Origin of the sequence: Collimonas sp. PA-H2 (genome assembly GCF_002564105.1) — a bacterium.
Classification (GTDB): Bacteria; Pseudomonadota; Gammaproteobacteria; order Burkholderiales; family Burkholderiaceae_D; genus Collimonas.
Genome location: NZ_PDBX01000001.1, coordinates 3,498,154 through 3,554,809, shown reverse-complemented (window position 1 = coordinate 3,554,809; position 56,656 = coordinate 3,498,154). Strand labels below are relative to the sequence as shown.

54 protein-coding genes and 1 other RNA gene (2 of these 55 running past the window's edge) are annotated in these 56,656 nt (G+C 57.6%); 34 read left to right on the top strand and 21 right to left on the bottom strand.

Annotation, left to right across the window (positions count from 1 at the left end):
• Window positions 1-413 carry the end of a contractile injection system protein, VgrG/Pvc8 family gene (locus BCF11_RS16270; protein ID WP_098495657.1) on the top strand. 814 nt of this gene lie to the left of the window's left edge, so only the last 413 of its 1,227 coding nucleotides appear in the window; the start codon falls outside the window, past its left edge; it ends in the stop codon at window positions 411-413.
• A gap of 140 nt (window positions 414-553) precedes the next feature.
• Here the strand turns inward: BCF11_RS16270 and BCF11_RS16265 are convergent, their stop codons facing one another.
• The gene (locus BCF11_RS16265; RefSeq protein WP_098495656.1) at window positions 554-1,018 is read right to left on the bottom strand and encodes a helix-turn-helix domain-containing protein; all 465 of its coding nucleotides are present in this window, start codon (window positions 1,016-1,018) and stop codon (window positions 554-556) included.
• A 312-nt stretch (window positions 1,019-1,330) separates the two neighbouring features.
• Between BCF11_RS16265 and BCF11_RS16260 the strand changes: the two genes are divergently transcribed.
• From BCF11_RS16260 to BCF11_RS16215, 10 genes are all read left to right on the top strand, one after another.
• Entirely contained in the window at window positions 1,331-1,582 is a 252-nt protein-coding gene (locus BCF11_RS16260; protein WP_098495655.1) for an ogr/Delta-like zinc finger family protein, read from the top strand.
• 129 nt (window positions 1,583-1,711) lie between these two features.
• A complete protein-coding gene (locus BCF11_RS16255; protein WP_098495654.1) occupies window positions 1,712-1,930 on the top strand; it encodes a hypothetical protein in 219 nt (72 codons plus the stop codon).
• 98 nt (window positions 1,931-2,028) lie between these two features.
• Window positions 2,029-2,367, top strand: a complete 339-nt coding sequence (locus BCF11_RS16250) for a hypothetical protein (RefSeq protein ID WP_098495653.1) — start codon at window positions 2,029-2,031, stop codon at window positions 2,365-2,367.
• Window positions 2,364-4,331, top strand: coding sequence for a replication endonuclease (locus BCF11_RS16245; RefSeq protein ID WP_098495652.1), 1,968 nt, complete (start codon window positions 2,364-2,366; stop codon window positions 4,329-4,331). Before BCF11_RS16250 ends, BCF11_RS16245 begins: the two co-directional genes overlap by 4 nt.
• Complete coding sequence (locus tag BCF11_RS16240) at window positions 4,328-4,516, top strand: hypothetical protein (protein WP_098495651.1); 189 nt, start codon at window positions 4,328-4,330, stop codon at window positions 4,514-4,516. Before BCF11_RS16245 ends, BCF11_RS16240 begins: the two co-directional genes overlap by 4 nt.
• A 19-nt stretch (window positions 4,517-4,535) precedes the next feature.
• Window positions 4,536-4,796: a hypothetical protein gene (locus BCF11_RS16235; protein WP_143751342.1), complete on the top strand. Its 261-nt coding sequence runs from the start codon at window positions 4,536-4,538 to the stop codon at window positions 4,794-4,796.
• Entirely contained in the window at window positions 4,793-5,881 is a 1,089-nt protein-coding gene (locus tag BCF11_RS16230) for a DNA cytosine methyltransferase (RefSeq protein ID WP_098495649.1), read from the top strand. The genes BCF11_RS16235 and BCF11_RS16230 overlap by 4 nt, the downstream gene beginning before the upstream one ends.
• Before the next feature lie 99 nt (window positions 5,882-5,980).
• On the top strand, window positions 5,981-6,532 hold the full coding sequence (locus tag BCF11_RS16225; protein ID WP_098495648.1) for a replication endonuclease: 552 nt from the start codon (window positions 5,981-5,983) through the stop codon (window positions 6,530-6,532).
• Window positions 6,533-6,553: 21 nt separating this feature from the next.
• On the top strand, window positions 6,554-6,808 hold the full coding sequence (locus BCF11_RS16220; protein WP_233212506.1) for a hypothetical protein: 255 nt from the start codon (window positions 6,554-6,556) through the stop codon (window positions 6,806-6,808).
• 3 nt (window positions 6,809-6,811) lie between these two features.
• A complete protein-coding gene (locus tag BCF11_RS16215; protein ID WP_098495647.1) occupies window positions 6,812-7,927 on the top strand; it encodes a tyrosine-type recombinase/integrase in 1,116 nt (371 codons plus the stop codon).
• Between the two features lie 418 nt (window positions 7,928-8,345).
• On the opposite strand, the gene BCF11_RS27600 is transcribed toward BCF11_RS16215, so the two are convergent.
• Window positions 8,346-8,534 carry a hypothetical protein gene (locus BCF11_RS27600; protein ID WP_143751341.1) on the bottom strand — a complete coding sequence of 63 codons (189 nt, stop codon included), beginning with the start codon at window positions 8,532-8,534 and terminating at the stop codon, window positions 8,346-8,348.
• On the opposite strand from BCF11_RS27600, the gene BCF11_RS16210 reads away from it, so the two are divergent.
• Window positions 8,523-11,333: an IPT/TIG domain-containing protein gene (locus BCF11_RS16210; protein WP_098495646.1), complete on the top strand. Its 2,811-nt coding sequence runs from the start codon at window positions 8,523-8,525 to the stop codon at window positions 11,331-11,333. The genes BCF11_RS27600 and BCF11_RS16210 overlap by 12 nt on opposite strands.
• A gap of 180 nt (window positions 11,334-11,513) precedes the next feature.
• On the opposite strand, the gene BCF11_RS16205 is transcribed toward BCF11_RS16210, so the two are convergent.
• A complete protein-coding gene (locus tag BCF11_RS16205) occupies window positions 11,514-14,288 on the bottom strand; it encodes a TonB-dependent receptor (RefSeq protein ID WP_233212505.1) in 2,775 nt (924 codons plus the stop codon).
• Window positions 14,289-15,159: 871 nt separating this feature from the next.
• Between BCF11_RS16205 and BCF11_RS16200 the strand changes: the two genes are divergently transcribed.
• Together BCF11_RS16200 and BCF11_RS16195 are read left to right on the top strand one after the other, a co-directional pair.
• Window positions 15,160-17,766: a DNA translocase FtsK gene (locus BCF11_RS16200; protein WP_233212504.1), complete on the top strand. Its 2,607-nt coding sequence runs from the start codon at window positions 15,160-15,162 to the stop codon at window positions 17,764-17,766.
• A gap of 202 nt (window positions 17,767-17,968) precedes the next feature.
• The gene (locus BCF11_RS16195) at window positions 17,969-18,265 is read left to right on the top strand and encodes a VF_A0006 family four-cysteine protein (protein ID WP_098495643.1); all 297 of its coding nucleotides are present in this window, start codon (window positions 17,969-17,971) and stop codon (window positions 18,263-18,265) included.
• Window positions 18,266-18,333: 68 nt separating this feature from the next.
• Here BCF11_RS16195 and BCF11_RS16190 read toward each other — a convergent pair whose 3' ends face one another.
• Both BCF11_RS16190 and BCF11_RS16185 read right to left on the bottom strand, forming a co-directional pair.
• A complete protein-coding gene (locus BCF11_RS16190) occupies window positions 18,334-18,759 on the bottom strand; it encodes an organic hydroperoxide resistance protein (protein WP_098495642.1) in 426 nt (141 codons plus the stop codon).
• A gap of 187 nt (window positions 18,760-18,946) precedes the next feature.
• A complete protein-coding gene (locus BCF11_RS16185; protein WP_098495641.1) occupies window positions 18,947-19,438 on the bottom strand; it encodes a MarR family winged helix-turn-helix transcriptional regulator in 492 nt (163 codons plus the stop codon).
• A gap of 305 nt (window positions 19,439-19,743) precedes the next feature.
• Here BCF11_RS16185 and BCF11_RS16180 point away from each other — a divergent pair, with 305 nt between their 5' ends.
• A complete protein-coding gene (locus BCF11_RS16180; protein ID WP_098495640.1) occupies window positions 19,744-22,104 on the top strand; it encodes a DNA polymerase II in 2,361 nt (786 codons plus the stop codon).
• Window positions 22,105-22,166: 62 nt separating this feature from the next.
• Here the strand turns inward: BCF11_RS16180 and BCF11_RS16175 are convergent, their stop codons facing one another.
• Window positions 22,167-22,799 (bottom strand): FMN-dependent NADH-azoreductase, encoded by a 633-nt coding sequence (locus tag BCF11_RS16175; RefSeq protein WP_098495639.1) that lies wholly within the window; start codon window positions 22,797-22,799, stop codon window positions 22,167-22,169.
• Between the two features lie 132 nt (window positions 22,800-22,931).
• Between BCF11_RS16175 and BCF11_RS16170 the strand changes: the two genes are divergently transcribed.
• Entirely contained in the window at window positions 22,932-23,831 is a 900-nt protein-coding gene (locus tag BCF11_RS16170; protein WP_098495638.1) for a LysR substrate-binding domain-containing protein, read from the top strand.
• A 446-nt stretch (window positions 23,832-24,277) separates the two neighbouring features.
• Window positions 24,278-25,711 (top strand): hypothetical protein, encoded by a 1,434-nt coding sequence (locus tag BCF11_RS16165; RefSeq protein ID WP_098495637.1) that lies wholly within the window; start codon window positions 24,278-24,280, stop codon window positions 25,709-25,711.
• A gap of 273 nt (window positions 25,712-25,984) precedes the next feature.
• Here the strand turns inward: BCF11_RS16165 and BCF11_RS16160 are convergent, their stop codons facing one another.
• Window positions 25,985-27,406, bottom strand: a complete 1,422-nt coding sequence (locus tag BCF11_RS16160; RefSeq protein WP_098495636.1) for a PLP-dependent aminotransferase family protein — start codon at window positions 27,404-27,406, stop codon at window positions 25,985-25,987.
• A 115-nt stretch (window positions 27,407-27,521) separates the two neighbouring features.
• Between BCF11_RS16160 and BCF11_RS16155 the strand changes: the two genes are divergently transcribed.
• The 3 genes from BCF11_RS16155 to BCF11_RS16145 are packed head-to-tail and all read left to right on the top strand — an operon-like array spanning window position 27,522 to window position 29,145.
• The gene (locus BCF11_RS16155) at window positions 27,522-27,959 is read left to right on the top strand and encodes a carboxymuconolactone decarboxylase family protein (RefSeq protein ID WP_098495635.1); all 438 of its coding nucleotides are present in this window, start codon (window positions 27,522-27,524) and stop codon (window positions 27,957-27,959) included.
• Window positions 27,960-28,018: 59 nt separating this feature from the next.
• A complete protein-coding gene (locus BCF11_RS16150; protein ID WP_098495634.1) occupies window positions 28,019-28,471 on the top strand; it encodes a GNAT family N-acetyltransferase in 453 nt (150 codons plus the stop codon).
• A complete protein-coding gene (locus BCF11_RS16145; RefSeq protein ID WP_098495633.1) occupies window positions 28,468-29,145 on the top strand; it encodes an FMN-dependent NADH-azoreductase in 678 nt (225 codons plus the stop codon). The genes BCF11_RS16150 and BCF11_RS16145 overlap by 4 nt, the downstream gene beginning before the upstream one ends.
• 34 nt (window positions 29,146-29,179) lie before the next feature.
• Here the strand turns inward: BCF11_RS16145 and gshA are convergent, their stop codons facing one another.
• Window positions 29,180-30,766, bottom strand: coding sequence for a glutamate--cysteine ligase (gene gshA / locus BCF11_RS16140; RefSeq protein WP_098495632.1), 1,587 nt, complete (start codon window positions 30,764-30,766; stop codon window positions 29,180-29,182).
• Window positions 30,767-31,119: 353 nt separating this feature from the next.
• On the opposite strand from gshA, the gene folD reads away from it, so the two are divergent.
• The 6 genes from folD (at window position 31,120) to BCF11_RS16110 (ending at window position 37,126) form a co-directional block, all read left to right on the top strand.
• Window positions 31,120-31,965 (top strand): bifunctional methylenetetrahydrofolate dehydrogenase/methenyltetrahydrofolate cyclohydrolase FolD, encoded by an 846-nt coding sequence (gene folD, locus BCF11_RS16135; protein WP_098495631.1) that lies wholly within the window; start codon window positions 31,120-31,122, stop codon window positions 31,963-31,965.
• Window positions 31,966-31,970: 5 nt separating this feature from the next.
• Window positions 31,971-34,046 (top strand): M3 family metallopeptidase, encoded by a 2,076-nt coding sequence (locus BCF11_RS16130; protein ID WP_199110884.1) that lies wholly within the window; start codon window positions 31,971-31,973, stop codon window positions 34,044-34,046.
• Window positions 34,047-34,117: 71 nt separating this feature from the next.
• A complete protein-coding gene (locus BCF11_RS16125) occupies window positions 34,118-34,741 on the top strand; it encodes a glutaredoxin family protein (protein WP_233212503.1) in 624 nt (207 codons plus the stop codon).
• Window positions 34,742-34,769: 28 nt separating this feature from the next.
• Window positions 34,770-35,195, top strand: a complete 426-nt coding sequence (locus BCF11_RS16120) for a DNA polymerase III subunit chi (RefSeq protein WP_098497531.1) — start codon at window positions 34,770-34,772, stop codon at window positions 35,193-35,195.
• A gap of 27 nt (window positions 35,196-35,222) precedes the next feature.
• Window positions 35,223-35,639 (top strand): hypothetical protein, encoded by a 417-nt coding sequence (locus tag BCF11_RS16115; RefSeq protein ID WP_098495630.1) that lies wholly within the window; start codon window positions 35,223-35,225, stop codon window positions 35,637-35,639.
• Window positions 35,640-35,809: 170 nt separating this feature from the next.
• On the top strand, window positions 35,810-37,126 hold the full coding sequence (locus BCF11_RS16110) for a D-amino acid dehydrogenase (RefSeq protein WP_098495629.1): 1,317 nt from the start codon (window positions 35,810-35,812) through the stop codon (window positions 37,124-37,126).
• Window positions 37,127-37,314: 188 nt separating this feature from the next.
• Here BCF11_RS16110 and BCF11_RS16105 read toward each other — a convergent pair whose 3' ends face one another.
• A complete protein-coding gene (locus BCF11_RS16105) occupies window positions 37,315-37,824 on the bottom strand; it encodes an Lrp/AsnC family transcriptional regulator (RefSeq protein WP_098495628.1) in 510 nt (169 codons plus the stop codon).
• Between the two features lie 198 nt (window positions 37,825-38,022).
• On the opposite strand from BCF11_RS16105, the gene BCF11_RS16100 reads away from it, so the two are divergent.
• The 3 genes from BCF11_RS16100 to BCF11_RS16090 all read left to right on the top strand — a co-directional run bounded on the left by BCF11_RS16100 (window position 38,023) and on the right by BCF11_RS16090 (window position 42,007).
• Window positions 38,023-39,171: a branched-chain amino acid ABC transporter substrate-binding protein gene (locus BCF11_RS16100; protein WP_098495627.1), complete on the top strand. Its 1,149-nt coding sequence runs from the start codon at window positions 38,023-38,025 to the stop codon at window positions 39,169-39,171.
• 290 nt (window positions 39,172-39,461) lie between these two features.
• Complete coding sequence (locus BCF11_RS16095) at window positions 39,462-40,607, top strand: branched-chain amino acid ABC transporter substrate-binding protein (protein ID WP_369827769.1); 1,146 nt, start codon at window positions 39,462-39,464, stop codon at window positions 40,605-40,607.
• 272 nt (window positions 40,608-40,879) lie between these two features.
• Window positions 40,880-42,007, top strand: coding sequence for a branched-chain amino acid ABC transporter substrate-binding protein (locus BCF11_RS16090; protein ID WP_369827860.1), 1,128 nt, complete (start codon window positions 40,880-40,882; stop codon window positions 42,005-42,007).
• A gap of 126 nt (window positions 42,008-42,133) precedes the next feature.
• On the opposite strand, the gene BCF11_RS16085 is transcribed toward BCF11_RS16090, so the two are convergent.
• On the bottom strand, window positions 42,134-42,445 hold the full coding sequence (locus BCF11_RS16085) for a c-type cytochrome (RefSeq protein ID WP_098495624.1): 312 nt from the start codon (window positions 42,443-42,445) through the stop codon (window positions 42,134-42,136).
• A 163-nt stretch (window positions 42,446-42,608) separates the two neighbouring features.
• Here BCF11_RS16085 and BCF11_RS16080 point away from each other — a divergent pair, with 163 nt between their 5' ends.
• The 4 genes from BCF11_RS16080 to BCF11_RS16065 all read left to right on the top strand — a co-directional run bounded on the left by BCF11_RS16080 (window position 42,609) and on the right by BCF11_RS16065 (window position 46,307).
• Entirely contained in the window at window positions 42,609-42,848 is a 240-nt protein-coding gene (locus BCF11_RS16080) for a TIGR04438 family Trp-rich protein (RefSeq protein ID WP_098495623.1), read from the top strand.
• Between the two features lie 72 nt (window positions 42,849-42,920).
• Complete coding sequence (locus tag BCF11_RS16075) at window positions 42,921-43,814, top strand: LysR substrate-binding domain-containing protein (RefSeq protein WP_098495622.1); 894 nt, start codon at window positions 42,921-42,923, stop codon at window positions 43,812-43,814.
• A 3-nt stretch (window positions 43,815-43,817) separates the two neighbouring features.
• Complete coding sequence (lgt, locus tag BCF11_RS16070) at window positions 43,818-44,672, top strand: prolipoprotein diacylglyceryl transferase (RefSeq protein WP_098495621.1); 855 nt, start codon at window positions 43,818-43,820, stop codon at window positions 44,670-44,672.
• Between the two features lie 78 nt (window positions 44,673-44,750).
• Window positions 44,751-46,307, top strand: coding sequence for a malonyl-CoA synthase (locus tag BCF11_RS16065; RefSeq protein ID WP_098495620.1), 1,557 nt, complete (start codon window positions 44,751-44,753; stop codon window positions 46,305-46,307).
• On the opposite strand, the gene BCF11_RS16060 is transcribed toward BCF11_RS16065, so the two are convergent.
• The 5 genes from BCF11_RS16060 to BCF11_RS16040 form a co-directional block, all read right to left on the bottom strand.
• Window positions 46,297-46,758, bottom strand: coding sequence for an EVE domain-containing protein (locus BCF11_RS16060; protein WP_098495619.1), 462 nt, complete (start codon window positions 46,756-46,758; stop codon window positions 46,297-46,299). The genes BCF11_RS16065 and BCF11_RS16060 overlap by 11 nt on opposite strands.
• A 98-nt stretch (window positions 46,759-46,856) precedes the next feature.
• Window positions 46,857-47,037: non-coding RNA, 6S RNA (ssrS, locus tag BCF11_RS16055), on the bottom strand.
• 68 nt (window positions 47,038-47,105) lie between these two features.
• Entirely contained in the window at window positions 47,106-47,417 is a 312-nt protein-coding gene (locus BCF11_RS16050) for a cell division protein ZapA (RefSeq protein ID WP_098495618.1), read from the bottom strand.
• Window positions 47,414-47,659: a cell division protein ZapB gene (gene zapB / locus BCF11_RS16045; RefSeq protein ID WP_098495617.1), complete on the bottom strand. Its 246-nt coding sequence runs from the start codon at window positions 47,657-47,659 to the stop codon at window positions 47,414-47,416. Before zapB ends, BCF11_RS16050 begins: the two co-directional genes overlap by 4 nt.
• 68 nt (window positions 47,660-47,727) lie before the next feature.
• Window positions 47,728-48,237, bottom strand: coding sequence for an FUSC family protein (locus BCF11_RS16040; RefSeq protein ID WP_098495616.1), 510 nt, complete (start codon window positions 48,235-48,237; stop codon window positions 47,728-47,730).
• 219 nt (window positions 48,238-48,456) lie between these two features.
• Between BCF11_RS16040 and BCF11_RS16035 the strand changes: the two genes are divergently transcribed.
• Window positions 48,457-49,674, top strand: a complete 1,218-nt coding sequence (locus tag BCF11_RS16035; protein ID WP_098495615.1) for a lactonase family protein — start codon at window positions 48,457-48,459, stop codon at window positions 49,672-49,674.
• On the opposite strand, the gene BCF11_RS16030 is transcribed toward BCF11_RS16035, so the two are convergent.
• From BCF11_RS16030 to BCF11_RS16005, 6 genes are all read right to left on the bottom strand, one after another.
• On the bottom strand, window positions 49,675-49,899 hold the full coding sequence (locus tag BCF11_RS16030; protein ID WP_098495614.1) for a formate dehydrogenase subunit delta: 225 nt from the start codon (window positions 49,897-49,899) through the stop codon (window positions 49,675-49,677).
• A 37-nt stretch (window positions 49,900-49,936) separates the two neighbouring features.
• Window positions 49,937-50,761 (bottom strand): formate dehydrogenase accessory sulfurtransferase FdhD, encoded by an 825-nt coding sequence (gene fdhD, locus BCF11_RS16025; RefSeq protein ID WP_098495613.1) that lies wholly within the window; start codon window positions 50,759-50,761, stop codon window positions 49,937-49,939.
• 17 nt (window positions 50,762-50,778) lie between these two features.
• Window positions 50,779-53,658 (bottom strand): formate dehydrogenase subunit alpha, encoded by a 2,880-nt coding sequence (gene fdhF / locus BCF11_RS16020; RefSeq protein ID WP_098495612.1) that lies wholly within the window; start codon window positions 53,656-53,658, stop codon window positions 50,779-50,781.
• A 65-nt stretch (window positions 53,659-53,723) separates the two neighbouring features.
• On the bottom strand, window positions 53,724-55,298 hold the full coding sequence (locus BCF11_RS16015; RefSeq protein ID WP_098495611.1) for an NADH-quinone oxidoreductase subunit NuoF: 1,575 nt from the start codon (window positions 55,296-55,298) through the stop codon (window positions 53,724-53,726).
• A complete protein-coding gene (locus BCF11_RS16010; protein ID WP_098497530.1) occupies window positions 55,295-55,804 on the bottom strand; it encodes a formate dehydrogenase subunit gamma in 510 nt (169 codons plus the stop codon). Before BCF11_RS16010 ends, BCF11_RS16015 begins: the two co-directional genes overlap by 4 nt.
• 268 nt (window positions 55,805-56,072) lie before the next feature.
• Window positions 56,073-56,656 carry the 3' portion of an OFA family MFS transporter gene (locus tag BCF11_RS16005; protein WP_098495610.1) on the bottom strand. The gene runs 1,054 nt beyond the window's last position, so only the last 584 of its 1,638 coding nucleotides appear in the window; its start codon lies off the right edge, out of view; the stop codon is at window positions 56,073-56,075.

Sequence of the window (56,656 nt, the reverse complement as noted above, 5' to 3'; positions counted from 1 at the left end):
TGGAATTATCACTAGCAATTGGCGACCCGGCGCTGATGCCGCAATCGCCTGTGGAAGTCGTAGGATTCAAAGCCGATATCGATAATCAGGACTGGCTGACGGCCAAGGTCCGGCACAGCATCAGCGACGCCGGCTTTACCAGCAGCATCGAGCTGGAGACGCGCACCGAGGAAGCCGAAGTTGAACGGGAGGATCAAGCTGATCCAGATCCTGGCGTCACTGGCGTAGTCGCCAAATGGCGCGACAAGGTCAGCAAGAAGCAAGGGGAACAACTTGCAGGATCTCGAAGCCATCCAAAAACACTACCGCATATTTATACAAGTAAGCAATCGGCTGTGCGCTCAGCAAAACTTGAGTGGGTAAAGATTCAGGAACGACGGGAAATAATCGCGGAAAACGCCAGCGAGGCGTGATTTCCTGTTCGGAAACCTGTACCATCCCGCTCCCGGTTGTTTTACCGGCCTTCCCCTTGCAACGCAATTTCTTCTTACGTTTCGGCTTATCGACAGCAACCCTGAATGAGACGGTCAGGCGGGACAGACGTCGTCTGCTTTTATAGAGCGTCCTTTTTTTTACGGCCGACTTTGATGGTCGTTTTATCCGTCGAAATATTGGTACTTTCTCTACCGTCTTGTATGAAGAAAGATTTTTTCACTTTCTGAGGATGACCGAGTTGCGCTTGCTTTTTTTCCTGCGCGGCAATTGATGGCTCTATTCCAAGACCGTCAATCACGCCCAGGACTCTAGCTTTTCCGCGAGTATCTAATTGTCGATAGCCACTCAAAAGCTCGCTCTCCTCACCAGAAAGCTGCGATGTCAAATGCTCCCCGGTCAGCACATACCACACATCAACGCCAATTTTCCGCAGGTTGTTGAGATAGGTAGCGTCCGGCGTCCGTGATCCATTTTCATAGTTCAGTTGCGCGCCGGCTTTTACCCCGCCAACCTCCCCAAACTCCTCTTGGTTGAGTCCGGTTCTTTTTCGCTCATTTTTCAGGCGATTACATAATTCAGTCATTTTGAGTTGAAAACCCTTTAAATCTATTCATTTGAGTGGTATATTTATGCCACCTTATAACACTCACAATGATACCTTATGACACTAAATGCAATAGTCCCTCGCGCCCCAAAAAATTCCTTGGTGAAGCCAATACCAGTCCGTCTAATGCCAGACGAAATGCAAAAGGTCGAAAAATTTGCAGGCGATGAAATGCGCTCCCGCTCATCGTTCATGCGCGTCATCTTTATCCGTGGCTTGGAACAGTACGAGCGCGAACTCGCAGCCAATCAGTAACAGTCCCGCCTTATCTCAAGCCGACCGGAAGCCCCAATGAGAGTTATCAGCATTCCTTGTCCACACTGCCATCATCGTGTGCGCGCCGCGAAGAGCCGCACCATGTCAGACATGATGAAAGAGATCACCTACATGTGCCAAAACCCCGCTTGCGGTCACGTTTTCGTTGCAAGTCTGGAAGTGCTGCGTACCTTGTCGATGTCGGCTATCCCGAATCCTGATGTACGTATCCACGTGTCGCAGCATGTTCGCAATGCCTGCGCTAATCAATTAGCGCTGACCCTGTGAGCCGCCCATGACGACACCTCGCAATCTAGCGCCGCCGTAATTCCCGGCTAGTTCGTTCCCTCTCCCGTTGTTACCTGCAATGCCTGGTGTCAGGCATGTGGGATTCGCTCACCCTGAAGAAAGGCAGCCATGTCTACCGAAACCAGTTTTCTCAATGTCGAAAGCATCACGATCAGTCCAGTGCAAACATCTCTTTGCTTTGGAGCAATCGATAGCAAGTTTTTATCGCAGCGAATCGTGATCCATTTCATAGGCGGCGGAGAACATGCCTTGACGTTCTTTTGCCCCGCCGGTCAGGCTGCGTTGACTTTGGACGATCTGTTGAAAAGCAAGCAGGTGACAGCATGAAAAAATTCCTCTTTGACTTCTGCGTGGTGACGCTCGGTTGCCTCCTGATGATGGCAGGTCCGTTGCTGCAAGCCACCGGCATCATCGGAGGGTAAGCCATGGCGACCCACTCCCAACAGGCACACCAGGACATTGCGTACACACACCTGACACACGCCTACATCATGCTAGCCGGCGACAAGGAAAGCGTACGCGCTGGCCGCTGGAATGGCATCCCGCCGCGTGACCGTCAGATGCTGGCGCACATGGCCGGCATAGGCAGCAAGAAGGGCGACACCACCTTGCAATCGCTGAACGCCCTGGAGCGCGGCAAGCTGCATTGCGAAGCCCGCCGGCTTATCAAGCAACTTGAAATCGTCCTGCGCTGTGCGCAAGGCGGCGACTTGTCTAGCCAGTTTCCGACAGCAGGTCACGAATCGGACGGTATCGTCGCATGAGCTACCGCTTCTATTCCGCCGAGAGTATTACCGGTTTGCCGAAGCGCATGGGTCGCGCCCTGCGCGATCTGTTCGCCCGCGACGGTTACGAAAAGCACGAGCACAAGGTCGATGTCATTGACGAGATCTGGTCGGCCGACCATTTCGTATTGCCGCCCGATGCGCCCGATGAGGCGCTGTATCGTGCCGCCGACACTGCCGCCCGTACCTGTTACCAGTTCTGTGCCGACCTGCAATCGCTGGATGCGATTGTGTCAGCCATTCGTGAACACTGCGACCGCCATGGCGTCGCCGCGCCAGCAGGTAAGGAAGAAGCCGAAATCATCCGCCGGGCGCTGGACAAGGCTTGGTGGCTGCGTGGCATCCGCAAGGCCCATGCGCGCCGCTGCGAACATATGGCGATCCGCCTGGGTTTTACGCATTTCAAGGCAGGTGCTTATGTCAGCAACGAAACTGCCTATCGCCAGCAGCGCCGTAATAAGCAGAATGCCAAGCTGCTGGCGTCCATAGAAATACAGAACGAAAACGGCCAGATCTATAGCCTGGAAGCGTTAGCCGCCCTCGGTACGGCGAATAAATCCATTCGGCACAACGAATTGATGACACGGATTCGGGGCTTTGAAGAAATCGCCTTCGACCTAGGTCATGTCGGTATCTTTGCCACGATCACCGCCCCGAGTAAATATCATGCGGTCCTGAGCAAGAACGGCGAACCTAACCCGAAATACAAGGCATTTGGCGAACCCACGCCGCGCGATGCGCAAGCCTATCTGTGCGACGTCTGGAAAAAAATACGTTCCAAGCTGCACCGTGACGGCATCCACGCCTATGGCTTTCGTATTGCTGAACCGCACCATGATGGCTGTCCGCATTGGCACATGCTGATGTTCGTCGCGCCCGAACACCTGGAGCGGTACGAGAAAGTCATGACGGCTTACGCCATGCGCGAAGACGGCGACGAACGCGGGGCGAAGAAGAACCGGGTTAAGTTGGTCCGTATTGAAGCCGGCAAGGGTACAGCTGCGGGCTACATCATCAAGTATGTCACCAAGAGCACCGATGGCAAGAATCTGGACGAACACCATGTCATCGAAGACGGGCAAAAGCATATCCTGGTGGAAGACCTGGTCGGCGACGAACTGATTAAGCCGAGTCAGAGAGTTTGCTATTGGGCGCAGACCTGGGGCATCCGGCAGTTTCAACAAGTCGGCGGCGCGCCTGTCGGTCCCTGGCGCGAATTACGGCGTGTCAAAAGCGAAAGCATCCTGCATGCGCCGGATGCCGTCAAAGATGCCTGGCAGGCCGCGCAGAGCATCAAGGCCACTGAAATCAATGTGGTCGATGGCAAGCGTGTCAAAACCGTCAAGACCATCAAGCAAGCCTCCTACCGCGATTACCTGTTGGCCCAGGGCGGCCCTACGGTCGGGCGCAAGGGTCTCGTCAAGATCGCCACGCGCAGCACCGTGGTCGAAGGCAAGTACGCCACTTATGAGATGGACAAACCGTGCGGGATTTATCACGCATGGAATCCGCACGCCGTGTACGAATCGGTCCGTTATCAGTGGACGGTCGTCGGCGCCGCCAAAGCTGTGGCTTTTGACGTACCTTGGACTGGTGTAAATAACTGTACGAAAAAATCAAAAAAGAAAATTTCCACTTCGGTTTTATCGTCGGAAGAAATAGCAGCAACGGCAGTTCGGCTTGCTGCTTTTATCGAAAAAAATCCCCAGCCGGCCTATCAGCCGACCGACTGGTCGGCGATAGATAAAAAATCGAAAGACCTTGAACGGGAAACCGACAAATTTGCCACTGCGATGAATACGCAGTGTGAAGACACGCGCCGGCAGGAAGTGGCCGCGTATGAAAAAAACGACATGGCGGCACGCAAGCGCCTTGTCACGACCTGGGCCGCTCTCGGCGCTTGTCCTTACCCACGAATTTTTATTACTGAAAGCGACTTATGAAAATACTGATGCATGCCTGTTTGTTCCTCTTGTTGATCTGCGCGTATGTGGGTATTGGCTGCTTGCTCTTTCTGCCGATCAAGCGCTCCAACACGCCTTGGCCTGGGCTGATGACGACCGGCTTGTCGGCAGTCATATTGGCCGCCTTGATGGCTGGCTTGCTCCTGGGGGCTTTTCATGAATAAGGCAAATCAAGATATCAGCGTGAAGCTGCGAGATCGCGTCACATTCGACACCGACGAGGGCATCCAGGCTGGCTATGTCAACGACCTGCGGCGTGACTTGGGCAATGGAGAGTTGCACGCCTGGGTCGAAGTGGATCACCAGTTGCCCGGCTGTTTCCGCGCCGTGCCGGTATCGGCCATCCTGACTTCCGATCCTGTAGGCGCTCCTTCAATAATTGATTTCTGCGTCAACTGGTCGATGCAGGTTCTTGCCGCCAGCGAACCAGCGATGTGTGAATGACAGCCTACTACAACGAACATGACAAAGGCGCGGCCCAATGGCTGCGCAATTTAATAACTGCCGGCCATATCGCTGCCGGTGACGTAGATGAAAGAGATATAAGAGATGTACGACCAGACGACATTCGCGGATACAAACAATGCCATTTCTTCGCCGGCGTCGGCGTATGGTCGTATGCCCTTCGACGCGCTGGATGGACTGACGACCGACCTGTTTGGACCGGTTCCTGTCCGTGCCAACCTTTCAGCGCGGCAGGCAAAGGTGCTGGCTTTGATGACGAGCGGCACCTCTGGCCAGCCTGGTATCACCTCATCGGCCAGTGCAAACCTGCAATCGTCTTTGGAGAGCAGGTTGCGAGCAAAGACGCAGATGTTTGGATCGACCTTGTACACGATGACATGGAAGCCTTGGGTTACGCCTTCGGGGCGATCCCGTTTCCGTCTGCGGGCGTCGGTGCGCCGCACATCCGTGACCGCCTTTATTGGTTGGGTAACTCCAGCCGCACGGGATTGGAAAGATACGCCGGGAATGGTCGCCCAACGCGACGGCAAGGATCGAGCCGACCAGTTGCCGCGACAGGCGTATCTGTGCGGTTGGCCGACCACGGGTTGCTCGAACGACCGAACGCCAGTCGCGGAAAATGTGACACAGGGAAAGCGTTCGGACGGATCGAAGATACAGGTTCGGCTTCAGGATTGCGCAGCACTGGCCGGCTGGCCAACTCCAACGACGAGCGACACCACGGGGGCAGAATCGATGGCCACGAAAGCTGCAAGGGGCGCGGGCGGATTTATGTTGAGGGATTTACCGGCGATGTTGAACTACCCGGCCCGACTAACGGCTACTGGAGTGCTGCTGACTGGCTCGGATGCCGGGACGGAAAATTCCGGCCAGTTGAACCCGGCACATTCCCGCTGGCTTATGGGACTTCCAGTCGCGTGGGACGAATGCGCGCCGATCAAGAGCGCCTCGCCGCGCTACTCCCGCGAAAAGACCAAGGTAGTCGCGTCGGCAGGCTCAAAGGCTACGGCAACGCGATCAACGCGGAAGCCGCCAAAGCATTCATCGAAGCTGTAATGGATTGAACACGAAATTCATTCACAAGCTTGTATCGCCCTGCAAATCCCAATCGTAGCCGTCACCAACAGCCATTTATTCGTTAATACAATTTTGGAGCCAATAGCATGACCACAACATCTTACTTAAAAGCACAACTGCGCAAACAGGCTGTATTGCGCATAGAGAAATTCGCCACCGATCAGGGCGATGTAGGCGTCTTTGCCACGATCACGGCACCGAGCAGATATCACCCGGTCGCTGGCAAGAGTGACGGCATCAATCAGACACATGTTGCTTTCGGCAAGCCCACACCCGCCGATGCCCAGCGCTACCTGCGTAATGTATGGGGACGAATTCGATCCAGATTGCATCGTGAAGGCATTAGCATTCGCGGCGTGCGATTTACTGAACAACATCAGGATCGCTGTCCGCAATGGCACATGCTGATGTTTGTAGCGCCGGAAAATCAAGCCCGCTACGAAGCTGTCGTCGCTGCTTCAGCAATTATTGGCGGCAGTAACGACGACCAGGGGAAATTCAAACTGCTGCACATGGAAGCCGGAAAATCTACTGCAGCAGGATATATCGCCAAATATATTGCTAAGGACATTAATGGAGATAACGTGAATTTCCACTACGCTCCTACCTACATTCGCACCGGCATCGCTGCAAACTAATTCAATAATCGAGAGCAATATATGAGAGATCTAATTAGCCCCCTATTTCTGAGCGAAGCGCAGGTTGATGAACTAACAGGAATTCGGCGTGGTGATACTTCAAAGGGAATCAAGCGCACGAAATTTCAGCTTCAAATTTCATTTCTTCGACTAAGTGGTATTGCATTTATCGAAAATGCACGCGGAAAGCCAATCATTACTTTGTCAGCGATTGAGGGCGGAAAAGCAAAGGCTCCTGTTAGAAAATCATGGCAACCGCAGGCAATGGGAGCATAAGACATGGGCAGAATCCCAAGTAAAAACAAAAATCTTCCACCTCATATGCGCGCACGTACACAGCGTAGTGGTCGGACTTTTTATTATTACGATACTGGCGCCAAGCCACGCGTGGAAATCCCTTTGGGCGATGACTATGTACTCGCGGTTAAGAAGTGGTCAGAATTGGAATCTGAAAAAAGCACTCGATTCGCAAAACTCGTCACTTTTCGATATGTCGCTGAGCGTTATATGCGTGAGATTATTCCGACCAAAGCACCGAGAACACAGCGTGACAATTTAATTGAGCTGGAATTTCTGTTTGCTTTCTTTGATGAACCACCCGCCCCAATTGCTGAGATAGAACCTGTGCATATCCGCCATTACATGGATTGGCGAGTAAAAAAATCTGTGGCACAGCTTCACGAGAAAAATAGGATTCGGACGGAAAAAAATTTGCCACCATTGGAAATTACAGGTAAAGAAGGACAGGTACGAGCGAATAGAGAAAAGGCATTGTTTTCTCACATTTTTAATATGGCACGAAATTGGGGATTAACGACTGCACAAAATCCCTGCGCAGGTATTACTGGTTATTCCGAAATAGGAAGAGACATTTATGTTGAGGACATTGAATATAAGAAGGTATGGGAAGCAGCAGATCAGCCAACACGGGACGCGATGGATTTGGCTTATTTAACCGGCCAGCGCCCTTCTGATACATTGGGTTATGACGAAACTGATATCCGAGATGGCTTTCTCATTGTCCAACAAGGGAAAACCAGAAAGAAACTCCGTATTACTATCACTGGAGAATTGGCAATATTAATCGAACGGATTTTGGCAAGAAAACGCTCCTATGAAAGTAAAGTCGTTTTTACTCAACTCATAGTTAACGAACGGGGCGGTCGACTCACACTTCATGCGTTACAACAGCGCTTCGATAAAGCACGTGAGCTTGCCGGTGTAGATAAATCCACTTTTCAGTTTCGTGATCTGCGCGCCAAGGCCGGAACCGACAAAACAGACAGTAGCGGGGACATTCGTCAGGCACAAAAACAGCTTGGGCACCGCAGCTTAACGATGACTGAAACCTATGTGCGAAATCGCAAGGGCGATAAGGTCGGACCTACAAAGTAGCAGCTATTTTTGCTCCGCAAATGTTTTATGGTCCGCGTGGATATTGAGTTTCAAGCCTGCATAATTTCGCTGTTTGCGGAGCAGAAAACGCCGGAAACCCGCATGAACATTCACTTCAGGATTGGACTCATAATCCGTTGGTGCCCAGTTCGACTCTGGGGGGGCCCACCAAATAAATAGAAGGGTTACAGGCAATTGCGCTTGTAACCCTTTTTGCTTTCTTGCTCTTGAAATCCAGCAAAGTACCTGCCAAGGTCTTGCAATTTCAAATTCCCATCTTTAGCTGGCACTTATCCGTCACCCCGCTATCGACCCAGCTTGCCACGTCCATTTCCTTCCTCCTCAAGCCGGCAAACAGCACTCGCAACAAGCACGGGCTCAACATCGCGCATAGCGTTATACGGACTTCTAAGCCAAGTCAATCGCGGATAGCCAACACGTCGGAAAACAATACTTTACGGCAAGTATCTTTCGCAACTACAATCTCGCTCGCCATTCCTATAAAGCAATATTTCGCCGCGAAGCCGCTGGCATCCCCCTTTCCTCTGTTAATCAAACCATCAAGCTCTCGATAGCTCAAAGGCAGTCCTTCAAAATGCAAAATCATAGAACTCTTATCGCTCTCGCGTTGCTCGGCATGACGCTGAGCCAGTCCGGCTGCGGTGGCGGCGGTGGATCAAGCGACAGCACGGCATCTACGCCAAACTCGATTGCCTCCCCAACACCGGCTGCAACCGTGAGTATTGCAGCAGTGTCGGCCCCTAGCGCGTCCGCCGGCGCAATCCTTACTGTCACCGGCAGCGGCTTTCAAAAAGTGACGGCGGTCAGCATCGGCGGCGTTGCAGTCACCTTCTCCATCGTCAGCGATAGCCAGATCGCGATTACCGTCCCGACCGTCTCCGTGAATGGCGTGATCACCCTGTCCGGCCCGGGATTTTCGGTGCAATCGTCGACCACCTTTGTTTCCAGCCTGCCGGCGCCGCTGGTCACCAGCGTCTCCTCCAGCAAAGTGGCGGTCGGCGCCAACTTCACGATCCAGGGCAAGAACCTGAATCTGGCCAGCGCTTATCAGATCGCCGGCACCAATCTGGCGATAGTCAGCAGCTCCAGCAGCGCTGTAACGCTGACCATGCCGGCGCAGCCGATTTCCGGCGCCCTGACGCTGATCGTCAACGGCGCTCCGGTCAATACTTTCTATCAGCTCCACAGCTATCGTCCAGCGTCGATTGTTGCCGTGCTGCCGCAGCTCGGCATCGTCGGCAGCAGCGTGACAATCAATGGCAGCGGCCTGGCGGCAGCAACGAATATCCGCTTTGCGAATGGCACGGTGGCCTCGGTAACCACAGCTTCCAGCAGCGCAGTCACCTTCGTCGTGCCGCCGGGCGCGGCATCGGGTCCGTTGACAGTGATAGATCCCAACCAGGAAGTGGTCAGCGCCAGCGCGTTTACCGTCGTGCCGACAGTCACCGCGACCGCCCTGCAAACCGCCAGCAGCGGCGGCACAGTGGTATTGACCGTAACAGGAACCAATCTGAGCAGCGTCACCGCGGCCACCGTCGGCAATGTCACCGCCACCATCGTCAGCAGCAGCAGCACGCAACTGGTATTGAGCGTTGCCTTGGGAAGCAGCGGCACGCTGACATTGAATGCTCCCGGCCAGGCGGCCATCAATGCCGGCACGATCGACAGCACCGGCAACGTCGGTTTGTGGATCAGCGGCGTCGACTTTGTGCATGTATTCGATAAAAGCGCCAGCGACCTGACGCTGCGCCTCACTCCGGGCCGCCCTGCCCTGGTGCGGGCAACCGTGCTGGCGCCGGCTGCAGGCGCCAAAAGCCCGTTGGTGAATCTGTCAGCCACCAGCAAGACTGGCGTGGCACTTGGCACGCTGGCGATGAACGGCCCGGCCAACCTGCCTACCGCAAAAGACGACTACAACCTGAACAGCACTTTCAATGTCGTCATGCCCGCATCCTGGGTACAGCCTGGCGTCAAAGTGAGCATCAAAGTGGCAGCAGGCGCCAGCAATAGCCCAGCCAGCCAGGATGTATCGCCAGTGGTCGGCGCGCCGACCAGCATGCGCGTGGTGTTGGTGCCGCTGACAGTCGGCGGTGCTACCGGAGTCCTGCCTCCAACGCTGTCGGACGTGCAAAAAGCCCTGGCGCGGGTCTACCCTTACGCCAATGGCAATATCGTCGTGCAGAGCCACGCGCCTTTGACCATCAGCGGCGCCAGCAGCACCACGTCGATGAGCTGGTCGTCCGCACTGAGCCAGCTGGAAAGCACGCGCGAAACCGAAGATCCGAACGCGTTCTACTATGGCTTTGTGCCGATGTACTCGCCGATCCCTGGCTCATTCGTCGCCGGCCTTGGCTATGTGGGCAACCGCGCCAGCGGCGGCAGCTCTCCGGTCGCGGCGATTGGCCTGGACTGGACCAGCAGCGCCGGCCAGGGCGATCCGTTCAACAATAACTGGCCGCAATGGCAAGCCATCATGGTGCATGAGATGGGCCACAACCATTCCCTGAGCCACGCCCCCTGCGGCAACGCTGGGAACCCGGATCCGGCTTTTCCCAACAGCACCGCCGACCTGAGCTCGCTGGCGGTCTACAACAGCCTGTATGACAGCGACACTCAGCCAGGCACGCTCAGCGCGCCGCTCACACCAAGCAACACGCAGATGAAAGATGTCATGGGTTACTGCGGCGGCACCTGGTTCTCCGATTTCAGCTACGTCCGGGCGCAGCAGTTCGCCGAGTCGCGCACCACTGCGATTCCACAGCCGCTGGTGCTCAGCTCCGGCGCCAGCGTGGCCACCGCGCCGGACGGTTACCTGACCATCGCCGGCGAGATCACCGCGCAAGGCGTGCTGCTGCATCCGGCATCGGCGTCGGCGACCAAATTGCGCATCGATACCGCGACCGCCAAATCGGCCTATGCGCTGCGGGTGCTTACCGTGTCGGGCCAGACCTACACCTTGCCGTTTGAACCGGTCAGCGTCGCCGACACCACCGACAAAACCAGCCATTTCTGGGTCAGCTTGCCGAACCCGGGCGAAATCGCCACTGTCGACGTGCTGCACAACGGTCAGCCGCAAACCATGCGCCAGCCCGGCCAGGTACAACGCGCGAAGGCAGCCAGCACTGCTGCCGGCAACGCCCAGGCAATGGCGTCTTCAGTTGGCTGGAATGTCCAGAACGGCCAATTGAGCGTCACCTGGAATGCTGCTTTGGAACCATTCCTGTCGTTGATGTATATCGCGCCGAGCGGCGCTAAAACCGTGCTCGGCAACGGCTTGCAAAACGGCAGCGCGACGTTTGATATCAAGGCCTTGCCAAGCGGCGGCCGCTTTGACCTGAGCTTGTCTTCGGCAATGCAGGCACGCCTGGTCAGCTTCCCTCACTGATCGAAGCGCCTGATGGCTGGATCGTGCATGTGATCCAGTCGATTCCCGGACAGCAGCAAGCAGGTTCAAGGCCGCTGCCAACCGGGCCGGTCGCGGAAACAACAAAACAGCAGTCAAAAAAAACGCCAGGGAGAGGAATCTCCCTGGCGTTTTATCGTTCCAATCAATTGGCTACTGCTCTTAGAAAGTGTAGCGAGCACCCACTGTGAAGTAACGCCCCACCGCGCCGGACTGATGCAGCGACGGGTTGTAGTTGATGCGGCCGTAGGTTTGCACGTCCAGCGGCGCCAGGCGGTCAAACAGGTTGGCGACCGCTGCCGTTACTTGCCATTGCTTGTTCACATCCCAGCGGCCGAACATGTCGACTGTCGTGAACGACGCAATGCGGCAATTGGTCAAGGCTTTGCCCGTACCCGGATCGAGGTTCAGACAGGGACCACCGGTTTCGTTCTTGTTTTCAATCGCGCTGACATAGTTGAGCGACGTAGTCACATTGAACGGACCACGATCCCAGGCCAGCGACGCCGAGGCCCGTGTACGCGGTGTGCCGCCGTTGCCAGACAGGTTTTTATCGCCATGGGTACCAACGAAATTCTGCGTCACACCATTGGTAGTGCGCTTGAATTCAAACATTTGCGAGACTGTCAGGCCGGCAGTCAGGCGCCCGTAGGTACTCAAATCGAAGCGGCTGCGCAAATCAATGTCGACGCCACTGGTGCGGGTTTGACCTGCATTGATATAAGGCGCTTTGACCAGCTGGATAGGACCGACCAGGCCGGGGAAATCCGAAGTCGGCTCGCCACGCACGATGGTCGCATCCGGGAAGCGCGAAGGATCGGAAATGATGGCATCTGGATCAGAACCGGTAATCTCGTTCTTACGGACAATACGCCAGTAATCCACCGAAATGCTGGTGTTCTTGATCGGCTCCAGGATGAAGCCCAGGCTGTAACTTTGCGACTTTTCCGGCTTCAGATTCTTGTTGCCGACAGTCACCGCGCCGACGTTCTTGCCATCCTGGCAGTCCGCCGAAAGTTTGGTGGCTGGGCAGCGCACCGGATCATTCGTGAAGGTCGTGAAACCGGAAACCGCACTGTCGCCGCTTTCCGCCGGACCCGGCGCACGAAAGCCTTCCGCATAGGTACCGCGGAAAGCCAGCTGCTGGATAGGCGTGAACTTGAATCCGATCTTCGGCGTGGTGGAATTGCCGTAATCAGAATACTGGTCGGTGCGCAAGGCGAGCTGGAATTCCAATTGCTTAATCACCGGCAAGGCCAACTCCGTATACAAAGAGCTGATATTGCGGGAAGATCTGGCCGCCGCGTAACCCAGGCCGACGATATCATTAATATCAGTAAACGGCGTGGCCTGGCTGTCGGTGGATTCATGGCGCAATTCGCCGCCGACCGCGATGCCGATAGGACCGCCAGGCAACTGGCCGAATTCACGCGTGCCCTTGAAGTCCCATAAAGCAAGCTTGGTAGTCGCCGAATTTTTCAGCTCCGGAGAAACCAGACCCAGCGTCTGCGCACTGTTCAATACACCGGCCTGGCCGATGCGGAAGGAACCGTTGTTCATCGCTGTCTGCAATGCGCTGGCGCGGTAATAGCCGTTCTGGACGCGATCGGTTTTACTTTGTGCGTACAGGATGCCGCTGTCGTAATCCCAGCCGAAAGATGTTCCCTTTACGCCCACCAGCAAGCGCGTAACGGTAGTGTCGAGGTCCGAAGTACGTGGACGATTCGGATCTACCCAGCGCGGACGGGCACGGTTGTTGGCAAACGGATTGTCCGGATGACCGATAGGCAGCAGTAGCTGGTCCGGACCGGTGTTGGTGTTAACCACGCGGTTATTGACCAGGTCGAAACCGGTGCTGGTCAGGGCGGACGGCGTATTGAGTGTCTTGGCCTGTGAGTTGAACAAGCCAAGTTCCGTATAGGCTTGCATGGCATTGCTGATCTTCAGGGTGCCGCGGCCATACAGGTTGATATTCTGGGTTTCCGGCTGCACCGCCTGATAGCCGCCCTGGATCGGATCCCACAGGCAGCCGCCGCCGGAATTGATGGAAGTACCGGTGTCGATGTTGGCGCAGCCCGGGAGGTTCTGGATCCCGCGTCCGGCAATGGTGCCGCCGCTGGCATTCACCGGACGCACGGTACCGACGAAACTGCTGCCGCCGGTATTGCTGCTGGTGGTAGCTCCGCCGCGCTGGTCGCGGCCGCCCCATGGACGGGCGTCTGCTTGTCCGAGATATTCCGGACGATCTTTCTGCCAGATCGCATTGCTCTGCTTGGCGTCGATGCTGAAGAAATAGTTGTACTTGTCCTCTTCCAGGTTACCGAAACCGAAAGTACCCGATACGCTACGCAAGGTGCCGTCGCCATGGCCAGAAGTGCCCAGCGAACCGGAGATGGTCTTGCCTTCAAAGGTTTCGCGCAAGATAATGTTGACCACGCCGGCGATCGCATCCGAACCGTAGATCGCGGAAGCGCCATCCTTCAGCACCTCGATGCGATCTACCGCGCCGAGCGGGATCGAATTCAAGTCGACAAAGCTGCGCTGGCCGTCATCGCCCAGGCCGTAAGGCGCAGTGCGGCGGCCATTGATCAGCACCAGCGTCGAATTAACGGACAGTCCACGCAAGGAAACACCGGAAGCGCTGCCCGCAAAGCCATTGGTGAATGAACCGCTAATGGAGCCGTTGTTGTCGGCGGAAAGGCTGCGTACGACATCGGCTACCGATGTCTTGCCCGATTGCTGGATATCCTTGCGTGTCAAGATTTGCGTCGACGCTGGTCCTTCCTGTTGTGTCCGTTTGATGTTCGAACCTGTGATTTCAACCCGTCCCATCGGTTTGTCATCATTTGTCTCCTGCGCATGTACGGCTGGCGCCATCATGCCGACCCCCATTGCCACGCCGCCGGTAAAAAATGCAAGCCGCAGCGACTGTGACAATTTTCTTTCCTTGATCATAAGCAAAACCCCCTATCGTTTTTAGAGTTAAGAATTTAATTATTTGTGTAATCAAACCAGGCTGATCAGATCGCCTTGTGGACGATGTAATTTGCGTTTTGACATCCCTGCTAAAGCGCCTGCAGGCAGGCAAACCAAACACTTCACCAGAAGGTCTCCTCATCATCTGGTTTTCCCCGGACTTGTCATCAGCTGCATGGTTTGTTTTTTGTGCAAGCAATAACAATGCGGTGTATTGACGCAACTAATTGCCATGAGCCAAGACACCGCGTGTTTAATCTATACTAAAAATAATACTTTTTGTTACAAATAATTTTGTATCGCTACAAAATGAAATGTTTAGTTACATATATGAGACAGGAAATTGTTGAAAAACGTCGCCATTGTCGTAAAAAGACAAATCGAAGTTTGGATGGATGATGGTTGCAACCGCCATTAAGCAGACGATGCTGCTATTTGCAGGCAGCTGCTTCGCTTTGTGGCATATTCAGATTGCAAGCCTTGGAAAAATACAAAAAGCACGTTGCAACGCTTGCTGGCCTGCATCAGTAATTCGCATCGACGGCAGCGCAATTTTCGTTACATTTTTATTTATGTAAAAACAAGTTATTGGCAAGCAACCCTGAGGGAAACGGCGACTGGTTTTTCGGTTAATATCACCTACTTTGATTTCAGATCGTCAGACAAACCTCTGTCAGGTCACCCTTGCCAAGCGGCAGCGGGCACGGCCTGCGATATCGCAACATGATTTGCGCAAGCCACACGCTTTCCGGACCTTGATTTTTCGTTGAATTTGAGTATGCATATAGCAGTTTTCAGTTGGTTCGGATGGTCCTTGCTTTGGCTGGCTCCCATGCTGGTTCGTGTACTGAAGGCGCGTCGCTCGGGCGTGAGCGCGCTGCGCGGCCCCGGCTCGATCCGCTTGTGGCTGGGAACCCTGTTGATACTGTGCGGCAGCAGCGCGCTGGAAGCCGTCTTGCGCACCAGCGAATCCGGCCCTCCCGACGGCGACCACGCTGGCTACGCGATTGCCCAGGGCCTGATGAACACGCTTGGCAGTATCGGCGGCGTGCTAACGCTGCTGGCCATTAGCATCCTCGCCCTGTCATGGCTGTTCGGCAGCGCATGGCTGACTTCTATCGGCAACATCCATCCTGCGCTGCGGCGTTTCTTCTCCGACAAGACAGAGCAAGCCGATACGCCGCGCGAACCACGGGCTGCGGCGGCGACGGTTTCATCGCACTCGACGGTACGGCAAGCACGCGCACGTGAAAGCATTGCAGCGCCGCCGCGCAGCAGAAAATCCTGGCAGCTGCCATCCAGTTCCGATCTGCCGGAAGTCTCGGGCAAGCGATCGAGCACCCCAGCCAAGCGTGCAGAGATACCCGCTTCCGCCAGGAGCATGGCGGAGTGGGCGACGGTTGAACGCATCATTCCGACGCCGGCCATGCTGGCGCGTGAAAAGATGGCGCAGCAGGCAAGAGCCGCCAGCGCCGCGCGGAAGGATGCGATGCATATCCGGCAAACTGAGCGCAGCCTGAATCGCCCGGCGCCGCAAACCAGGATAATCAGCACGCGCCCGCTTTCTCCGGCGACTGTAGCCGGCGCGATTCCCGCGGCATTCCAGCCGCTGGCAGAGGATAGCGCCGTGACGTCGGCAGTTGCGCCCGCAGCAGCGCCGCTTGCATTCGTAGCAGAATTTTCCAGCAAGCCAGATGTTGCAACTCTGCCTGAGGCTGCAACTGCCTTGGCAGATATATTCACCGCCGACAGCTTCGCCGGCCTACCCCCGAGCCTAATGGAAAAGCCGGAAACGGCATTGCAGATGCGGTCCGCGCCGTTTGAAACCTCGCTTGCCCATCCTGCTACTGCCATCGCGCAAACTGCTTATATGGCGTCGCAGCCCGCTCCAGCCCAAATACCCGCTGCCATCATCGATGATGGTGAAGCCGATTTCTCCTTCCGTCCCCTGCATGAACTACGGATCGATTTGCCCGGACTCGACTTGCTGGACCCGGCAGTCAACGAATTGATCGACATCCCGGTAGAACGCCTGGCGGAAACCGGCTTGCTGATCGAGCAGCGGCTGAAAGAATTCAAGGTGCCGGTGACCGTGCTGGGCGCCGACGCCGGCCCGGTAATCACCCGCTTCGAAGTAGAGCCAGCGCTGGGCGTGCGCGGCAGCCAGATCGTCGGCCTGATGAAGGACTTGTCGCGTGCACTGGGGCTGACTTCGATCCGCGTGGTGGAGACCATCCCCGGTAAAACCTGCATGGGACTGGAGCTGCCTAATCCGCAGCGGCAAATGATCCGCTTGTCCGAGATACTGGAGTCGCCCGCTTACCAGGATTCAGCATCGCACCTGACGCTGGCGCTGGGCAAGGACATCACCGGCAAGCCGATTGTGGCCGACCTGGCGCGCGCGCCGCACATGCTGGTGGCCGGCACCACCGGCTCCGGCAAATCGGTAGCGATCAATGCCATGATCCTGTCGCTGCTCTACAAAGCCACGCCGGAAGAAGTACGGCTGATCATGATCGATCCCAAGATGCTGGAGCTGTCGGTCTATGAAGGCATTCCGCATCTGCTGGCGCCGGTCGTCACCGACATGAAACTGGCCTCCAACGCGCTCACCTGGTGCGTTGCCGAGATGGACAAGCGCTACCGGCTGATGTCGGCGCTGGGGGTGCGCAACCTGGCTGGCTTCAACCAGAAAATCCGCGATGGCAACCTGCGTGGCAAGAAAGTCAGCAATCCGTTCTCGCTCACTCCCGATGCGCCCGAGCCGCTGTCTACCTTGCCGCTGATCGTGGTGATCATCGACGAGCTGGCGGACCTGATGATGGTGACCGGTAAAAAAATCGAAGAACTGATCGCCCGCCTGGCGCAAAAAGCCCGCGCCGCCGGCATCCATCTGATCCTGGCGACGCAACGGCCTTCGGTCGACGTCATCACCGGACTGATCAAAGCCAATATCCCGACCCGCGTGGCGTTCCAGGTATCTTCCAAAATCGACTCCAGGACCATCCTCGACCAGATGGGTGCGGAAGCCTTGCTCGGCCACGGCGACATGCTGTTCCTGCCACCGGGATCCGGTTATCCGCAACGGGTGCACGGCGCCTTCGTCTCGGATGCGGAAGTGCACCGGGTGGTCGAACATCTGAAACAGTTTGGCGAACCGGAATACGAAGAAGCCATCCTCGCCGGCGTACCCGCCGAGGGCGCCAGCGCCGACCTGCTTGGCGATAGCCAGGATGTGGAAGCGGATCCGCTATATGACGAAGCGGTTGCCTTCGTCGTGCGCACCCGGCGCGCATCGATTTCTTCGGTGCAGCGCCAGTTCCGTGTCGGCTACAACCGCGCGGCGCGGCTGGTGGAGCAGATGGAAGCCGCCGGCATCGTTTCTTCAGTGGCGACCAACGGCAGCCGTGAAGTATTGACGCCGGTGCAAGCAGAATAAGCGCTCGCATTTCCTGCGGCAACGGCTGTCGCTGATGCTTGCCGCACGTCAGTCCGACCGACAACGCAAATCCGGCGCCAGCGCATTGTTGCGCAAGTCCCCGCCTAGGCTCTTCATGAAAAATTAATCCTATTGCAGTCGTGTCCGACTGCCCGATATGTATACTCTAAACTTCCCGACTTTTGCGCCTGACGAGCAGCCCATGAAATATTCGACATATGTGTTCTTAGCCATGATGGCGTTTTCGGCGTGGCCTGCAATGGCGTTCGATAGCCAGCAATATGACGAATGCGTGCTGCAGTATCTGCGAAATGCCAAGTCCGGCCAGGCCTCGGACATGATTGTCAACGCCTGCCGCAAACTGTACAAAGAAGGCGCCTTCCTGCAGAGCGCTGAAAGAACCTATCAAGCTTGCCTGCTGCAAAACCTGCCTGGCGTGGAAAACGACCAGGCCGCCCAATACATTGCAGCGGCCTGCCAAAGACGTAGTCAGCAGTAATGCAACCTCGGCGTATGAGCGTCATTTGCAGCACAGGGCGAATGAGCTCTGCCATTCGCCCTTTCTTATTACACCAGGGTCAGGGTAACGTCGATATTGCCGCGGGTGGCGTTGGAGTAAGGGCAAACCTTGTGCGCCTTGTTCACCAGGTCTTCCGCCGCGCCGGCTTCCATGCCTGGCAGGGAAATCTGCAGTTCGACTTCAATGCCGAAGCCGCCTGGAATCTGGCCGATGCCGACCAGGCCGGTGATCGCCACGTCGGCTGGCAGATGGATCTTCTCTTGCGAAGCGACGAATTTCATGGCGCCGATGAAGCAGGCCGAATAGCCGGCTGCAAACAGTTGTTCAGGATTGGTGCCCACGCCGCCGGCGCCGCCCAGTTCCTTCGGGGTGGTCAATTTGACGTCCAGCACGTTATCGGATGAAACAGCGCGGCCGTCGCGGCCTCCGGTTGCTGTGGCTTGGGCGCGATACAGAACTTTTTCGACTGACATGATGATTTCCTTTATTGGCCGTTTGAAAAATCCTTTGGATCAGAGCAGTCGGCCGTACTGACGATCCGGATAAAAAAGTACAACACTTAGATGACGCAAGAATGAAAAGCGTAAAACAATAATATGAATTACACAATTACATTGCTAACAATGTATTTCATGAAATAACATGCTTCGACCATCCGACTTACTCGATATTACCCGCCATTGCCGCCCGCAGGCGTTGCAGTTCCCTGGTCAGCATTTTCACTTCATCCAATGAGCAACCGACGCTGCAGCTCACGTGCTGCGGTATCGCCTGCGCCTCATTGCGCAGGTCTCTACCGGCCGCGGTCAGGCTGACAATCACCTGGCGCTCATCTTGGACAGCACGCTGGCGACGCAACAGGCCGCTGCTTTCCAGGCGCTTGAGCAAGGGCGTCAAGGTGCCGGAATCCAGGAACAGGCGTTCGCCCAGCGTCGACACAGTCACTTCGTCGCGCTCCCACAAGGTGAGCAGCACCAGATACTGCGGATAGGTCAGACCCATCTTTTGCAGCAGCGGCTTGTAGATCTTGGTCATGGTCAGCGATGCCGAATACAGGGCAAAGCACAGCTGGTTGTCCAGCAGCAGACTTTCCGGACCGAGTAGCTCGGGCGGGAGGCTTGCAGTCGGCAGATGATGTTTGCTGGTTTCCATGGCTTGAATAATATAGTGCTCGAAATTAAATTGCAAGCAATCTAAATTACATTTAAAACTATCGATGTGATTGTTATTAGCTATGTACTGCCAACAAGCCGTACATCAACGCAGAATATATTACACGTCGCGCCGGACAATCCGCAGTTCAATGCTCCTTTAAAAAAATCCGGACAAACTTCCGCTACTCCCTGCGTGCTACCGCATATGAAATCTTGGATAATCGGACTTGTATTCTTGCAAGACATGATCCCCGCATCGCGCCGATGCCTCAATAAATATAAGCAGTTATAAAAGGTAGTAGCGTGGCACAACAAGGTTTTCTCTTAACCAGACACTGGCGCGATACCCCCACTGGTACTGAAGTCGAGTTCTGGCTGGCCACAGACAGCGGTCCGCAGCACATCCGCCTGTCCGCGCAGGAATCGGTGGCATTCATTCCGGCCGAGCAGCAGCAACTGGCGGATGGCGTGCTGCGCAACGAGCGCCGCTACGAACTGCGCCAGCTGCAGCTGACTGACTTCCATTGCCGTCCGGTGCTGGGCCTGTATTTGCAGCAGCACCGCCAGCTGATCAAGCTGGAGAAACTGCTGAGGGAAGCCGGCGTAGATGTCTACGAAGCGGATATCCGTCCGCCGGAACGCTATCTGATGGAACGCTTCATCACGGCGCCGGTCTGGTTCGCCGGCGAAGCCAATGCCAGCGGGCCCATGCTCAACAGTTACATGAAACCCGCGGCTGACTATCGCCCGCAGTTGAAGCTGGTCTCGCTCGATATTGAAACCACGGCGCACGGCGACTTGTATTCAATCGCCCTGGAAGGCTGCGGCCAGCGCCAGGTGTATATGCTAGGCCCGCCCAACGGCGACGCCAGCGGGATCGACTTCGACCTCGAATACTGCGACAGCCGCCCTCTCCTTCTGGAGCAACTGAATCAATGGCTGGAGCGGCATGACCCCGACGCCATCATCGGCTGGAACCTGGTGCAGTTTGACCTGCGCGTCCTGCAAAAGCACGCCCAGGAATACAAGATGGCGCTGCGCATCGGCCGCGGCGGCAGCCAGATGGAGTGGCGCGAACACGGCTTCAAGCCAAACCACCATTTCGCCGCCGCCGCCGGGCGCCTGATCATCGACGGCATCGAAGCGCTGAAATCGGCGATGTGGAATTTCCCCTCCTTCAGCCTGGAATATGTCGCCCAGACCCTGCTGGGCGAAGGCAAATCCATCACCAATCCCTATCAGCGCATGGCGGAAATCGACCGCCGTTTCGCCGAGGACAAGCCGGCGCTGGCGACCTACAACCTGAAAGACTGCGAGCTGGTGACGCGCATCTTCGCCAAGACCGAGCTGCTGCCCTTCCTGCTGGAGCGCGCCGCCGTCACCGGCTTGCCGGCCGACCGCAGCGGCGGTTCGGTGGCCGCCTTCGGCCATCTGTATCTGCCGCATATGCACCGCCAGGGCTATGTCGCGCCCAACCTGGGTGAGATCGCGGATGCATCCAGCCCAGGCGGCTTTGTGATGGATTCGCAATCGGGCCTGTACGATTCAGTGCTGGTGCTGGATTACAAAAGTCTTTACCCCTCAATCATCCGTACCTTCCTGATCGATCCGGTCGGGCTGATCGAAGGCATGCGCCATCCCGCCGACCAGGATTCCGTACCGGGTTTCCGCGGCGCCCGCTTCTCGCGCAGCAAGCACAGCCTGCCGGCCATCGTCAGCCAGATTTGGCAAGGCCGTGAAAGCGCAAAGCGCCAGCGCAACCAACCGCTGTCGCAAGCCCTGAAGATCATCATGAACGCCTTCTGCGGCGTACTGGGATCAACCGGCTGCCGCTTCTTCGATCCGCGCCTGGCGTCGTCGATCACCATGCGCGGCCATGAAATCATGCACAGGACGCGCGAGCTGATCGAAGCCAAGGGCTACCAGGTGATCTACGGCGATACCGATTCCACCTTCGTCTGGCTGAAACAGCCGCATACCGAACAGCAAGCGACGCAGATCGGCAATGCGCTGGCGCAAAACGTCAACGACTGGTGGCGCCAGCATTTGCAGCAAACCCTGGGTCTCGAATCCGCGCTGGAACTCGAGTTCGACACCCACTACCACCGCTTCCTGATGCCGACCATCCGCGGCACCGAACTGGGCAGCAAGAAGCGCTACGCCGGCTTGATCATCAATGGCGACGGCGCCGAAGAGATGGTGTACAAGGGACTGGAGACGGTACGCTCCGACTGGACGCCGCTGGCCAAGCAATTCCAGCAGCAGCTTTACCAGCACATCTTCAAGCGCGAACCCTACCAGGCTTATGTGCGCGACTACGTCAGCCGCACGTTGGCCGGGGAGTTCGACGACTTGCTGGTCTACCGCAAGCGACTAAGGCGCCCGCTCGAAGCCTACCAGCGCAACGTGCCGCCGCATGTGCGCGCGGCGCGCATGGCCGATGAGTTCAATCGCGCGCAGGGACGGCCATTGCAGTACCAGAACGGCGGCTGGATCAGCTACGTGATGACAACGGCTGGCCCGGAGCCGCTGGAAACACAGCGCTCGGCGATTGATTACGACCACTACCTGAGCCGGCAGCTGCAGCCGCTGGCGGATGCAATACTGCCGTTTCTGGACGATAGTTTCGCGGCGCTGGTGGGCGGGCAGAGGGAATTGTTTTGAAGTCGTATATAGTTATCGAGACTGTATGGGTGACGATCGATTTGCACTGAAGCTCTGCAGGGTCAGAACACGCGTGCGATCGCGCGAGCTTCTTCGATGGCGCTACTTCGATCGGCCTTTCCGTCGGCGCCGAGCAAGGTGCGCTCCACCACAATACCGACAGCGTCTTTCATGCCCACGAACTTGAGCCAAGTTTCAATATAGGGGCGCTGGAAGTCGAACTCGCTGGCCGGCGTAAACGAACCCGGCGACAGGTAGCTGAGTCCGCGCGCATAGACGACTGCCGCCTTTTTCCCACGCAGCATGCCGGCAAAACCTGAACTATCGAATGTGAACAGGACATCCTTCTGCGAGATCACGTCGATCAGATGCTTAAGCTTGTACGGAATGCTGAAATTCCATAGCGGCACACCGAACAGGAACTTGTCCGCCTCGAGGAATGGCGCCGCGAGTTCTTCGATGCCCTGCCATGCCGCCGCCTGCGCCGGCGTCAAAGCCGCTCCGTTCAGTCCGGCGTACTTCGCGGCCAGGGCGTCTTCGTCGAATTCCGGCATCGCCAGGTCCCATATGTCGAGCTTCTGTATCACATGATCGGGATGCTCCAGCCGGTACACATCGAGAAATGCATTGCACACTTCGATGGACGCCGAATATTCCTTGTTGGGTGAGCCTTCAATATAGAGCACGCGTGTCATGGAACCAATCCTTACCAAGGGTGACGGCGACGCGCAGGATGCGCGGTCGCCCACTGTGATTCGCAGCATAGCGAGTTGGCTTATAATCTTGAAACGATATTAATTGATTAAATTAACCCGATTTTGTGATTAATGAGCACCCCCCTCGACACAGCGCTACTTCTTACGTTTGTTACCGTCGCCGATGTGCGGAGCTTTACCGGCGCTGGCCGTAGACTGAATCTGAGTCAATCCGCGATCAGCGCCCAGGTTGTCCGCCTGGAAGAACAAATCGGTCGTGCTCTCTTTGTGCGCAATACGCGTAGCGTCACGCTCACGGAGCACGGTGAAACGCTGCTCGGATACGCTCGAGCGATGCTCAATCTGAGCGAGGAAGCAAGGGCCAGGCTGGGAACAGGCGACGCGTTCGGCGGCAAGCTGCGCATTGGCGCATCGGAGGATTTTGCGGGAGCCTGGCTTCCCGACGCGATACGCCGCTATAGCGCTGCGCGCCGTGGTTTGCTGCTGGATCTGACGGTCGACATTGGCGACAGTTTGTTTCGACGGCACGCAAACGGCGATTTCGATCTCGTGATCGGCAGCCGGTGTGCACACTCAAACAAGGGCGTGATTTTGTGGCGAGAACCGCTCGTCTGGGCGTTTGCTCGTCACGAGCCGCTTCCCGAAGGTGATGTGCCGCTGGCTTGCTCCCCCGACCCGTGCCCGTACCGGGCGGCAGCCGTCAAAGCGCTCGCGTTAGCCGGCATGCCTTATCGAATCGCCTGCGAAAGTCCGAGTGTCGCCGGCATCCGAGCGCTCGCGCGAGCCGGCATCGCCATCGCACCAGTATCGCGTAACGCGATCGACGACGGGCTGCGCGAATTGGGAGTGTCTGAAGGCATGCCGGCACTGCCGGAAATTGAATTCGTCATGATGTACGATGCCAAGATGCCGGCTGCAGTCGAATTCGCCGAGACGATTTTCGACGAAGTCGCCGTTCGCATAGGAGCCTGCAAACGCAATCAGGAAGTAGCCAAGAACCCTCGCTCTTAACACGACGCCGATACCAGCGATGATCCCCTCTGGTTGATAAGATCTGCCGAGGAAGGTGCTTGATCGAAGGGCCGTTGTCGCCGCAATCGATCATAGAAAATGGCAAGCCAGAATGGCGGAAACGGGGCGAATTGAGTCTATTGCGACTGGCTCAATACGGCGGCAGGAGCGGTCATTCAAGCTTCCGCTTCATAGCGGACATTGGGTGTCATTCGAATTAAGGTATGAACAAAAGACATGTAGAATTTCCGTTCTCTAATCTGATTGCAGGCCCTAACGTGAAATCTGTCACATATATTTATGGTTTGCTATGTGTTTCACATGGGTATCACCTTTGCCGCATATTTTCCGATTTTATTTGCATTGGAGTTTGTGAGTAAATTCGTGCCGACCTATATGGAAAAGGTATCACCATAATCAAAAAGATATTGGGATAATTCAAAATAATGACAAAATTTACGTTGCAACGCGGACGTGCGCCGTTGTATTTCAAATACAAACAGCGTGGGGTCGGAGAGGAATTTCTTCTTCTTTTTATATGGGCCATTGTACTTATTCCTGTTGTCGTTTTTGGAATAGCTCTTTGGTTTGGGAAAGGATATAAAGGAAAAATTCTTGGCTGCCTGATTGCCTGTGTACTTACGGCTCCCATTTTTTGGCCTCTTGGCAAAGCATTTTATAGAGACGGGAAAAGAAATAGCCTGAGAACCCAAGCCCATTCAATTTGCGTTAAGGAACTTGCCCAGACACCAGGTCCATTTTTGATTGATGGATTTCTCGACGAAACCGGCGGGCTTAGTTCTAAAGACGTTCAGAATTTCCTGACCGTCGGCGGAATGCAATTTATCGAGGTAAAAATTAATGAATCAAAATCCCTTCTTCATCAAGGCGACAGGCGCTGGCCAATCGCAAGAGAAAGTGGATTTGCTCATTTAGAGCTTGGAGACGCATCAGACAATAAGTGTTACGTTTCACCGGAAAAGATTCCAGGACCTTTTTTTACGTCTGCCCCCCCTGTAAAGCCGGGCACCTGCTTGCAGGTAACCTACCTGGAACACCCAACCGCTCGATATGCCATTACATCAGAATCTGGGCCAAACTCCAGCTTAACGCGTTGGGTGCTTAAAGATATAAATAACGACGTCACTATTGCCGGATTTACAGATGCTCATCGGATTGACTCCCCGCCGCACTTCAACAAAGGGCCCGACAATGACTGTCAAGTGGCTGGTATAGACGGATATTCCACGCTGATGAAACGTATCAAACCTACTCCGCAAGCACTCGCAAAGAGCGCTGAGCGGATAGTGTCAACCGAGTCCTTGTGGATTAGTGGACTCCCAGATTCACAATTCGCACTATTTGAACTTAGAAAAGAGGGGAAATTACCAATTCTCCGTTCGACAGATGGGCCATATCCAGGGGCCGACGAAATAAAGTATGGCGGGCGTAGTTGGAAAGAGATAAATGTACTGGCGGAGCGCCACGGAGCGTGGGCTGAAGAGAGGATGCTTTTAAATTATCGATTGGATAAACTCTATCAAATTGAATACGAAGGACTTTCAGGGGACTGGGCAAGTACAGGTAAGCAGTTGCTTTTTCTTACGACGAAATTCGCAAACAACAATGGTTCAGGTCCTGTTGTGTTGGATATGTTTGGCGTCGATTTCCAAGGAAACGCACTATGGAGTAGAGAATTGAGTCCACTCAGCTCGTTAGAGGGAGGCTTAGATTCACGCTTCGAACCGATAATGTTCGAATTGACTGACACTGATCTCCTTATTCACGGTAAATATGGCCCAAATTTTGAGAAGAAGCCATGGACCATTAAAGTTGATTTAAATCAGCTGAATGAATTGGCAATGGCTAGGGGTGGATAAATATAGTTGTGGTAGTTATAAGCCCCCATGTGTCGGTTGAATCCACAGCCAATTGCGAGCAGTGGAAGGTATACGTCAGTCATTATCGACAATGCCTAATAGGCACCAATGGAAATTCTCGCCGGTTAACATGACCGCTTCGAGGATTTGTGAATGTCTCTTGTGGGTGGCGTAAGCTGCCTATCACCAGTGAATGTTTCGATCCCTGGCGACTCCTGACGAAGCTCTATAATCGATAAATATCTCGTTGCAGGCCATGGCCCCAGCGCGGCGCTATGCCAATGCTTGTTTGAGTTTCAGCGCCAGGCGTATCGCCTCCTTCTCATCGATCACATTGGCAAAGCCCAGCAACAATCCCTGCCGCGGCTTGGCATTGATGTACCAGCGCGACAAAGGATGCAGGGCCAAGCCGGCAGTCCGCGCACGACCTGCCAGCATGACATCGTCTTCGTGCTCAGCCAGCTTCGCCAGTATGTGCAAGCCGCCCGGTTGCAGATCGATCCGTATGCGGTCGCCCAATATTTCCTGGAAAACGCGCGACGTCACCGCGCGACGTTCTGCATATAACAGGCGCATTTTTTTCAGATGCCTTGAGAAATGACCTTCAGCGATAAAATCGGCAATGCCTGCCTGAAACAGATATGGGCAGCCTGCGTTCAGGTTGTAGGTGGCTGCCTGAAAGCGTGCAACCGCGCTGACCGGCGCAACCACATAAGCCAGCCTTAACCCCGGAAACATCGCCTTGCTGAAGGTGCCGCTGTAAATGACGCGCTCATTGCGATCCAGGCTTTTCAGCGCCGGCAGCGGCCGTCCCTGGTAGCGAAACTCGCTATCGTAGTCGTCTTCGATAATCCAGCTGCCTGCTTTGCTGGCCCATTCCAGAAACGCCAGCCGGCGCTCCAGCGATAAGGTCACCCCAAGCGGACTTTGGTGCGACGGCGTGACCATCGCGAATTTTGCATGCGGACTGCGCCGCTTGCCTTCTTCCACCATCAATCCATTTTCATCAACCGGCACCGGCACGACCTTGACCGCGGCATTTTGCAGAAACAGGCGTGCAAAAATATAGCCGGGATCTTCGAACCAGAACGCATCGCCGACAGTCGCAAGGCTGCTTAGGGTCAGTTCAAGCGTGTTGCGCAAGCCGGTCGTGATGAACACCTGTTCCGGCAGGCAGGTCACGCCGCGCGAGACGCCCAGATAAGTTGCAATTTTTTCACGCAAACGATCATAACCGGCAGGGTCGGGATAGGCCAGTCTTGCCGGTTCGCTGCTGCGCAGGCGATGGCCGACCAGCCGGTTCCACACCTTGCGCGGAAATGCATCGAGCGCAGGCAAGCCCATCTGCAGCGGCTTCGGCGGCTTGCCGTCGTGATCGACGATGGCTGCCTGCGCTAGTCCGGCCATGACTACCTGCGGTTTGAGGACAGCTGGCGGCGGCAAAGACGGCGAAACCACGGTGCCGGCCGCGCCCCTGATTTGCAGATATCCCTCGTCCGCCAGGATGCGATAAGCCATTTCCACCGTACCGCGCGCCAGATTCAATTCAGCCGCCAGCGCCCGTACCGCCGGCACGCGATCCCCCGCATGCAGGTTTCCTTGCTCGATCGCCGTCTTGAAACGCTGGCATATCTGCAGGTACATAGGCAATTCCAGTGCGCGATCGACGTGCAGATCCAGGTCAGGGGTTTTCATGGACTAGTCCTTTTGTTATTTCTTGGCCCTTCTAATACATCCATGATTTTCGCATACTAGGCCTCAAGCAAATACCCACTCGTTCACTTCGATTTACCTAGCCAAGGAGCTTCAAATGCAAACCCGCCTCGATTTCTTCAATGCCGACAAAGACGCCATCAAGGCACTGATTGGTGTTGAAAACCACATCAACAAAGGCACGCTGGACATCCTGCTGAAGGAACTTGTCCGCCTGCGCGCATCGCAAATCAACGGCTGCGCATTCTGCCTCGACATGCATGTGACCGACGCCCGCAAAGCCGGCGAATCCGAGCGCCGCATGGCTACCGTCGCGGCATGGCGCGAAACTCCGTTCTTCAGCGAACGCGAGCGCGCCGCGCTGGAATGGACCGAATCGTTGACGCTGGTCTCGCAAAACCACGTGCCGGATACAGTGTGGCAAGCAGTCCGCCCACATTTCACCGATGCCGAACTGGTTGAACTGACATTGCTCGTGACGTCGATCAACAGCTGGAATCGCTTTGCCATCGCATTCCGCAAGATGCCGTCGTAATTGCTGGCTCCAATAATTTAGTCCGCAAACCCATCGTCCATTGTTTTTTGGAGAAATGCATGCAGTCCCAGCTAGAGATAAAACACATCGAAAGCGACGCCGATCTGGCAGCGTCGTTCTCCGTGATGAAGGAATTGCGACCGCATCTGAGCGATCGCACAACATACAGCGCCCAAGTCGCGCGGCAACGCACGCAAGGGTATCGACTGCTTGCAGCATGGCGCGATGGCGCCATCGTCGGGCTTGCCGGCTACCGCCTGCAAGACAATCTGATATATGGCCGTTTCGTTTATGTCGATGATCTGGTGATAACGGCTTCCTTGCAGCGCTCCGGAATAGGCGAACGTCTGCTGCAAGCAGTGCGGCAACAAGCCGTTGCGCTGCACTGCAAGCACTTTGTACTGGATACCGGCTTGCATATGGCACTGGCGCAGCGCTTTTACTTCCGCCAGGGGTTGCTTGCAAAGGGCATGCATTTCGTCGAACCGCTTACTCAGGAATCCACCACATGACGCGCATCCTGCTATTGAACAGCGGCCCGCACAGCGATGCTAGCCATGGTTATCGCCTTGCAATGGAAACGATTACCGCATCAGGGATCGATAACGTAAAGATCACCGAACGCGACCTGGTGCAGTCGCCCATCCCGCCAATCGGGCGCGGCTACGCAACTGCCCTCACTTCGCAAACGGCGCCCGATGCGAAAGAATTCGAATGGTCGGAACGCCTGATCGTCGAGCTGGAACAACACGATATGCTGTTCATCGTCACACCGATGCACAACTTCACCGTACCTGCCGCGCTCAAATTGTGGATCGATCATGTGATCCGCATCCATCGTAGTTTCCAGGCGACGCCGCAGGGCAAGGTCGGACTGATGAAGGACCGTCCGACCTTTGTACTGGTCAGCTCGGGCGGATTTTTTGCGGGTGAGCGAGCGAAGCAGACTGATTTCCTGACACCCTACCTGCGCTATGCGCTGGCATCGATCGGCATCAGCGATGTGCATTTTTTCCCGCTGCAAGGACTGGTCTTCGGCCCCGAAGCGGTGGCGCAGGCAATGCATGAAGCACGCCGGCAATTGTCAGAGAAATTGTCCTTGGCCAGAGCGGGCAAGAGCGTCATGCAGCAAGGTTCGACACCTGCCATCCGTTCGTCAACCGGCGAAACTCAGCCGACGGCTTAAGCCGCCGGCGCCAGGAAGACTAACTGATAGTTTCCTAAACACTCATATTGCCCAGCGTGCTGGCCCGGTAAGCAGCAACAAAGGTATCGAAATCCCCGGTCTGGCTACGCTCCAGGCTCTCCTGCTCGGCCAAGGACGTCGTCGCCATCGTTTCGTAATAATTACGCTCGTCCGGGCTAGGAGGATTTGCCAGGAAATGAGCCGCATGCTCTTTGCTCAGGCGCAGGGCGAAGCTGCCGAACGATTCTTTGTTATCGCGCAGGATCGCCAAGACCTTCGCCGAAGGCGTCAGTTCCACCTGGTCCAGCTTGAGGCATTGCTTTGCCAGCGATGCGGCATGTGCGTCATCGCTGCGCTGGGCATCGAGTAAATCCGCGGCCGCACTGATCCGCTCCAGCAGTTCCTTGCCCCAGGTCTGCAGGCCGACCGGATTGCCGTCGCGCCGCAGTTGCAGGCCGGGACGCCGCCCTTCTTTCACCGCACGGGAAAAATTCTCGGTGTTTTCCAGGCTTTCTTCATCGCTGGTGAGCGGGCTGTCGTCGAGCGCGCAGAACAGCAGGAAGGCATCGAGGAAGCGCGAGGTTTCCAGATTGATGCCCATCGGCTCGAAAGGGTCGATGTCCATGCAGCGCACTTCTATATATTGCACACCGCGCGCCGACAGCGCCTGGATCGGCCGTTCGCCGGAATTGATCACGCGTTTCGGCCGGATGGTCGAGTAGTACTCGTTTTCGATTTGCAGGATGTTGGTGTTGATCTGCACCCATTCGCCGTTGCGGTGGGTGCCGATCTCGGCATATGGCGGATAAGGCTGGCTGACCGCGCGCGCCAGGCTCTTGATGTAGCTGTCGAGGCTGTTGAACTGCGGCGTCAGGCGCGCCTGGGCTTCGCTGGTGTAGCCAAGGTCGCTCATGCGCAGGCTGGTGGCGTATGGCAGGTAGAGAGTATCTTTGTCCAGCTCGTCCAGCCGGTGGTCGCGGCCGTCCAGGAAACATTTGGACAGGGCCGGCGAAGCGCCGAAGAGGTACATCAGCAGCCAGCTGTAGCGGCGGAAGTTGCGCACCAGTGCGATATAGCTTTCTGACTGGAAGTGCATGGCCGTGCCGCTGGCGCCTTCCGCCTGTTGCAAGGTTTGCCACACGCCTTCGGCCAGCGAATAGTTGTAATGGATGCCAGCGATGCACTGCATGCGCTTGCCGTAGCGCAGCGCCAGGCCGCGCCGGTAGACGTGCTTCAAGGTCCCCATGTGAGAAGTGCCGTACCAGGCAATCGGAATCAGTTCTTCGGCCGGCAGGTGGGCCGGCATCGACTGGCTCCACAGCAGTTCGTCGCCCAGCTTGCTGTAGACGAAGCGGTGGACCGTGTCGAGCTCGGTCAGAGCCGTCGCAATATCATGCTCGGCCGGGGTAATGAACTCCAGCAGCGACTCCGAATAGTCTGTGGTGATCTGCGGCTGCGTCAGCGCCGAACCCAGCGCGCGCGGATGCGGCGTCAGGGCCAGCCGGCCATCGGCGTCGACGCGCAGAGTTTCTCTTTCGATGCCGCGCAGGCCCTGGCCTAGCAAGTCGCGGTGCTGCTCTTGCCCTAGCAGCGCCAGCCGGCGAGTGTAATGATCGGTCAATTCAGCATCCCTCTTTTTAAATTTATCAGCTCCAGCCATGCGCTTGCTGGTTGCATGATTACAGCCGCAGTCGGTGGCATACAGATATCGTAGAAGGCGAGAATAGCCGAAAATGAAAGAACGCGTTGGATGCCGGCCAGACAGCAATTTACGATCGGCCAGCTGCTCGAAAAATGCATTTGGCCACGCCTTATTTTATCAAAGGCACAATTTCCGATGGATTTACGGGAATCGGCGAGAACTAATTCGCAAGAATCGACAAGTTTCCGCAAAGTAACACGCCGCAGGCGCAGTCTTCCGCGCGCACACCCCTTATAATCCTGCTTTGCTTTCAATTTTCAATAGCCCTTACTATGCCAGCCCAACTGATCGACGGAAACCTCCTCTCCCAACAACTCCGCGCCGATGTCGCCAAGCGCGCCGCCGCGCTGACGGCCCAGGGCAAGCAGCCTGGACTGGCCGTGATCCTGGTCGGCGACAGCCCGGCCTCGCAGGTGTATGTGCGCAACAAGGTCAAGGCGTGCGAAGACAACGGCTTGCATTCGGTGCTGGAAAAATATGACGCCGAGCTGACGGAAGCGGCCTTGCTGGCGCGCATCGATGCCTTGAACGCCGATCCGAAGATCAACGGCATCCTGGTGCAGCTGCCGCTGCCGGCGCATATCGACGCCCACAAGGTGATCGAAGCCATCGCTCCGGAGAAGGATGTCGACGGCTTCCATATTAGTAATGCCGGCCTGCTGATGACCGGCCAGCCGCTGTTCCGTCCTTGCACACCCTACGGCGTGATGAAAATGCTGGAATCGGTGAATTTCCCGGTGCGCGGCGCCCATGCCGTCATCGTCGGCGCCTCCAACATCGTCGGCAAGCCGCAAGCCATGCTGCTGTTGCAAGCCGGCGCCACCGTTACCATCTGTAATTCAAAGACGCGCGATCTCGGCCTGCATACCCGCATGGCCGATATCCTGGTGGTCGCCACCGGCAAGCGCAATATCGTCACCGCCGACATGGTCAAGCCTGGCGCGGCCGTGATCGACGTCGGCATGAACCGCGACGATAACGGCAAGCTGTGCGGCGATGTCGACTTTGCCAACGCCAAGGAAGTCGCGGGCTACATCACCCCGGTGCCAGGCGGCGTCGGGCCGATGACCATTACCATGTTGCTGGTCAATACCATTGAAGCCGCAGAAAGAATGTAATTGCAATGACCTCTACCGCCATCAACGCCAGCAATCCCCTGCTCGACTTTAGCGGTCTGGCCAAGTTCGACAAGATCACGCCGGCCGACATTACGCCGGCGATCGCCGCACTGCTGCAGCAAGCGCAGACCGTGGTCAGCTTGCTGGAAGCAGCCACCGATACCGCCACCTGGGACAATTTCGTCCTGCCGCTGGAGCACGTGACGGAAAAGCTCGGCCGCGCCTGGGGCATCGTCAGCCATTTGAATGCGGTAGCGGACACGCCGGAACTGCGCGCCGCCTATAACGAAAACCAGCCCAAGCTGATCGAATTCTGGACCGCGCTGGCGCAGAACCTGGCGCTGTTCAGCAAATACAAAGCGATCAAGAACAATATCGATTTCGCCGAGCTGTCGACCGCGCGTCGCAAGATCGTCAACAACGCCCTGCGCGATTTCCGCCTTGGCGGCGCCGAACTGACAGCCACCAAGAAAAGCCGTTTTGCCGAAATCCAGGAAAAGCATGCGGCGCTGACCACCCGCTTCTCGGAAAACATCCTGGACGCTACCAACGCCTACGGTTTGTTCATCACCGACGAAGCCGAGCTGGCCGGCTTGCCGGAGGACGTGCGCCAGGCCGCGCGCGCCGCCGCCGAACAGGATGGCAAGCCAGGCTATAAATTTACGCTGCACTTCCCTTCCTACTTCCCTATCCTGCAATACGCCGACAACCGCGCCCTGCGCGAAAAAATGTATCGCGCCAACGCCACCAAGGCTTCCGAGCTGGGCGAAAGACCGGAATGGGACAACAGCGCCAACATCGTCGAGATCCTGCGCCTGCGCAACGAAGAAGCCAAGTTGCTGGATTTCAAGAACTACGCCGAACTGTCGCTCGTGCCGAAGATGGCCAACACGCCACAAGAGGTGATCAAGTTCCTGGAAGACCTGGGCCGGCGCGCCCGGCCGTTTGCCGAGCAGGATCTGCTGGAACTGCGCGCCTTCGGCGCCGAGCAGCTCGGCCTGGCGACGCTGGAAGCTTGGGACCTGGCGTACGCCGCGGAAAAGCTGCGCGAGCAGCGCTATGCGTTTTCCGAGCAGGAAGTGAAACAGTATTTCCCTGAGCCGACCGTGGTCGAAGGGCTGTTCCAGCTGGTGCAGAAGCTGTTCTCAGTCGACATCAGCGCCGACCAGGCCACAGTCTGGCATCCGGACGTCAAATTTTTCCGGATCGAAAAAGACGGCAAACTGATCGGCCAGTTCTATCTCGATTTGTACGCACGCAACGGCAAGCGCGGCGGCGCCTGGATGGACGACGCGCGGGCGCGGCGCCGTCTCGGCAATGAGGTGCAAACCCCGATCGCTTACCTGACCTGCAATTTCACCGCGCCGGCCATGGTCGATGGCGTCAGCAAGCCGGCCCTGTTCACGCATGACGAAGTGATCACGCTGTTCCACGAGTTCGGCCATGGCTTGCATCACATGCTGACCCAAGTCGACGAAATCGGCGTCTCCGGCATTTCCGGGGTGGAATGGGATGCGGTCGAACTACCGTCGCAGTTCATGGAGAATTTCTGCTGGGAGTGGGATGTCTTGCAGCACATGACTGCAGAAGCCGCTTCCGGAGAACCGCTGCCGCGCGATCTGTTCGACAAGATGATCGCCGCCAAGAATTTCCAGTCCGGCCTGCAAGCCTTGCGTCAGGTCGAGTTCTCGCTGTTCGACATGCGTCTGCACGACGATTACGATCCCTACGGCAGCGAGAGCGTGCAGGATGTGATCGACCAGGTGCGCGGCAAGATCGCCGTCATCACCCCGCCTGCTTTCAACCGCTTCCAGCATTCCTTCGGCCATATCTTCGCCGGCGGTTATGCGGCCGGCTACTACAGCTACAAATGGGCCGAGGTGCTGTCGGCGGATGCGTATAGCGCCTTTGAAGAGGCGGCGATGGGCGGCAATGTGGTGTCGGCGGAAACCGGCCGCAAATTCCGCGACGAAATCCTGGCGGTCGGCGGTTCGCGCCCGGCGCTGGAATCGTTCAAGGCTTTCCGCGGCCGCGAACCCAGTATCGACGCCTTGCTGCGGCACAGCGGCATGGCCGCCTGAACCGAAGTACGCAGTACAACTTAATGGCAACTATACAAACCAGGCTCTTAAATCAAACAAGGGGAAAAGGTATGACGATAGGTATCACGACAGGGGTTAGAAGCGCTGCAACGTTTTTTCTGCTGATGCTGGCGGCCAGTGCGCAGGCCCAGCTGTACAAGTCGACCGGTCCGGACGGCAAGGTCACCTATAGCGATACGCCACCCGCCAGCGGCAATGTGGTGCAGAAAAAAGTCACCGGCGGCACGGTAGACGACAGCGATAGCCTGCCTTTTGAACTGGCGCAGGCAGTTAAGAACAATCCGGTCACCTTGTATAGCTCGGACAAATGCATCCCTTGCGACGATGGCCGCAAGATGTTGAAAGAACGCGGTATCCCTTTCAGCGAGAAAACCGTCAAGAGCAACGAAGATATCGCCGCGCTACGCAAAATCACCAACGAAAACCAGCTGCCAGTATTGACAATCGGCCGGGATAAGCAAAATGGATTTGCTTCCAGTAACTGGGGCAGCGCGCTGACGGCAGCCGGCTATCCGGAAACCAGCCGCTTGCCGAAAACCTATCGCAATACGGCGCCGGTTGCCGCCGCGCCGAGCGCCGGCCCGGCCGTCAAAACCACTGCTCCTGCCGCCAGCGCCAACAGCGGCGATGTCGCGCCAGCAGCCGGCAACGCGCCGCCCGGATTCCGCTTTTAAGCGCGGCCTGACCATACTGCCTATATCAATGACGCAAATCGACTTTCACACCAATATTTCGGACAAATTTCTGTACACCTGCCGACTGGTGCGCAAAGCCCGAACAGCACAACGCCAGATCGTCATCCTGACCGCCAACGGTGACGAGCTGGCGACGCTGGACCGCACGCTGTGGACGTTTTCGGAACATGACTTCCTGCCGCACGTGCGCGCCGGCGACCCGCTCGCCGCGCAAACCCCGGTGATCCTGGCCGCCGACGAAGAGACCGAGTGGCCACATCACCAGATGCTGATCAACCTGTCCGGCAAGACGCCGCAGCATTTCGCCCGCTTTGAAAGAATGTTTGAAATCGTCTCGCTGGCCGAGGACGACAAGGCCGCCGGCCGCGAGCGCTATCGCTTTTACCAGCAACGCGGTTATCCACTGACGCACTTTGTCGCTGAAAATGTATAAACCTGAATCCAGGTTAAGGAACTAGCAATGAACACCGGAAAACTTGACGCCAATATCCCTTTGTTGACCGAGGTCATTGTTCCGTTGCCGACCTTGACCGATATTATCGACATGCCGAAAGCGGCCGCAGCACCCGCGGCCTTCGCCGTGACGGACGATCCGGAGAATTTTGAACTTCCTGTGCCGCAGCGCGAAGCCATCCTCAGCCAGCACGATTGGGAGCGGCTGGAGGCAGAGGTCAGGGAAAAAGTGCTACAGCAGCTTCAGGACCGTATCGATTTCGTTATCGAGCAGCGTGTGCGCGACGGCCTGGCCGATGTCTTGCAGACCGCGGTGGAAGGCATGGCGGCGCAAATCCGCGAGGGCTTGCACCAAACCCTGGATGAAGTCATTTCCCGGGCCGTGACTCTGGAATTAGTAAAATTGAAAAAAACAAACATTTAACATAAATTTTTTGTTTTTCAATCATAAATACCTATGCGGTAGCCAAAAGTAAAAATTTCTAGCCTCATTTTGATCGCCTAAAAAATCACGGTTTTCTTACAATAGCGCTATTGAAAAGGCTGTTCTTGCAACGCGCAGCTGGTTAAAAAACGGTGGTTTTTGGAGATGAGATGAAAGTAATTGTATTGGGCGCTGGCGTAATCGGAACCTCTTCGGCTTGGTTCCTCAACAAGGAAGGTCACGATGTCACTGTGATCGAACGCCAGCCTGGCGCCGCCCAGGAAACCAGCTTTGCCAACGGCTGCCAGATTTCGGTGTCGCACGCCGAGCCTTGGGCCAACCCGCAGGCGCCGCTGAAGGTCTTGAAATGGCTGGGGCAGGAAGACGCGCCCTTGCTGTACCGCTTCCGTCCGGAATGGCTGCAATGGAAATGGGCGCTCAACTTCCTGCGCGAATGCACGCCGGCGCGCACCAATGACAATATCCGCCAGATCGTCGCCATCTGCGAATACAGCCGCCAGACCTTGCAGGCAGTGCGCGCCGACACCGGCGTCGACTACGATTGCCTGACGCGCGGCATCCTGCACTTCTATACCGATCAAAAGGAATTCGACATCTCGCTGCCGGCCGCCCAGTTGATGCGCGACCTCGGCTGTCCGCGCGATTCGATCAGCGCCGATGAAGTGATCAAGATCGAACCGGCGCTGGCGCGCATCCGCGACAAGATCGTCGGCGGCGACTATACCGCGACCGACGAATCGGGCGACGTCTATAAATTCACTTCGGGCCTGGCCGCCAAGGCTGCCGAAGCCGGCGTCAATTTCCAGTACAACACCAGCGTCACCCGCCTGATCACCGAAGGCAGCGGCGCCGGCGCCAAGATCACCGGCGTCGAAATCATCAATGCCGACGGCCGTCACGAAGTGCTGCATGCCGACGCTTTCGTGGTCGCCATGGGCAGCTTCTCGACGCCGCTGCTGAAGCCTCTCGGCATCGACCTGATGATCTATCCGGGCAAGGGCTATTCGGCCACTTACCGGATCACCAATCCGGACGCGGCGCCCAGCGTATCGCTGACCGACGACGGCTACAAGCTGGTGGTGTCGCGCCTGGGCGACCGCCTGCGCGTGGCCGGCACCTGCGAGCTGAACGGCTACACGCGGGAGCTCAACACCACCCGCTGCGAAGCGATTACGCGCCGTACGCGCGAGCTGTTCCCGGACGGCTGCGACTACGAGAATCCGGTTTACTGGACCGGCCTGCGGCCGATGACGCCATCCAACGTGCCCTACATCGGCAAGAGCAAGATCAGCAACCTGTTCCTCAATACCGGCCACGGCACGCTCGGCTGGACCATGGGCTGCGGCTCCGGCCGCGCCATCGCCGAGATCGTCTCGGGGCGCCGGCCGGAAGTCGATTTCGCGTTTACCGGCATGCCGCGGCAAGCGCCGCAGCCGCTGATCCTGCCGCGTCCGGTGCAAGCCTGAAGCACCTGATCGATCGCTTGATTGCCGCCACGGCAGCGACCGCCGCGACAATGCCATGAAAAAGACCGATGCTGTCGCCAGCATCGGTCTTTTTTTTAGCCGTTCGTAGACTGCACCACCCGCCGGAGACATGGCGCGGTTTTTGCTCAACCGTATTCAGGAAGCGGTCGGCGCACTGTTGCAGTGCGTCACTTGGCGGCGCGCACTTCCACCGTCGCCGGTTTTTCGTCGAAGGCAACCCGGGTCACGAACTTGGCGCGCTTCATCGGAAAACGCGACTGGAAATGGCGGACGTTGCCGGAGCCTGAAATGACCCGGCGCACAAACTGGTAATAGGCATCCATGTCGATCACGTGCACCACCAGGAAGTAGTCGTAGTCGCCGGAAACGAAATAGCATTGCATGACTTCGGCTTCCTTGTTCATGCGCAGTTCGAATTCCTGCATGTGCTCGTCGGACTGGTGGTTGAGCGAGATTTCGAGGAAGGCCAGCATGCCGTAGCCGAGCGCGAAGGGATCGACCAGCGAGACGTCGGCGCTGATGATGCCGGCCTCGCGCAGGTCGCGCAGGCGGCGCAGGCAGGTGGGCTGGGAAATGTGCGCTTTGTCGGCCAGGGTACGGGTCGGCATTTGATTGTCGCGTTGCAACAAATTGAGCAGCTTGCGGTCGACTTTGTCTAAGGTGTGATGTTTGCTCATGCCAGGGGATCAAGGGCTGTAGCTGCCGTTTTAATAATTCGCAAAAACCGCTATGCGAAGCGTTTTTTATGTTGTAACGTTGCTCTATTCGGAGAAGTCTGAGTAAATTTTCAGACTAATCTGAGTAGATAATAAATAAGCAGCGGACGGTGAAACTGTAACTAGATTGTTTTATTTTAAATCCTCAGGAGGATATTCATGCAGAACAAGATCAAAATGATTCCGTTGGCTGGCGCAATTGCAATGGCTTTCGCCTTTGCAGGCCCGGTTTCGGCACAAGAAGTCGTCACCATCGGCCAGGTCAGCCCGCTCACGGGTCCTAACGCCCACATCGGCAAGGACAATGAAAACGGCGCCACCATGGCGATCGAGGAACTGAACGCCAAGGGCACCAAGATCGGCGGCAAGCTGGTGAAGTTCGTACTGGCTTCCGAGGATGACGCTTCCGATCCGAAGCAAGGCACCGCCGCTGCCCAGAAACTGGTGGACGCCAAGGTCAAGGGCATTATTGGCCACATGAACTCCGGCACTACCATTCCAGCATCGAAAATCTATCACGATGCCGGCATCCCGCAAATCTCGCCTTCCGCTACCAATCCTAAGTACACCCAGCAAGGCTTCGACACTGCGTTCCGCGTAGTCGCCAATGACGGCCAGCTGGGCGGCACCCTGGGACGCTACGCCATCAACACCCTGAAAGCCAAGAACATTGCGGTCATCGATGACCGTACTGCCTACGGCCAAGGTGTCGCTGAAGAGTTCACCAAGAGCGCCAAGAAAGCCGGCGGCACTATCGTTGCAACGCAGTTCACCAACGACAAAGCTACCGATTTCAACGCGATTCTGACCTCGATCAAGTCCAAGAACCCCGACCTGATTTTCTTCGGCGGCATGGATGCAGTCGGCGGACCGATGCTGCGCCAGATGGACCAGCTGGGCATCAAGGCCAAGTTCATGGGCGGCGACGGCCTGTGTACAACTGAGCTGGCCAAGCTGGCCGGCGCAGGCTTGAAAGACGACCAGGTGGTTTGCGCTGAAGCCGGCGGTGTGCCGGATGCAGGCAAGGCGGCACTGGAAGCCTTCAAGGCTGCTTACCAAAAACGCTTCAACCAGGAAGTCGTGATCTACGCACCGTATGAATACGATGCGCTGATGACCATGGTGGCAGCGATGGAAAAAGCCGGCTCGTCGGATCCTAAGAAATACCTGCCTGAACTGGCCAAGATCCATTACAAGGGCGTGACCGGCGAAATCTCCTTTGATCCTAAGGGCGACATCAAGGACGGTTCGCTGACTTTGTACACCTACAAAGACGGCAAACGCACTCTGCTGACCGTGACAAAATAATCGTCGCACACAGCTAATGAAAAGCGCTCCGGTTTCCGGGGCGCTTTTTTTATTCCTCTTCCGATTTCTTCTGCGCCGTCACCGCGCCCCTCCGTCAGCGCCTGTGCATGCCGCCTCCCGGCACAATCCGGCTGCGCGCGAGACGCCGTAATCTCCTCATCGCACGCAAGGATATTGTCTAAAAGTCTTTGAGAAGATTTTTTTCTGTTGTAACGTTTGCATGCTCCGTGCTGTGAAGCCGGAAAATCGTTCATTGACCTTATCAAATCCTTAGGAGGAAACACGTGCAGATGAAGAACAAGATGTTGCCGTTGGTTGCAGCAATCGCATTGGCCATGAGTGCTGCCGGCGCAGCCCATGCAGAAGATCAAGTCGTCAAGATCGGCCATGTCGGTCCGGTGACCGGCCCATCGGCCCATCTCGGCAAGGATATGGAAAACGGCGCCAAGATGGCGGTCGAAGAACTGAACGCCAAGGGCGTCACCCTGGGCGGCAAGAAAATCAAATTCGTGCTGCTGGCGGAAGACGATGCTTCCGATCCTAAGCAAGGCACGGCGGCAGCACAGAAACTGGTCGACGCCAAGATCGACGGCGTCATCGGCCACCTGAATTCCGGCACCACCATCCCGGCATCGAAGATTTACTACGATGCCGGCATCCCGCAAATTTCACCCGCAGCCACCAGCCCTAAATACACGCAGCAAGGCTTCAACAGCGTGTTCCGGGTGGTAGCCAACGACGGCCAACTGGGCGGCACCCTCGGCCGCTATGCAGCGACTGCGCTGCATGCCAAGAATATCGCCGTCATCGATGACCGCACCGCCTACGGCCAAGGGGTGGCGCAGGAATTCGCCAAGGGCGCCAAGGCCGCCGGCGTCAATATCGTGGCGACCCAGTTCACCAACGACAAGGCAACCGACTTCAACGCCATCCTGACCTCGATCAAGGCCAAGAATCCGGATGTGATCTTCTTCGGCGGCATGGATGCGGTAGCCGGTCCGATGCTGCGCCAGATGAAGGCGCTCGGCATCAAGGCCAAGTTCATGGGCGGCGACGGCATGTGCACGGCAGAGCTGGGCAAGCTGGCCGGCGATGGCCTGACCAATGACCAGGTGGTGTGCGCCGAAGCCGGTGGCGTCGAAGAATCGGGCAAGAAGGGCCTGGAGGATTTCAAGGCAGCCTTCCTGAAGAAGTACGGCAGCGAAGTGAAACTGTACGCGCCCTACTCCTACGACTCGGTGATGACCATGGTGGAAGCGATGCAGAAAGCCAATTCCGCCGATCCGAAAAAATACCTGCCGGAATTGGCGAAGATCCATCACAAGGGCGTGACCGGCATGATCGCGTTTGATGCAAAAGGCGACATCAAGGACGGCACGCTGACCCTGTACACCTACAAGGATGGCAAGCGGACCTTGCTGACTGTAACCAAATAATCCATCGCAGCGTCTTTGCAGAAGCGCCCCGCCCGCAAGGCCGGGGCGCTTTTTTCATGTTTTTGTTGCCGTCGAGCCAGCAGGTTACGCATATCATTCTGCCGAATTGATAAAAAAGCATATAAATGCCCTTTGCGCCGCCCATCGTTTGTTGTAACGTTTAACTCCCTCAAGACAGTCCGAACTACTTGCAAAGGCGGGCTGTCTAAAAACTGCATTTTTAATAATACTGTCGACAATCCTTAGGAGGAAATCTGGTGCACACTACTAAAATGATGCCATTGGCTGCCGCCATCGCCTTGTCCCTGGCCGCTTCCGCGCATGCACAAGAGCAAGTGGTCAAGATCGCCCACGTCGGCCCGATCACCGGCCCTATAGCCCATATCGGCAAGGACAATGAAAACGGCGCCCGCATGGCGATCGAAGCGCTGAATGCCCAGGGCATCACGCTGGATGGCAAGAAAACCCGCTTCGTGCTGATGGCGGAAGACGATGCATCCGATCCGAAACAGGCCACCGCCGTGGCGCAGAAGCTGATCGACGCCAAGGTCGCCGGCGTCATCGGCCACGTCAATTCCGGCACTTCGATTCCTGCCTCGAAGATTTATTTCGATGCCGGCATTCCGCAGATTTCGCCTTCCACCACCAGCGCTAAATATACCCAGCAAGGCTTCAACACCACTTTCCGCGTAGTCGCCAACGATAGCCAGCTGGGCGGCGCCCTTGGCCGCTATGCGGCCAACACCCTGCATGCCAAGACCGCAGCGGTGATCGACGACCGCACCGCCTACGGCCAGGGCTTGGCGGAAGAGTTCAGCAAGGCGGCAAAAGCGGCCGGCATGACCATCGTCGCCACCCAGTTCACCAACGACAAGGCGACCGACTTCAACGCCATCCTGACTTCGTTCAAGGCAAAGAAGCCTGACGTCATATTCTTCGGCGGCCTGGATGCCGGCGCCGGCCCGATGCTGCGCCAGATGAAGCAGCTCGGCGTCAAGGCCAAGTTCATGGGCGGCGACGCCATCTGCACCTCCGACCTGCCGAAACTGGCGGGCGACGGCATCAGCAACGACCAGGTGATCTGTGCGGAAGCGGGCGGGGTGGAAGAGTCGGCCAAAAAAGCCTTGGACGCCTACAAGACCGCATACAAGATCAAGTACGGCAAGGATGTGGTGATCTATGCGCCGTATACCTACGATGCACTGATGACCATGGTGGATGCGATGCAAAAAGCCAAATCGGCCGATCCGAAGAAATACCTGCCCGAACTGGCGAAAATTCATCACCAAGGCGTGACCGGCATGATCGCGTTTGATGCGAAAGGCGACATCAAGGACGGCACCATCACCTTGTACACTTACCGCGGCGCACTGCGCAGCCAGCTGGCTGTGACCAAATAGCGCAACGGCTCTCCAGCTAAAAAGCGCCTCACCTGCTGGAGCGCTCTTAACGGCGGGTATAACGATATTTTTGCCAATAAAAAGGGCGCCCATCTGAGCGCCCTTTTTGCAATCTAATCAGCGGAATTATTTCTGCGACAGAATCCACTTCACCAGCGTATGCGCTTCGGCATCGCTGACTTGCGGATTGGCTGGCATCGGGATGGCGCCCCAAGTGCCCGTGCTGCCCTTCAAGACTTTTTGCACCAGCATGTCTTCAGCGCCTTTCTGGCCGGCGAATTTCGCCGCAACGTCTTTGTATGCCGGTCCGACGACCTTGTTTTGCACCGCATGGCACGCCAGGCAGTTCTTCGACTTCGCCAGATCCAGACCGGGGTCAGCCAGTGCAGAACCCGATGCCATTGCACCCAGCAATGCACAGATCAACAAACGTTTCATTCTTATCTCCGTCAAAAAAATGTGACACCATTTTACCTGCCCGTCCGCATTGTCTCATATCCCTGAAACACCTACCTACATCTGGAATCCGACATATCAGAGCGACATCCGTTGACCACAGGCATCTTTCGCCCTATCCTTTCCGCAAAGAAAAGGGAATGCCATGCCACTGATTATCATTATCGTTTCATTAATAGCGTTAAAATACTTCGAGATCGGTTCGTTTTTCACCAATATGTCCTGGTGGTGGATCGCAGGCCTGATGGCGGCGGCTTTCATCTGGTTCGAATTTCTCGAGCGCATGTTCGGCCTTGATAAGCGCAAGGCCCACGAAGAGCTCGAAAAAATCAAGAAGGAACGCGTCAAGAAAACCTTCGACAAGCATAAGCGCCCTGGCCGCTAAGACAGTACGGCAGTTACGTTATGCAAAACAAAAAGCCGGCTTCTTTCCGGCTTTTTTATTAGATGGCGATAAATGAATATAGAGCTGCGACAACTGCGCTATTTCGTGGCGGTGGCGGAAGAAAGGCATTTCGGCCGCGCCGCGCTGCGGCTGCATATGACGCAGCCGCCTTTGTCGCAAACCATACAGGCGCTCGAAGCCAGTCTCGGCGCCGCTCTGTTTGCACGGACCAAACGCAGCGTCGCGCTGACTCCGGCCGGTCAGGCGCTGCTGCCGGAAGCACAGCGCCTGCTGCAGCAGGCCGCCGCCCTGCCCGACCTGGTCAGGCGTGCAGCTTCCGGTGAATCCGGACTGCTTGCGCTATCCTTCGTATCCACCGCCGACTACAGCATCCTGCCGCCTTTGCTGCGTTCTTTCCGTGAAGCCTATCCGCAGGTGCAGATCGACCTGCAGGAAGCCACCAGCGACCTGCAGCTGGCGCAGCTGATGGAAGGCCGCATCGACGCCGGCCTGCTGATTCCGCCCTTGCCGGACAAGGCCAGGCTGGTGCTGGACTATCAGCCGGTGCTGTCCGAACCGCTGATACTGGCGGCGCCCAGCGGCCTCAAGGCGCTGCGCGGCAAAGGCAGGATTGCGCTGAGCAGCCTGGCGGACATGCCCCTGATTATTTTCCCGCGCCGCATCTCGCCCGGCTTGCATGACACCATCCTGGGCTGTTTCCGCGCTGCCGGCGTCGCCCCGCACATCGGCCAGGAAGCGATCCAGATGCAAACCATCGTCGGCCTGGTGTCGGCTGGCATGGGGATCGCGCTTGTGCCACAATCGGTGTCGAACCTGCAACGCCCGGGGGTCGATTATCATGAATTGCAAGACCAGACGCCGCTGGTAGAGACCGGGCTGGCCTGGCGCCGCGATAATGCTTCACCTGTATTGCAAGCCTTTTTGGAATTATTAAGAAAGAAATAGAACATGCTGATTCATCCCTTACCCGATCCGATAGCCTTCTCCCTGGGCCCGCTGCACGTGCGCTGGTACGGACTGATGTATCTGCTGGCTTTCATCCAGTTCATCTGGATCGGCCGCATCCGCATCAAACAGCCGCATATCGCCGCGGTCGGCTGGAAAAAGGAAGATATCGACGACATGCTGTTCTACGGCGTGCTGGGGGTGGTGATCGGCGGCCGCCTGGGGCAGGTGTTCTTTTACGATCCGTCCTACTATTTTTCGCACCCGGCGGAAATCATTGCGGTATGGAAGGGTGGCATGTCCTTCCACGGCGGCTTTATCGGCGTCCTGATCGCCATGGCATTGTGGGGCCGCAAGGCTGGCCGCAACCTGATGGACATCATGGATTTCATCGCGCCCATGGTGCCGCTGGGCTACGCTGCCGGCCGTCTCGGCAATTTCATCAACGGTGAACTGCCGGGCCGCGTGGTGTCCGACCCGTCGCTGCCGTGGGCGATGATCTGGCCCAACGTGGACAACCTGCCGCGCCATCCGTCGCCGATCTACCAGATGCTGGTCGACGGCATCCTGCTGTTCATCATCCTCTGGCTGTTCTCGCGCAAGCCGCGGCCGCGCATGGCGGTGGCCGGCATGTTCTCCCTGCTGTATGGCAGCGCCCGCTTCTTCACTGAATACTTCCGTGTGCCGGACTACAACGTCAGCTTCGGCGGCATCACGATTTCCGCCGGCCAGATGCTGTCGGTGCCGATGATCGTGCTGGGGATTGCCTTGCTGTTCATCGCTTACCGCCATCCGCGCAAGTATGCCGGCGCGGCCGATGCGCCGCCGGTCAAGGCTGCCAGCCCTGCCGCGACCTGAAACACGAAACCGCCGGCTGCTCCCTCTCACTGGGACGAGGCCGGCGGCGTTTGCCGAATGTCTTTTTCCTGCTCCGCCATGACCGCCAATCTCTACGCCCTTTTCGCGTCGCACTTCCCTGCCGATAAAACCGCCTGCTGCATCGAAACCCGTGACGGCCAGTACTACACCTGGGGCGATGTCGAGCGTGCCTCCGCCCGCATCGCCAACCTTTTCAGCAGTCTTGGTCTGCCGCCCGGTTCGCGAATTGCCGTGCAGGTCGAGAAATCGCCGGAAGCCTTGATACTGTACCTGGCCACGCTGCGCGCCGGCTTTGTCTACCTGCCGCTGAACACCGCCTACCGCAGCGCGGAAATCGAGTATTTCATCGGCGATGCCGAACCCGCTGTGTTCATCTGCTCGCCGAAGAATTTCGGCTGGGTCGCGCAGATCGCCTTCAAGGCCGGCACCCGGCACTTGTTCACGCTGGATGAAATCAGCAGTGGCAACCAAGGCCGCAATTCCGGCTCGCTACTGGCGCGCGCCATGCATTTCCCGGACCATTTCGAGACCGTGGAAAAACAGGCCGACGACCTCGCCGTCATTTTATATACCTCAGGGACCACCGGCCGCAGCAAGGGCGCCATGCTTTCGCACGGCAATATCGCCTCCAACGCCAAGGTGCTGCAGCAGTACTGGCATTGGCAAGCCGGCGACGTCCTGTTGCATGCCTTGCCGCTGTTCCATATCCACGGCTTGCTGGTAGCTGCCAACGGCGCTCTGCTGAACGGCAGCAAGATGATTTTCCTGCCGAAGTTCGAGGCCGCCGAAGTCTGCCGCCAGCTGCCGCGCAGCACCATCTTCATGGGCGTGCCGACCTACTATGTGCGCCTGCTGGCAGACAAGGGATTCGACTCCCACGCCTGCCGCAATATCCGCCTGTTCGTTTCCGGTTCGGCGCCTTTGCTGGCCGATACATTTGCTGAATTCGCTATGCGCACCGGTCACACCATCCTGGAACGTTACGGCATGAGCGAGACCGCTATGCTGACTTCCAATCCCTATGACCGGGAACGACGCGGCGGCACTGTCGGCCTGCCCTTGCCGGGCGTCTCGCTGCGCCTGGCCGTCACCGGCAGCGACGGCCTCAGCAGCCTGTGCGGCGCCGGCGAGATCGGCGATATCCAGGTGAAAGGGCCGAATGTATTCCAGGGCTACTGGCGCATGCCGGAAAAGACTGCCGAGGAGTTCACGGAGGACGGCTATTTCAAGACCGGCGATGTCGGCAAATTCGATAGCGAAGGCTATCTGGCAATCGTCGGCCGCAGCAAGGATTTGATCATTTCCGGCGGCTACAACGTCTATCCGAAGGAAATCGAAAGCGTGCTCGATGAAATCGACGGTGTGCTGGAATCAGCGGTCATCGGCATCCCACACGCCGATTTCGGCGAAGCCGTGACTGCCGTCATCGTCAAACGGTCGGACGCCAAGCTGACCACCGCCGGCGTCATCGAACTGATGAAAACCAGCATCGCCAACTTCAAGGTGCCTAAGCAAGTGTTCTTTGCCGATGAACTGCCGCGCAATACCATGGGCAAAGTGCAAAAGAACCTGCTGCGCGAACACTATTCTGGACAGGCCGCCGTCATGCCTTGAGCAGCTTGCCGATATGGCGCCATTCAGCGGCGCTGACCGGGGTGATGGAGAGCCGGTTGCCGCGCCGCAGGATCTGCATCTCGGCCAGGGCTTCCTGCTCGCGCAGTTCGGCCAGGGGGATGAGCCGGGTTTTCTTGAGCGCCTTGACGTCGACCAGCATCCAGCGCGGGTTTTCGCGCCCGGCCTTGGGATCGAAGTATTTACTCTTGGGATCGAATTGCGTGTCGTCCGGATAGGGTGTGCTCGCCACCTCGGCCAGGCCGGCGATGCCGGGAACCGCGCAGCCGGAGTGGTAGAACAGCACGCCGTCGCCGACCTTCATCAGGTCGCGCATGAAATTGCGCGCTTGATAATTGCGCACGCCATACCAGGCGATCGTCTGTCCGGACATGCCCAGCACGTCGTCGATGCTGGCGTCGTCCGGCTCGGATTTCATTAGCCAATAATTCATTTGATCTCTTCCCACTCCTGGAAAAACGCAAAAAGAAGGCCGCGAAAGAAGTCCACAAACGAAAAAAGCGGCTGCATGTATATGCAACCGCTTCAGAATTCAGTCCCGCCTGTGCCGCTTTGTCGGCATCCTGAACCAAAGCGATTCAAGTTGGCCGCAGTTAGTTCAACTTCGGGCTCATCGGACTAGCGACGCTCACACCTGTCGAACAATATTCCGCAGCCGGTGCGTATAAATGGTTCAAGGATTTTATGACAATCGCGAACACGGCAGGAATGGGTAGTCTACTCCAAACAACTTCCAAGTCAAACCCCTAGCCGCAAGTTTTTTTCTTGGATAAGGTCGCCTCAGAACAGGTCTTCCTGTGCCGCCAGGGCGTCATCCAGCACCGTGTGCATCGCCGCAATATTCTGCTTCACTTCCGACACGGTCAGTTCCGACAAAGGCCCCGAAGGCGCTTTGCTGCTCAATAATTCAGCAGCGATACCGAGCGCCGCGATCACTGCGATGCGGTCATTGCCGCGAATCTTGCCGGCGTCGCGGATCGCTGTCATTTTTCCGTCGAGGTAAGTCACAGCTTCCTGCAGGGCGTTTTCTTCGCCTTCCTTGCAGGACAGGGTATAGGGCTGGCCCATGATGTTGACGCTTAACTGGCTCATGCAAGCTCCTTGTCCTGCGGCGATGACGGCAATGCCGGAAATTTCTCGAGTAAGGCGGCGACCCGCCGGTGCGCTTCGTCTATCCGCTGTTGCAATTCTGCGTTCTGGCGCTTCAAATCCTCGCTCTCGCTCTGCAAATCCTTGGCGCGCAGGCGCAGTTCGACGTTTTCGCGGCGCAAAGCGTGCGTCAGCTCGGCCAGCTGGCCTATTTTTTCTGATAATTGATGGAATTCTGAAATCATTTTGTCACTATAGTGGTGCTTGGGAAATTACGTCAATAGATTCGGCCAATCAATCTCGCGCTTTATGATCAGGTCTTGACCGGCGCCAGTCGTTTCAGCAGAAAGCCATACGCCAATGATTGCAATAATGCCACGGTGCTGCCGGCGATCACCTCACCGACGCGCAATAGCGCATATTCAAGTTCCTGGTGCAGCCCCTTGCCGCCGATCGCCGCCGACATCAGGATCACCACCGTCGCCGGCCCCAGGCGCCAGTTGGCAGGATAGTTTTGCAACAGCATGGCGACCAGCACCGATACCGCCAGCGCGATCAGCAAGGACAGGAAGCCCGGGCCGAACAGGACCAGCGCCAGGCAGGCCACCACGCAGCCGTTCAGGGTATTGATCAGGCGCGCCTTGAAGCTGGCCTTGGCCAGATTGATGTCCGGCTCGGTCACGATGATCAACGATATCATGGCCCAGTATGGCTCTTGCAAGCCCAGGGCGCGCAAGCCATACCAGGTAATCAGGGCGCCGGTCAGGATCTTGACCAGATAAACCAGCGCGTTCTTTTTGGGACTGATGAACTGAAATTCCATTGATCCTTGCCTGTCGGTTTACATACAGCGCGAGCGCCATTCTAGCCGAGAACCGGGATCGCCCGAAATTTTACGTTACATGACAACCAACGACAGACCGCTCCAGGCGCTGCAGCGGCCGTATTTACGGATTGCCATTCTAGCTAGAAAACCCTATATTCATTCATCGAAATAATCCGCCGCAGCGTCCGTCCGCGACGCCCGCTTATCAAGGAAAATATGCCGACTCCATTATCAGTTTCCCGTCTGTCCCGCCGGCTGACGCTCTCCATCGCACTCACTGCCCTATTCACCATGACCAGCCTGCCGCTCCAAGCCGCAACACCCATCTCTCCCAGCCAGTTCGCCTACGTCGGCACGTATAACCCTAACGGTGAAGGGGTGTATCTGTTCAAGGTCGATAGCCAGTCCGGCGCGCTCAGCCGGGTCGGGGTCGCCAGCAGCCAGCCCAATCCGGCGCAGCTGACCGCGAGCGCGGACGGCAAGACCTTGTACGTGGCCAGCGAGATTGCCAACTACAAGGATGGCAAGCACGGCAGCGTGGCGGCCTATGCGGTCAACCGCGCCGATGGCGCACTGAGCAAGCTGAATGAACAGGATTCGCAAGGCGCGACGCCGGCCTTCGTGACGCTTTCCGCACAAGGGAAACATCTGTTCGCCGCCAACTACGGCGGCGGCTCCGTGGCGGTATTCCCGCTTGGCGCTGACGGCAGCCTGCAGCCGGCCTCGTCGGTACAGCAAAGCAGCGGCGCCGCGGGCGCGGCCAGGCCGGAAGCGGCAGTCATCGGCAGCTTTGCCGCCAGCGACCATAACGGCCCGCATGCGCACATGATCGCTAGCGACCCCAGCGGCCGGTTCGCGTTCTCTACCGACCTGGGGCTGGACCGCATCTACCAGTGGCGCTTCGACCAGGCCAGCGGCCGCCTGAGCCCGAATGCGCCGGCCTTCATCAAGGCATCCTCGGCCGGCGCCGGACCGCGCCACTTTGTCTTCCATCCCAACGGCAAGTACGTGTATGTGATCAATGAAGAATCGTCGACGCTGACGCTGTATAACTTCGACCAGGCCAATGGCACCCTGCAGGAACAGGATACGGTCTCGACCTTGCCGGAAAACTACCATGGCACCAGTTTCGCCTCGGGGCTGACCGTGAGCCCTGAAGGCCGCTTCGTGTATGCCGCCAACCGCCTGCGCAACAGCATTGCGCAGTTTGCGGTCGGCGCCGAAGGCAAGCTGACATGGGTGGGAGATACCTGGACCGGCGGCGATTATCCGCGCAGCATCGTGATCGGACCGCAAGGGCGCTTCATGTATGCACTGAACCAGCGCAGCGACAACATCACCCAGTTCGCCATCGACAAGGAAAGCGGCAAGCTGGAATTCATCGACCGCTATACCGGGCTGGGCAGCCCGTCGCAGATGGTGTTCCTGCCGTAATTACTTGAGGACGACGGCGTGCAGGCGGATGGCTTCCCGCACGATCGGCATCAGCTCGGCGCCGCCCTGCTGGTCGACATAGGCCAGCAGTTCACGCCGCATGCGCGGCTCCCAGCTGCGTTTCAGATGCGTGATCAGATCCGTCATGGCTTGCGGACGGTCCGGCATGGTTTCAAAAAATGAACCGATCTGATTCGCCATTTTCACCAAGTGTTCCAGGTTCATTGCGCCTGCCTTTTCTGCTGCAAGATTGTGAATAAAACTAAGCCGGCGCCAGGCGCTGCGGATGCGCATACACCACGTGGCCCGGCTGCCGCACGAAACCCAGCAGAGTGACGCCAGCCTGCTCGGCCAGCCGGATCGCCAGCGCGGTCGGCGCCGATACCGCGACGATAAAGCCGCAACCCATGCTAGCCGCCTTCTGCACCATTTCATAACTGGCGCGGCTGGTGATCAGCACTGCGCCGCTGGCGAAATCATGCTTCGGTTCCAATTGCATCAAGCCGCCGATCAATTTATCGAGCGCATTGTGGCGGCCGACATCTTCACGCACCAGTGCAATTGTTCCATCGGCCTGCAGCCACGCCGCGGCGTGGGTGGCGCCAGTGACTTGCTGCAAATGTTGCTGTTTCTGCATCTCCGCCATTGCTGCGTAAATCGCCGCCGCGGAAAAGCGCGCATGCGACACCACCGGCGCCGGCTTGCGCACCGCCTGCTGCAAAGTTTCGGCGCCGCACAGACCGCAGCCGGTACGGCCGGTCAGGTTGCGCCGTTTTTCCTTGAGCGCCACAAAGCGTTGCGTGGCGATCTGCATCTGTACCTGGATGCCATCCGCGGCACTGACGATCTCGCAATCGAACAATTCGCTGCGGTCCTGCAAGATTCCTTCAGTCAGGGAAAAGCCCAGGGCAAAATCCTCCAGATCGGCCGGCGAAGCCATCATCACCGCGTGCGAAATGCCGTTGTACTCCAACGCCACCGGCACTTCTTCTGCCACCATATCGTGGCTGCGGCTGTTGCTGACACCGCCGTTACGCCAGCGCTCCACTGCCACCTCGGTGCTGCTGGCGTATTCTGGTAAGACCATGGTTTTCCTCTGTCCTGTTATTTGGTGACCGCAGCCTCCGTCGCATGCCCGGGTTGCCCTTGCAACAGTTTCAGCTGCTGCTCGGTAAAGCGGCTGAACTGCTTCTGCCATGCGGACGGCTGGCTGACCGGCAGCACCTGTACCGCGGTCACCTTGTATTCCGGGCAATTGGTGGCCCAGTCCGAATTATCGGTGGTGATCACGTTGGCGCCCGATTCCGGGAAGTGGAAGGTAGTGTAAACCACACCCGGCTGCACCCGCTCGGTCACCGTCGCCCGCAGCACGGTCTGGCCGGCGCGCGATTCGATGCCGACCCAGTCGTCGTCCTTGATGCCGCGGTCCTCGGCGTCATGCGGATGGATCTCCAGCCGGTCTTCGCTATGCCACTCGACGTTCTCAGTGCGGCGAGTCTGGGCGCCGACATTATATTGCGACAGGATGCGGCCAGTGGTCAGGATCAGCGGGAATTTCAGCGTCACCTTTTCATCGGTGGCGAAGTACTGGGTATTGATGAACTTGCCCTTGCCGCGCACGAACTGGCCGATATGCATGATAGGCGTGCCTTGCGGCGCCTCGTCGTTGCACGGCCATTGCAGGCTGCCGGCCTTCTCCAGCTTGGCGTAGCTGACGCCGTGGAAAGTCGGCGTCAGGGCCGCGATCTCGTCCATGATCTGCGATGGATGGCTGTAGTTCATCGGATAGCCCAGCGCGTTGGACAACGCCACGGTCACTTCCCAGTCCGATTTGCCGGCCTTGGCCGGCATCACCTTGCGCACCCGCGAGATGCGGCGTTCGGCGTTGGTGAAAGTACCGTCCTTTTCCAGGAACGAGGAACCGGGCAGGAACACATGCGCGTATTTGGCGGTCTCGTTGAGGAACAGATCCTGCACCACTATGCATTCCATCGCTGCCATGGCGGCGGTAACGTGCTGCGTATTCGGATCAGACTGGACGATATCTTCGCCCTCGCAGTACAGTCCCATGAAACTGCCGTCGAGCGCGGCGTCGAACATGTTTGGAATGCGCAGGCCCGGTTCCGGGCTGAGCGTGACGCCCCATACCTGCTCAAACTCGCCGCGCACGGTGCTGTCGGAAACATGGCGATAACCCGGCAATTCGTGCGGGAAGGAGCCCATGTCGCAGGAACCCTGCACATTGTTTTGGCCGCGCAGCGGATTGACGCCGACGCCTTCGCGGCCGACATTGCCGGTCGCCATCGCCAGGTTAGCGATGCCGATCACCATGGTCGAACCTTGCGCATGTTCGGTGACGCCAAGGCCGTAGTAGATGGCGCCGTTGGCGGCGCTGGCGTACAAGCGCGCGGCGCCGCGCAGCTGCTCCGCCGGCACGCCGGTGACTTCCGCCATGGCTTCCGGCGAATTCTCCGGCCGCAGCACGAATTCCTTCCAGTCGGCATACGATTTCTGGTCGCAACGCTCGGCGACGAAATCCGGCTTTTCCAAGCCTTCCGACAGGATCACATGCGCCAGCGCGGTGATCAGGGCGACATTGGTGCCTGGACGCAGCTTGAGGTGATAAGCGGCCTGCACGTGCGGCGACTTGACCATCTCGGTAGTGCGCGGATCGACCACGATCAGCTGCGCGCCCTGACGCAGGCGGCGCTTCATCTGCGAGGCAAACACTGGATGCGCGGCGACCGGATTGGCGCCGATGACCATGATCACATCGGCCTGCATGACCGAATCGAAGGTCTGGGTGCCGGCCGACTCGCCCAGCGTCTGTTTCAAACCGTAGCCGGTAGGCGAATGGCAAACCCGGGCGCAGGTATCGACGTTATTGTTGCCGAACGCCGTCCGCACCAGCTTTTGCACCAGATAGGTTTCTTCATTGGTGCAGCGGGAAGACGTGATGCCGCCTATCGAGTCCTTGCCGTACTTGGCCTGGATGCGGCGGAATTCGCCGGCCGCATAGGCGAGCGCCTCATCCCAGGAAACTTCGCGCCAGGGATCGGTGATCTTGCTGCGTATCATAGGTTTGGTGATGCGGTCCTTGTGGGTCGCATAGCCCCAGGCAAAGCGGCCCTTGACGCAGGAATGGCCGTGGTTGGCCTGGCCATCCTTGTGCGGCACCATGCGCACCACCTGATTGCCCTTCATCTCCGCCTTGAACGAACAGCCGACGCCGCAATAGGCGCAAGTGGTGATCGCGCTATGCTCGGCCTGGCCCAGCATGATCACGGTCTTTTCGGTCAGGGTGGCAGTCGGGCAAGCTTGTACGCAGGCGCCGCAAGAGACGCATTCGGAATCCATGAAATCCTGCATCTGCCCGGCCGACACGCGCGATTCGAAGCCGCGGCCGTCTATGGTCAGCGCGAAGGTGCCCTGGGTTTCTTCACAGGCACGCACGCAGCGGTTGCAGACGATGCACTTGGACGGATCGTAGGTGAAGTAAGGATTCGATTCATCCTTCTTCATCTTCAGGTGGTTCTCGCCTTCATAGCCATAACGCACTTCGCGCAGGCCGGTGACGCCAGCCATATCCTGCAATTCGCAATTGCCGTTGGTCGGGCAAGTCAGGCAGTCGAGCGGATGGTCGGAGATGTAGAGTTCCATGACGCCGCGCCGGATATCGGCCAGCTTCGGCGTCTGCGTGCGCACCTTCATGCCGGGTTCGCATGGCGTGGTGCAGGAAGCCGGGTAGCCTTTCCTGCCGTCGATTTCAACCAGGCACAGACGGCAGGAGCCGAACGGTTCCAGGCTGTCGGTGGCGCATAGCTTGGGGACATTGATGCCGGCTTCGACCGCGGCCCGCATGACCGAAGTGCCTGCAGCGACTTCGACATTGACGCCGTCGATTTCGAGGGTCACCAGCGAGTTGGCGTGCTGCGTAGCTGTTTTGGCGGGAGTGCCGTAGTCGAGTTCGTTAAGCTGATTCATCACATACTCCTGGTTCCGTCGGAACGTGGGTTAGTCGTGTCTATGCTGCTGATCTGAAAAATATCTCAAGCGGCCTGGCCGAGCTGGCCCTTGCCGAAATCCTCGGGGAAGTGGTCAAGCGCCGACAGCACCGGCAGCGGCGTCATGCTGCCCATCGCGCACAGGGAACCGTTGACCATGGTGTCGCACAGATCGCGCAGCAGCTTGATCTGTTGCACGACGACATGAGATTCACCTGCAACGATCTTGTCGATCACCTCTACCCCGCGGGTTGAGCCGATGCGGCAAGGCGTGCATTTGCCGCAGGATTCGACCGCGCAGAATTCCATCGCGTATCTGGCTTGCTTCGCCATGTCGACGCTATCGTCAAACACCACGATGCCGCCATGCCCCAGCATGCCGCCCACCGCCGCCATGGCTTCGTAGTCGAGTTTGGTATCAAATAACAATGGCGGCAGGTAAGGCCCCAGCGGGCCGCCGACCTGCACCGCGCGAATCGGCTTGCCGCTGGCGGTGCCGCCGCCAAAGTCCTGCAGCAATTCGCGCAAGGTCACGCCGAAAGCCTTTTCCACCAGGCCGCCACGGCGGATGTTGCCGGCCAGCTGCATCGGCAGCGTGCCCAGCGAACGGCCCATGCCGTAGTTCTTGTAGAAGGCGGCGCCACGCGCCAGGATGATAGGCACCGAGGCCAGCGAGATCACATTGTTGATGACAGTCGGTTTGCCGAACAAGCCCTCGATGGCGGGCAGCGGCGGCTTGGCGCGCACCACGCCGCGCTTGCCCTCCAGGCTTTCCAGCAAGGCGGTTTCTTCGCCGCAGATGTAGGCGCCGGCGCCTTTGCGCACTTCCAGGTGGAAGCTGCTGGCCGAACCGAGGATGTTATCGCCGAGATAGCCGGCGCTGTTGGCCGTGGCGATGGCCTGGTTCAGCACGGCGATGGCGTGCGGATATTCCGAGCGGACGTAGATATAACCGCGCGTGGCGCCTACTGCCAGCGCGGCAATCGTCATGCCCTCGATCAGCATGAAAGGATCATCTTCCATCACCATGCGATCAGAGAAGGTACCGGAATCGCCTTCATCGGCATTGCAGACGATGTACTTCTGCTTGGCACTGGTTGCAGCGACCGTCTTCCATTTGATTCCGGTCGGAAAAGCCGCGCCGCCGCGGCCGCGCAAGCCGGAATCCAGCACTTCCTGCACCAGCTCTGCGCCCGACATGCCGAGGGCGCGCCGCAGCCCGGCATAGCCTTCATGCGCCAGGTAGTCTGGCAGCGAGAGCGGATCGGTGATGCCGACTCGGGCAAAGGTCAGGCGCTCCTGCTTTTTCAAATAAGGTATTTCTTCGACCAGCCCCAGGGCTGAACTGTGCTGGGCGCCGCTGAGGAAACCGGCGTCGAACAGCGCGGCGACATCGTCGCTTTCAACCGGACCGTAGCCGATGCGCCCTGCCGCGGTCGCCACCTCAACCAGCGGCTCCAGCCAGAACATGCCGCGCGAGCCGTTACGCACCAGGTTGATGCTGATGCCGCGCTGCGCCGCCTGCTGCGCGATTGCCGCGGCAACCTGGTCGGCGCCGAGCGCAAGCGCGGTCGAATCGCGCGGGACATAGATGGTGACCGGGGTGTTGAGAGCGCTCATTGCACACCTCGCTTGGCGCGCAACACGCGATTGAATTTGTCGTTGCTGACGCGGGCGTGCAGATCGTCATCGATCTGCATGTTCGGGCCGCAGGCGCACTGCCCCAGGCAATACACCGGCTCCAGCGTGAACTGGCCATCGCTGCTGGTGCCGTGGAAGTCGCAGCCCAGGGCCGCCTTGGCGTGCGCCACCAACGCATCGGCACCGACTGCCTGGCAAGCTTCGGCACGGCAGATCTGCACGATGTGGCGGCCAGCCGGCTGCTGGCGGAAATGGTGATAGAAGCTGATCACGCCGTGCACTTCAGCACGCGAGAGATTCAGCTCATCAGCGATCAGCGGCACCACCGATGGCGGCACATGGCCGAGCGCATCCTGGATCGCATGCAGCACGGGCAGCATGGCGCCAGGCAGCGTCTTGAATTCTTGAATAATGGATCTGACCTGATTCAGGTCGACAGACGGGTCCGACGGCACAGCTTGCGGAACACTAGCTTCGATTTGCATCTTCACAACAGTCTCCTACCGGGATTCAGCACTACAAATGGCGCCCGCACCGGATGCTGTTTTTATGAACAGCCATGCATCCCGGTTCAGCCTGCCGCGGTGTGTCTTGAAATCAGTACTGCCATTACTGCTTTTATAGTTTTATGCCAACTGCTTTATATTACTGGGACAGGAGCGTGCGCCACGCTGCGTTGGCTTGCACGCCCTGTCCCCTTGCTGCTTTTACTAGCCTTGTCTATTTAGTTGCCTATCCACTTGCCCTAAATACTTACTTGAACAGCACCGCCGACTTTTGCAGGGTGATCGAAATCCCCCAGACCAGCGGAATGATTACTGCTGCCCACGACAGCCACAACAGCGCAGGACTGCCGCCGCTGCCGATGCGCGCCATCACGTCAGGCGGCAGCACTGCCTCGCCCTTGGCCGAAGCCTGCTCGCGCGCCAGCTGCTTTTCGCGCGCCAGTTCTTCCGGCGTCATGAAATGCTTGGCTGCGATCGGACGGATCATCAGGTTGCACAGCAAGCCCAGCACCAGCATCCCGGCCAGGATGTACATGGTGGTGTTGTAAACCGATTCGCGCGGCATGCCCAAACCGAGCTGGTACTCGCGCATGTAGTTCACCACCACTGGCCCGAGAATCCCGGCGGTCGCCCAGGCAGTCAGCAGACGGCCATGGATCGCACCCACCATCTGCGTACCGAACAAGTCCGCCAGATAAGCCGGCACGGTAGCAAAGCCGCCGCCGTACATCGACAAAATCAGGCACACCGCCGCCACGAACAAGGCCACGCTGCCAGTCGTGCCGGACCAAGGCAGGCTTACATACAGCACAAAACCAAGTACAAAGAACA

Excerpts from the sequence above, each read along its gene's own strand:
- BCF11_RS16265 (WP_098495656.1), bottom strand. The coding sequence starts at position 1,018 with ATGACTGAATTATGTAATCGCCTGAAAAATGAGCGAAAAAGAACCGGA.
- BCF11_RS16260 (WP_098495655.1), top strand. The coding sequence starts at position 1,331 with ATGAGAGTTATCAGCATTCCTTGTCCACACTGCCATCATCGTGTGCGC.
- BCF11_RS16255 (WP_098495654.1), top strand. The coding sequence starts at position 1,712 with ATGTCTACCGAAACCAGTTTTCTCAATGTCGAAAGCATCACGATCAGT.
- BCF11_RS16250 (WP_098495653.1), top strand. The coding sequence starts at position 2,029 with ATGGCGACCCACTCCCAACAGGCACACCAGGACATTGCGTACACACAC.
- BCF11_RS16245 (WP_098495652.1), top strand. The coding sequence starts at position 2,364 with ATGAGCTACCGCTTCTATTCCGCCGAGAGTATTACCGGTTTGCCGAAG.
- BCF11_RS16240 (WP_098495651.1), top strand. The coding sequence starts at position 4,328 with ATGAAAATACTGATGCATGCCTGTTTGTTCCTCTTGTTGATCTGCGCG.
- BCF11_RS16230 (WP_098495649.1), top strand. The coding sequence starts at position 4,793 with ATGACAGCCTACTACAACGAACATGACAAAGGCGCGGCCCAATGGCTG.
- BCF11_RS16225 (WP_098495648.1), top strand. The coding sequence starts at position 5,981 with ATGACCACAACATCTTACTTAAAAGCACAACTGCGCAAACAGGCTGTA.
- BCF11_RS16220 (WP_233212506.1), top strand. The coding sequence starts at position 6,554 with ATGAGAGATCTAATTAGCCCCCTATTTCTGAGCGAAGCGCAGGTTGAT.
- BCF11_RS16215 (WP_098495647.1), top strand. The coding sequence starts at position 6,812 with ATGGGCAGAATCCCAAGTAAAAACAAAAATCTTCCACCTCATATGCGC.
- BCF11_RS16210 (WP_098495646.1), top strand. The coding sequence starts at position 8,523 with ATGCAAAATCATAGAACTCTTATCGCTCTCGCGTTGCTCGGCATGACG.
- BCF11_RS27600 (WP_143751341.1), bottom strand. The coding sequence starts at position 8,534 with ATGATTTTGCATTTTGAAGGACTGCCTTTGAGCTATCGAGAGCTTGAT.
- BCF11_RS16200 (WP_233212504.1), top strand. The coding sequence starts at position 15,160 with ATGCTGGTTCGTGTACTGAAGGCGCGTCGCTCGGGCGTGAGCGCGCTG.
- BCF11_RS16195 (WP_098495643.1), top strand. The coding sequence starts at position 17,969 with ATGAAATATTCGACATATGTGTTCTTAGCCATGATGGCGTTTTCGGCG.
- BCF11_RS16190 (WP_098495642.1), bottom strand. The coding sequence starts at position 18,759 with ATGTCAGTCGAAAAAGTTCTGTATCGCGCCCAAGCCACAGCAACCGGA.
- BCF11_RS16185 (WP_098495641.1), bottom strand. The coding sequence starts at position 19,438 with ATGGAAACCAGCAAACATCATCTGCCGACTGCAAGCCTCCCGCCCGAG.
- BCF11_RS16175 (WP_098495639.1), bottom strand. The coding sequence starts at position 22,799 with ATGACACGCGTGCTCTATATTGAAGGCTCACCCAACAAGGAATATTCG.
- BCF11_RS16170 (WP_098495638.1), top strand. The coding sequence starts at position 22,932 with ATGAGCACCCCCCTCGACACAGCGCTACTTCTTACGTTTGTTACCGTC.
- BCF11_RS16165 (WP_098495637.1), top strand. The coding sequence starts at position 24,278 with ATGACAAAATTTACGTTGCAACGCGGACGTGCGCCGTTGTATTTCAAA.
- BCF11_RS16160 (WP_098495636.1), bottom strand. The coding sequence starts at position 27,406 with ATGAAAACCCCTGACCTGGATCTGCACGTCGATCGCGCACTGGAATTG.
- BCF11_RS16155 (WP_098495635.1), top strand. The coding sequence starts at position 27,522 with ATGCAAACCCGCCTCGATTTCTTCAATGCCGACAAAGACGCCATCAAG.
- BCF11_RS16150 (WP_098495634.1), top strand. The coding sequence starts at position 28,019 with ATGCAGTCCCAGCTAGAGATAAAACACATCGAAAGCGACGCCGATCTG.
- BCF11_RS16145 (WP_098495633.1), top strand. The coding sequence starts at position 28,468 with ATGACGCGCATCCTGCTATTGAACAGCGGCCCGCACAGCGATGCTAGC.
- folD (WP_098495631.1), top strand. The coding sequence starts at position 31,120 with ATGCCAGCCCAACTGATCGACGGAAACCTCCTCTCCCAACAACTCCGC.
- BCF11_RS16130 (WP_199110884.1), top strand. The coding sequence starts at position 31,971 with ATGACCTCTACCGCCATCAACGCCAGCAATCCCCTGCTCGACTTTAGC.
- BCF11_RS16125 (WP_233212503.1), top strand. The coding sequence starts at position 34,118 with ATGACGATAGGTATCACGACAGGGGTTAGAAGCGCTGCAACGTTTTTT.
- BCF11_RS16120 (WP_098497531.1), top strand. The coding sequence starts at position 34,770 with ATGACGCAAATCGACTTTCACACCAATATTTCGGACAAATTTCTGTAC.
- BCF11_RS16115 (WP_098495630.1), top strand. The coding sequence starts at position 35,223 with ATGAACACCGGAAAACTTGACGCCAATATCCCTTTGTTGACCGAGGTC.
- BCF11_RS16110 (WP_098495629.1), top strand. The coding sequence starts at position 35,810 with ATGAAAGTAATTGTATTGGGCGCTGGCGTAATCGGAACCTCTTCGGCT.
- BCF11_RS16105 (WP_098495628.1), bottom strand. The coding sequence starts at position 37,824 with ATGAGCAAACATCACACCTTAGACAAAGTCGACCGCAAGCTGCTCAAT.
- BCF11_RS16100 (WP_098495627.1), top strand. The coding sequence starts at position 38,023 with ATGCAGAACAAGATCAAAATGATTCCGTTGGCTGGCGCAATTGCAATG.
- BCF11_RS16095 (WP_369827769.1), top strand. The coding sequence starts at position 39,462 with ATGAAGAACAAGATGTTGCCGTTGGTTGCAGCAATCGCATTGGCCATG.
- BCF11_RS16090 (WP_369827860.1), top strand. The coding sequence starts at position 40,880 with ATGATGCCATTGGCTGCCGCCATCGCCTTGTCCCTGGCCGCTTCCGCG.
- BCF11_RS16085 (WP_098495624.1), bottom strand. The coding sequence starts at position 42,445 with ATGAAACGTTTGTTGATCTGTGCATTGCTGGGTGCAATGGCATCGGGT.
- BCF11_RS16080 (WP_098495623.1), top strand. The coding sequence starts at position 42,609 with ATGCCACTGATTATCATTATCGTTTCATTAATAGCGTTAAAATACTTC.
- BCF11_RS16075 (WP_098495622.1), top strand. The coding sequence starts at position 42,921 with ATGAATATAGAGCTGCGACAACTGCGCTATTTCGTGGCGGTGGCGGAA.
- lgt (WP_098495621.1), top strand. The coding sequence starts at position 43,818 with ATGCTGATTCATCCCTTACCCGATCCGATAGCCTTCTCCCTGGGCCCG.
- BCF11_RS16065 (WP_098495620.1), top strand. The coding sequence starts at position 44,751 with ATGACCGCCAATCTCTACGCCCTTTTCGCGTCGCACTTCCCTGCCGAT.
- BCF11_RS16060 (WP_098495619.1), bottom strand. The coding sequence starts at position 46,758 with ATGAATTATTGGCTAATGAAATCCGAGCCGGACGACGCCAGCATCGAC.
- BCF11_RS16050 (WP_098495618.1), bottom strand. The coding sequence starts at position 47,417 with ATGAGCCAGTTAAGCGTCAACATCATGGGCCAGCCCTATACCCTGTCC.
- zapB (WP_098495617.1), bottom strand. The coding sequence starts at position 47,659 with ATGATTTCAGAATTCCATCAATTATCAGAAAAAATAGGCCAGCTGGCC.
- BCF11_RS16040 (WP_098495616.1), bottom strand. The coding sequence starts at position 48,237 with ATGGAATTTCAGTTCATCAGTCCCAAAAAGAACGCGCTGGTTTATCTG.
- BCF11_RS16035 (WP_098495615.1), top strand. The coding sequence starts at position 48,457 with ATGCCGACTCCATTATCAGTTTCCCGTCTGTCCCGCCGGCTGACGCTC.
- BCF11_RS16030 (WP_098495614.1), bottom strand. The coding sequence starts at position 49,899 with ATGAACCTGGAACACTTGGTGAAAATGGCGAATCAGATCGGTTCATTT.
- fdhD (WP_098495613.1), bottom strand. The coding sequence starts at position 50,761 with ATGGTCTTACCAGAATACGCCAGCAGCACCGAGGTGGCAGTGGAGCGC.
- fdhF (WP_098495612.1), bottom strand. The coding sequence starts at position 53,658 with ATGAATCAGCTTAACGAACTCGACTACGGCACTCCCGCCAAAACAGCT.
- BCF11_RS16015 (WP_098495611.1), bottom strand. The coding sequence starts at position 55,298 with ATGAGCGCTCTCAACACCCCGGTCACCATCTATGTCCCGCGCGATTCG.
- BCF11_RS16010 (WP_098497530.1), bottom strand. The coding sequence starts at position 55,804 with ATGCAAATCGAAGCTAGTGTTCCGCAAGCTGTGCCGTCGGACCCGTCT.